The sequence below is a fragment of the Mesorhizobium sp. M0830 genome (assembly GCF_040319965.1).
Classification (GTDB): domain Bacteria; phylum Pseudomonadota; class Alphaproteobacteria; order Rhizobiales; family Rhizobiaceae; genus Mesorhizobium.
In genome coordinates, this window is record NZ_JAMYOR010000046.1 from 1 (window position 1) to 52362 (window position 52362).

Annotated in this window: 46 protein-coding genes, 4 pseudogenes and 1 riboswitch; of the genes and pseudogenes, 21 read left to right on the forward strand and 29 right to left on the reverse strand. The window is 58.8% G+C overall.

The window, feature by feature from the left end; all coding sequences use genetic code 11:
* Positions 1-344 precede the first annotated feature (344 nt).
* Positions 345-701 carry a hypothetical protein gene (locus tag NKI20_RS23565; protein ID WP_023736366.1) on the forward strand — a complete coding sequence of 119 codons (357 nt, stop codon included), beginning with the start codon at positions 345-347 and terminating at the stop codon, positions 699-701.
* A 125-nt stretch (positions 702-826) separates the two neighbouring features.
* Here NKI20_RS23565 and NKI20_RS23570 read toward each other — a convergent pair whose 3' ends face one another.
* Complete coding sequence (locus tag NKI20_RS23570; protein ID WP_352834837.1) at positions 827-1183, reverse strand: hypothetical protein; 357 nt, start codon at positions 1181-1183, stop codon at positions 827-829.
* Between the two features lie 295 nt (positions 1184-1478).
* Here NKI20_RS23570 and NKI20_RS23575 point away from each other — a divergent pair, with 295 nt between their 5' ends.
* From NKI20_RS23575 to NKI20_RS23590, 4 genes are all read left to right on the forward strand, one after another.
* Complete coding sequence (locus NKI20_RS23575; RefSeq protein WP_352834840.1) at positions 1479-1628, forward strand: iron-sulfur cluster assembly accessory protein; 150 nt, start codon at positions 1479-1481, stop codon at positions 1626-1628.
* A gap of 246 nt (positions 1629-1874) precedes the next feature.
* The gene (locus NKI20_RS23580; RefSeq protein ID WP_352834843.1) at positions 1875-3179 is read left to right on the forward strand and encodes a lysine N(6)-hydroxylase/L-ornithine N(5)-oxygenase family protein; all 1305 of its coding nucleotides are present in this window, start codon (positions 1875-1877) and stop codon (positions 3177-3179) included.
* Positions 3180-3685: 506 nt separating this feature from the next.
* Positions 3686-4465 carry a phytanoyl-CoA dioxygenase family protein gene (locus tag NKI20_RS23585; RefSeq protein WP_352834890.1) on the forward strand — a complete coding sequence of 260 codons (780 nt, stop codon included), beginning with the start codon at positions 3686-3688 and terminating at the stop codon, positions 4463-4465.
* 139 nt (positions 4466-4604) lie between these two features.
* On the forward strand, positions 4605-6803 hold the full coding sequence (locus tag NKI20_RS23590) for a class I tRNA ligase family protein (RefSeq protein WP_352834845.1): 2199 nt from the start codon (positions 4605-4607) through the stop codon (positions 6801-6803).
* Positions 6804-7613: 810 nt separating this feature from the next.
* On the opposite strand, the gene NKI20_RS23595 is transcribed toward NKI20_RS23590, so the two are convergent.
* From NKI20_RS23595 to NKI20_RS23605, 3 genes and pseudogenes are all read right to left on the reverse strand, one after another.
* Positions 7614-9071: an NAD-dependent succinate-semialdehyde dehydrogenase gene (locus tag NKI20_RS23595; protein ID WP_352834894.1), complete on the reverse strand. Its 1458-nt coding sequence runs from the start codon at positions 9069-9071 to the stop codon at positions 7614-7616.
* Positions 9072-9275: 204 nt separating this feature from the next.
* Positions 9276-9980 (reverse strand): annotated as a pseudogene (locus NKI20_RS23600) (M16 family metallopeptidase); the annotation flags it as partial.
* Between the two features lie 655 nt (positions 9981-10635).
* Entirely contained in the window at positions 10636-10863 is a 228-nt protein-coding gene (locus NKI20_RS23605; RefSeq protein WP_245260682.1) for a hypothetical protein, read from the reverse strand.
* A 372-nt stretch (positions 10864-11235) separates the two neighbouring features.
* Between NKI20_RS23605 and NKI20_RS23610 the strand changes: the two genes are divergently transcribed.
* Positions 11236-11448, forward strand: a complete 213-nt coding sequence (locus NKI20_RS23610) for a cold-shock protein (RefSeq protein ID WP_023679670.1) — start codon at positions 11236-11238, stop codon at positions 11446-11448.
* Between the two features lie 219 nt (positions 11449-11667).
* Here NKI20_RS23610 and NKI20_RS23615 read toward each other — a convergent pair whose 3' ends face one another.
* The gene (locus tag NKI20_RS23615) at positions 11668-12138 is read right to left on the reverse strand and encodes a Ros/MucR family transcriptional regulator (protein WP_023783325.1); all 471 of its coding nucleotides are present in this window, start codon (positions 12136-12138) and stop codon (positions 11668-11670) included.
* 397 nt (positions 12139-12535) lie between these two features.
* Here NKI20_RS23615 and NKI20_RS33795 point away from each other — a divergent pair.
* Positions 12536-13162 (forward strand): annotated as a pseudogene (locus NKI20_RS33795) (ISL3 family transposase); the annotation flags it as partial.
* Between the two features lie 124 nt (positions 13163-13286).
* Entirely contained in the window at positions 13287-14291 is a 1005-nt protein-coding gene (locus NKI20_RS23625; RefSeq protein WP_196815339.1) for a glycosyltransferase family 10 domain-containing protein, read from the forward strand.
* 137 nt (positions 14292-14428) lie between these two features.
* On the opposite strand, the gene NKI20_RS23630 is transcribed toward NKI20_RS23625, so the two are convergent.
* Positions 14429-14782, reverse strand: a complete 354-nt coding sequence (locus NKI20_RS23630; protein WP_352834849.1) for a hypothetical protein — start codon at positions 14780-14782, stop codon at positions 14429-14431.
* A 962-nt stretch (positions 14783-15744) separates the two neighbouring features.
* Between NKI20_RS23630 and NKI20_RS23635 the strand changes: the two genes are divergently transcribed.
* Positions 15745-16800 carry a cytochrome-c peroxidase gene (locus tag NKI20_RS23635; RefSeq protein WP_352834896.1) on the forward strand — a complete coding sequence of 352 codons (1056 nt, stop codon included), beginning with the start codon at positions 15745-15747 and terminating at the stop codon, positions 16798-16800.
* A gap of 444 nt (positions 16801-17244) precedes the next feature.
* On the opposite strand, the gene metE is transcribed toward NKI20_RS23635, so the two are convergent.
* The 7 genes from metE to NKI20_RS23670 form a co-directional block, all read right to left on the reverse strand.
* Positions 17245-19596: a 5-methyltetrahydropteroyltriglutamate--homocysteine S-methyltransferase gene (metE, locus tag NKI20_RS23640; protein ID WP_352834852.1), complete on the reverse strand. Its 2352-nt coding sequence runs from the start codon at positions 19594-19596 to the stop codon at positions 17245-17247.
* Positions 19597-19691: 95 nt separating this feature from the next.
* Positions 19692-19893, reverse strand: a riboswitch (cobalamin riboswitch).
* A 560-nt stretch (positions 19894-20453) separates the two neighbouring features.
* Positions 20454-22148 carry an alpha,alpha-trehalose-phosphate synthase (UDP-forming) gene (locus NKI20_RS23645; RefSeq protein WP_352538836.1) on the reverse strand — a complete coding sequence of 565 codons (1695 nt, stop codon included), beginning with the start codon at positions 22146-22148 and terminating at the stop codon, positions 20454-20456.
* Between the two features lie 877 nt (positions 22149-23025).
* Positions 23026-24018, reverse strand: a complete 993-nt coding sequence (locus NKI20_RS23650; protein WP_352558854.1) for an adenosine kinase — start codon at positions 24016-24018, stop codon at positions 23026-23028.
* A gap of 49 nt (positions 24019-24067) precedes the next feature.
* Positions 24068-25240, reverse strand: a complete 1173-nt coding sequence (gene metK / locus NKI20_RS23655; RefSeq protein ID WP_023812683.1) for a methionine adenosyltransferase — start codon at positions 25238-25240, stop codon at positions 24068-24070.
* A 53-nt stretch (positions 25241-25293) separates the two neighbouring features.
* Positions 25294-26631: a serine hydroxymethyltransferase gene (gene glyA, locus NKI20_RS23660; RefSeq protein WP_352538833.1), complete on the reverse strand. Its 1338-nt coding sequence runs from the start codon at positions 26629-26631 to the stop codon at positions 25294-25296.
* 28 nt (positions 26632-26659) lie between these two features.
* Positions 26660-27016 carry an ArsR/SmtB family transcription factor gene (locus tag NKI20_RS23665; protein WP_352834858.1) on the reverse strand — a complete coding sequence of 119 codons (357 nt, stop codon included), beginning with the start codon at positions 27014-27016 and terminating at the stop codon, positions 26660-26662.
* Positions 27017-27253: 237 nt separating this feature from the next.
* Entirely contained in the window at positions 27254-27586 is a 333-nt protein-coding gene (locus tag NKI20_RS23670; protein ID WP_352538832.1) for a recombinase family protein, read from the reverse strand.
* A 409-nt stretch (positions 27587-27995) separates the two neighbouring features.
* On the opposite strand from NKI20_RS23670, the gene NKI20_RS23675 reads away from it, so the two are divergent.
* Complete coding sequence (locus tag NKI20_RS23675) at positions 27996-28298, forward strand: hypothetical protein (protein ID WP_352538831.1); 303 nt, start codon at positions 27996-27998, stop codon at positions 28296-28298.
* Complete coding sequence (locus tag NKI20_RS23680) at positions 28295-28771, forward strand: type II toxin-antitoxin system VapC family toxin (RefSeq protein WP_352538830.1); 477 nt, start codon at positions 28295-28297, stop codon at positions 28769-28771. The genes NKI20_RS23675 and NKI20_RS23680 overlap by 4 nt, the downstream gene beginning before the upstream one ends.
* Before the next feature lie 739 nt (positions 28772-29510).
* Here NKI20_RS23680 and NKI20_RS23685 read toward each other — a convergent pair.
* A complete protein-coding gene (locus tag NKI20_RS23685; RefSeq protein ID WP_352558848.1) occupies positions 29511-30005 on the reverse strand; it encodes a MaoC family dehydratase in 495 nt (164 codons plus the stop codon).
* A 98-nt stretch (positions 30006-30103) separates the two neighbouring features.
* Between NKI20_RS23685 and NKI20_RS23690 the strand changes: the two genes are divergently transcribed.
* Positions 30104-30265 carry a hypothetical protein gene (locus NKI20_RS23690; RefSeq protein WP_352834863.1) on the forward strand — a complete coding sequence of 54 codons (162 nt, stop codon included), beginning with the start codon at positions 30104-30106 and terminating at the stop codon, positions 30263-30265.
* Between the two features lie 218 nt (positions 30266-30483).
* Here the strand turns inward: NKI20_RS23690 and NKI20_RS23695 are convergent, their stop codons facing one another.
* The 4 genes and pseudogenes from NKI20_RS23695 to NKI20_RS23710 form a co-directional block, all read right to left on the reverse strand.
* The gene (locus NKI20_RS23695) at positions 30484-30876 is read right to left on the reverse strand and encodes a bifunctional hydroxymethylpyrimidine kinase/phosphomethylpyrimidine kinase (RefSeq protein WP_352834866.1); all 393 of its coding nucleotides are present in this window, start codon (positions 30874-30876) and stop codon (positions 30484-30486) included.
* A 203-nt stretch (positions 30877-31079) separates the two neighbouring features.
* The gene (locus NKI20_RS23700; RefSeq protein WP_352607525.1) at positions 31080-31358 is read right to left on the reverse strand and encodes a beta/alpha barrel domain-containing protein; all 279 of its coding nucleotides are present in this window, start codon (positions 31356-31358) and stop codon (positions 31080-31082) included.
* 75 nt (positions 31359-31433) lie between these two features.
* Positions 31434-31697: pseudogene (locus NKI20_RS23705) on the reverse strand (thiazole synthase); the annotation flags it as partial.
* Between the two features lie 18 nt (positions 31698-31715).
* Positions 31716-32873 carry a porin gene (locus NKI20_RS23710; RefSeq protein ID WP_352538825.1) on the reverse strand — a complete coding sequence of 386 codons (1158 nt, stop codon included), beginning with the start codon at positions 32871-32873 and terminating at the stop codon, positions 31716-31718.
* Positions 32874-33875: 1002 nt separating this feature from the next.
* Here NKI20_RS23710 and hemN point away from each other — a divergent pair.
* On the forward strand, positions 33876-35237 hold the full coding sequence (hemN, locus tag NKI20_RS23715) for an oxygen-independent coproporphyrinogen III oxidase (RefSeq protein WP_352834870.1): 1362 nt from the start codon (positions 33876-33878) through the stop codon (positions 35235-35237).
* Positions 35238-35413: 176 nt separating this feature from the next.
* Here hemN and NKI20_RS23720 read toward each other — a convergent pair whose 3' ends face one another.
* The 4 genes from NKI20_RS23720 to NKI20_RS23735 form a co-directional block, all read right to left on the reverse strand.
* The gene (locus NKI20_RS23720; protein WP_023727257.1) at positions 35414-35605 is read right to left on the reverse strand and encodes a hypothetical protein; all 192 of its coding nucleotides are present in this window, start codon (positions 35603-35605) and stop codon (positions 35414-35416) included.
* Positions 35606-35833: 228 nt separating this feature from the next.
* Positions 35834-36886 carry an NAD(P)/FAD-dependent oxidoreductase gene (locus tag NKI20_RS23725; protein ID WP_352538823.1) on the reverse strand — a complete coding sequence of 351 codons (1053 nt, stop codon included), beginning with the start codon at positions 36884-36886 and terminating at the stop codon, positions 35834-35836.
* 256 nt (positions 36887-37142) lie between these two features.
* Positions 37143-38798: an MFS transporter gene (locus tag NKI20_RS23730; protein WP_352834873.1), complete on the reverse strand. Its 1656-nt coding sequence runs from the start codon at positions 38796-38798 to the stop codon at positions 37143-37145.
* 210 nt (positions 38799-39008) lie between these two features.
* Entirely contained in the window at positions 39009-39461 is a 453-nt protein-coding gene (locus tag NKI20_RS23735) for a hypothetical protein (RefSeq protein WP_352538821.1), read from the reverse strand.
* A gap of 698 nt (positions 39462-40159) precedes the next feature.
* On the opposite strand from NKI20_RS23735, the gene istA reads away from it, so the two are divergent.
* From istA to NKI20_RS23755, 4 genes and pseudogenes are all read left to right on the forward strand, one after another.
* Entirely contained in the window at positions 40160-41671 is a 1512-nt protein-coding gene (gene istA, locus NKI20_RS23740) for an IS21 family transposase (RefSeq protein WP_502898152.1), read from the forward strand.
* A gap of 12 nt (positions 41672-41683) precedes the next feature.
* Positions 41684-42432 (forward strand): annotated as a pseudogene (gene istB / locus NKI20_RS23745) (IS21-like element helper ATPase IstB).
* Between the two features lie 1547 nt (positions 42433-43979).
* Positions 43980-44180, forward strand: a complete 201-nt coding sequence (locus tag NKI20_RS23750; RefSeq protein WP_352538820.1) for a ParB N-terminal domain-containing protein — start codon at positions 43980-43982, stop codon at positions 44178-44180.
* Between the two features lie 240 nt (positions 44181-44420).
* Complete coding sequence (locus NKI20_RS23755) at positions 44421-44936, forward strand: ImmA/IrrE family metallo-endopeptidase (RefSeq protein ID WP_352834879.1); 516 nt, start codon at positions 44421-44423, stop codon at positions 44934-44936.
* Positions 44937-45173: 237 nt separating this feature from the next.
* Here NKI20_RS23755 and NKI20_RS23760 read toward each other — a convergent pair whose 3' ends face one another.
* Genes NKI20_RS23760 through NKI20_RS23775 form a run of 4 tightly spaced genes read right to left on the reverse strand, consistent with a single transcriptional unit; the run spans position 45174 to position 47523 of the window.
* On the reverse strand, positions 45174-46130 hold the full coding sequence (locus NKI20_RS23760) for an ImmA/IrrE family metallo-endopeptidase (protein ID WP_352538818.1): 957 nt from the start codon (positions 46128-46130) through the stop codon (positions 45174-45176).
* Positions 46127-46657: a helix-turn-helix domain-containing protein gene (locus tag NKI20_RS23765; RefSeq protein ID WP_023830723.1), complete on the reverse strand. Its 531-nt coding sequence runs from the start codon at positions 46655-46657 to the stop codon at positions 46127-46129. The genes NKI20_RS23760 and NKI20_RS23765 overlap by 4 nt, the downstream gene beginning before the upstream one ends.
* A gap of 15 nt (positions 46658-46672) precedes the next feature.
* Complete coding sequence (locus NKI20_RS23770) at positions 46673-47320, reverse strand: hypothetical protein (protein ID WP_023697175.1); 648 nt, start codon at positions 47318-47320, stop codon at positions 46673-46675.
* A complete protein-coding gene (locus NKI20_RS23775) occupies positions 47317-47523 on the reverse strand; it encodes a ribbon-helix-helix protein, CopG family (RefSeq protein ID WP_010913797.1) in 207 nt (68 codons plus the stop codon). Before NKI20_RS23775 ends, NKI20_RS23770 begins: the two co-directional genes overlap by 4 nt.
* Positions 47524-47673: 150 nt before the next feature.
* Between NKI20_RS23775 and NKI20_RS23780 the strand changes: the two genes are divergently transcribed.
* Genes NKI20_RS23780 through NKI20_RS23790 form a run of 3 tightly spaced genes read left to right on the forward strand, consistent with a single transcriptional unit; the run spans position 47674 to position 49893 of the window.
* On the forward strand, positions 47674-48330 hold the full coding sequence (locus tag NKI20_RS23780; protein WP_352538817.1) for a multiubiquitin domain-containing protein: 657 nt from the start codon (positions 47674-47676) through the stop codon (positions 48328-48330).
* The gene (locus NKI20_RS23785) at positions 48305-49492 is read left to right on the forward strand and encodes a ThiF family adenylyltransferase (protein WP_023697173.1); all 1188 of its coding nucleotides are present in this window, start codon (positions 48305-48307) and stop codon (positions 49490-49492) included. The genes NKI20_RS23780 and NKI20_RS23785 overlap by 26 nt, the downstream gene beginning before the upstream one ends.
* Entirely contained in the window at positions 49489-49893 is a 405-nt protein-coding gene (locus NKI20_RS23790; RefSeq protein ID WP_023697172.1) for a ubiquitination-like system serine protease family protein, read from the forward strand. Before NKI20_RS23785 ends, NKI20_RS23790 begins: the two co-directional genes overlap by 4 nt.
* Before the next feature lie 650 nt (positions 49894-50543).
* Here NKI20_RS23790 and NKI20_RS23795 read toward each other — a convergent pair.
* A complete protein-coding gene (locus NKI20_RS23795; RefSeq protein WP_352834884.1) occupies positions 50544-50963 on the reverse strand; it encodes a hypothetical protein in 420 nt (139 codons plus the stop codon).
* Between the two features lie 203 nt (positions 50964-51166).
* On the opposite strand from NKI20_RS23795, the gene NKI20_RS23800 reads away from it, so the two are divergent.
* Positions 51167-51340, forward strand: a complete 174-nt coding sequence (locus NKI20_RS23800; protein WP_352538816.1) for a hypothetical protein — start codon at positions 51167-51169, stop codon at positions 51338-51340.
* A 21-nt stretch (positions 51341-51361) separates the two neighbouring features.
* Here NKI20_RS23800 and NKI20_RS23805 read toward each other — a convergent pair whose 3' ends face one another.
* Positions 51362-52123 carry a hydroxymethylpyrimidine/phosphomethylpyrimidine kinase gene (locus NKI20_RS23805; RefSeq protein WP_352538849.1) on the reverse strand — a complete coding sequence of 254 codons (762 nt, stop codon included), beginning with the start codon at positions 52121-52123 and terminating at the stop codon, positions 51362-51364.
* A partial coding sequence (locus tag NKI20_RS23810) for a thiamine phosphate synthase (RefSeq protein WP_352834887.1) occupies positions 52114-52362 on the reverse strand: 249 nt, incomplete at its 5' end. The genes NKI20_RS23810 and NKI20_RS23805, both read right to left, overlap by 10 nt.

Consider the following 52362-nt stretch of genomic DNA (forward strand, 5'->3'; position numbering starts at 1 on the left):
TGAAACGCTTTCTCTTCATCAGTCCGTCCTTCAATCAAGGGCCGGACTCTAATCTCAGATGGAGGAAAAACTCAGTGGCAGGTCATAGACACTCCAGCTGAAATGACGCCCTTGACCCTGCCGCTCTGAGCGCAGCACCCGTGGCAGGCGGCGCTTCCATCGTTCACTTCGCGGCAAAGGCCGATGGCGCCTGAGGAAGTGATGAGGCCAGCGCAAACCAAAAACGTTTGCCTCGCGGCTTCGGTCCTCGGCCCTTGACTAGTTGGCGGCGATGTACAGGGATTTCCCGAGAGCCTACGTCGACCGTGCAAAGGCCTGCAACTGCTGAGTGAGAGGAGGGACGCTTGGACGAACACGATCCGAAGGAAGAGCTGATCGAGACGATTTTTCGCAACGGCACAATCACCGTCGTCGGCATTCTGCTTGCCTTTTCGCTCGGCTTCGTCACGCATTGGGCGGCGAACCCCATGCCATGGCGGCTCTACGACCTGTTCGCCGTTGTGCCGATCCTGGTCGGCATCACGTTGCAGTTGCGGGCGCTGTCCCTGCTACTCGACATGAGTTCGTTGCGCCGACCCATCTACGAACGCGCCAACCGCATCTTCATGGCCGGCCTTATCCTGACCGCGTGCGGCGTCGGGCTGGCCATCCTGCTCGATGTCTTCGCAATGTCGATGAAGGGCACGCTGCCCGGCGCTTGACGGCCTGTCCCTGCGCTTTGGAGCTGCCGCAATCGCCGACGCGACGCGTCAGATCCGAGGGTTCCTAGTGCTTTCCCTCAACCAGCGTCAGCCTTCTTCCCGAAGAATGCTTTCTCTAGATTGCATTAGCGGATGTTTAGAGCGTGGGCTTGCCGGAAATTACGTCTCGGTGGCATAACCCGCATAGCTTTTAGGGTGTTGCCAGGAAGACCGATTTGCGGGCGTGGATGGATAAATGCATTGGCGTCAGGAAGAGGCTCGGCAGGTTGCGTGCGCGCATTGCCGAACTGGAGCGCGATCTCGTGGCGATCACACCTCAGGGGCGCCATCGGCGTTTCGAAGCCGGACATGAACTTTGCAATGCGAAGTGCCGCCTGAAGCGTCTCGAGGAATGCATCGCTGAAATACCGGAGAAATGTGGCCGTTAGCGCAAGCTTCGCCGCTCTCAATCTTTGCCACGCGGTCGGCTGGTCGGCGGGCAACAGTTGCCGATCGTGCGGGTACTCTGTCCGGCAGAGACGCAAGGTTCTGCACTGTCCGTTCAGGAAGACTTCGTGCTGGTCTCCACAAGAGAAGTATTCTGGTGCAGAAGGTGCCCGATTAGCTATCGGAAAAAGGCGACATCGACGTGCAAATCGGGCGCCGCAGTGAGGTGTCCCCCCCAATGTCGGATTTTCGACAGGATCGTAAATCCGCCAACCCATTGTTTAATAAAATTTCCTTCTCTGGCACGGCCCATGCATGGGACTCTGCGAACGCATCAGCGAGACGTCGTCCATGATCATGCGCACCGAAAATGCCGTCGCCGCAGTGAAAACCGCGCACTCGCCTGCCATCAAGCCGCCGAAAGGCCGGCGCGTCATGGTCGAGGCGGGCGATTGCGCCGGCTTCAAACACCTTAGTGGGCCTGGAAAGCTCCTCGCGTGACGGCGAGGGGGCATCCAGACGGGCGGAAAGGAGAAACGTCGTTGCCCCACGTCGCCGGGCATCACCCGTCGATTGTCACCGCGCTGGAATGCTCGGGTCTACATGCGAAGACCCGAACGCGCAGGACAAATTCTCGCAAGCCCGGTCGGGACTGGGGCTCGAAGTCCGTGAGGGGAGGATAATGGCTATGGCCGATATTCGCCGCGAACAAGCCGCCTAGTGGGAAGACGCTATAGGAGGAAGCAGGTGGAGTTATCTTGCGTTGGGATCGGTGCTGGCCCGTCCAATTTGAGCCTTGCGTGTCAGATACACGAGCAAGTTGGGAAAGGGGCAGTGTTCCTGGATCGGCAGGTCGACTTCCGCTGGCATCCAGGCATCGCATTCGATTCCTCGGAGCTCCAGGTCAGCCACTTCAAGGACCTGGTCACTCTGGTGAATCCGCGATCAGCCTACACTTTCGTAAACTTCCTGCACGAGAACGGGCGTCTGTATCACTTCCTGAACGCACAGTTCGAAGCCGTGCTCAGAGTGGAGTTCGAACAATACCTGAACTGGGTCTTCCACAGGAACCCACTTGTGCGTGGCGGCGAGACAGTGCGCGAAATCCGCTTTGACGGCGAGTTTCAGGTGCGGACGGATAAGGCGGTTCTCGGCGCCAGAAACGTTGTGGTCGGCATTGGCAAGCAGGCGCAAATTCCGCCTCAATTTCAGGGCTGGGTTGGACGCAACCTGTTCCACTCATCGGTTTTACTGCACATCCACCCTGAGGTGCGGAGAAAGCATGTCTGCGTGGTCGGCGGAGGCCAGTCGGGAGCCGAGGTGATGTTGCACCTTGTCGGCCTGCCGAACGAACGGCGGCCTGCCTCGATCACTTGGGTCTCGCAGCGCGAAAACTATCTGCCTCTGGACAACAGCCCGTTCACAAACGAGTTGTTCATGCCCTGCTTTTCGGATCGCTTCGCGGCGATGAGCGAGTCGCAGCGTAAGCTGCTCCTGCGGCGTTTCGTGCTTGCTTCGGACGGCATTTCGGAAAGCACGTTGCGCGCGATCTATCAGGCGCTGTACCGCCATGCATTTTTCGAGCCATACCGATGCGACATCACACTGCGGCCGGGCTGCACCGTCTCGCACTGCATCAACGCCGGACCGGGTCACAGGCTGACCCTGCAGCATGGCATGGACGAGGTCGAAGAAGTCACGGCTGACATCGTCATCCTGGCCACCGGTTACGAGAACGCGGTCCCAAGCTTGTTGGAACCGATCATGGGCCGCTTGGAGCAGATCGACAATGAATTAGCTATTCGCGAGGATTTTTCGGTGAGCTGGGACGGACCGTGTGACAGACGCATCTTCGTACAAAATGCGAGCCTCGGGCAGCGCGGCCTGGCCGATCCGAACCTAAGCTTGCTGGCCTGGCGCGCGCGTCGCATCCTCGATAGCCTACTTGGGCGCGCGCCATGCGCGAACCCCGAGCATCCTGGCTTCATCACTCATACCTCGATCGAGAGCTGGCCCGACCACGCAGCCGAAGAAATGGGCAGTGGAATATGACTCGTATGCTTTTGATCATCGGCGGTGGCATCCTAGGAATGATGCCCGCCTGCGCTGCGGCGAACCTCGGAGGCTTCTCCGATATGATCGTGACCGACCAAGCCCTTCGACCAAGCGGCGCATCGCATCACTCTGGGGGCGTGCATTTCCCCTACGGTTGCCAAGGCCGTACCAAGTCGCTCACTCGAAAGACCGCCGTGGTCTTGGCGGCCATGGCTGGGTCGGCAGGTAGCGGATGGTGCCGGCCTTTGGCGATGCGTGTCGTGGTTGAACCGGGTGAAGCGATTGATCCGGCCCAGTTTACGGAACCCCTAGACCCGGCTGAGCCTGACATAGGCAGTCTCGCCCGAGCTTCTGCGGACAATATCCGCCGGAGCGGAACGCACTTAGCATCGCCTCCCTCGTCACGTGAGTCCGTCTCCGTGGACCCGCAACTTGATCAGCGCCCGACCGCCCTAATCGGCATGTCCAACCAAAACCAGTCTTTCCAACAGGAGGCTTTTCGCATGTTGACTGATGCACAAAGAGAAAAGTGGCAGAAGGACGGATACGTCAGGCTCGAAAGGTTCTTCGATCCAGCGGCTCAGGAAGATATCTCTACCTTTGTCGAAGATATGTCACGCTGGGTCGTCAGCGATGATAAATGGCTCATGTGGTTCGAGAAAACGACGGACAATCGAAAGATCACTTCCAAGATGGAGAATTTTCTCGACTTCCATGATCCATTGCGTCGTTTGCTCTTAGAAGATCAGCGCATAAAGTCAACGGTCGAGGAGTTGCTTGGCGAAGATTCGCGCAGGCTCAAGGAGTTGCTGATTTTCCACTACCCCGACAGCGGCGGCTATCTCCCGCATCAGGACATTTATCACGTTCCACACAAACTCCCCGACCGCATGGTCCATGCGGTGGTTGCCATAGGCATCGACGACTCCGACGAGGAAAATGGCGGGCTTTTCTTCAGCCCCGGCAACCACAAGAAGGGGGTGTTTCCCATGGATGCCGGTGGGGTGATCGACCCTCAAGTTGCCGAAAAGTTCTCCTGGGAACCCGTAGTATGGAAGTCTGGCGACATCTTCATCTTCGACGATTACGCACCGCACTACTCACGACCGAACAAAAGCAATCGTTCTCGGCGGACACTCTACTTGGTGTTCCAGCGGGCTTCAACCGGCGGGCCGACCCGCGCTGAATATAACGTGCTTAAGCGCGCCCTTAACCCGCCCGAGGGGAAAGTGGCCGATCTCGACAATCTCAAGCCGCCGAATGGCATCTTCTATCGCGATTGAGCTCACGCAGGCCAGGCGGAGGCATGCACACGACTGATCGACCGCTCAAAAATGCGCGGACGGTATGGCCGTCTGATTTGCGGGCTCGCGGAGCATCGACCGCAGCCCGTTACGACGCTTTGGCACGTGGATTGCGGAGGTGGTCGCAGGCGGTCTTCTGTGCGCCTACAGCCCGACCAGTGCCCCCCTTGGTCGCCCGCTTGCCGGCCCAGAGCTAAACTATCTCTGCCCGGGCCGCCAATGGTCAGACTGCCGTTTCTCTCCACGAATTGCACGGGAGGCTGTTGCGTTGGCAGCCGAAATCCCACTGCTTCAACAGGTTAGGTTGGTTGTCATGCGCAAGTACACGTTTTCTCGAACGGAGCTGTCGCGGGCGTTCGGTATCGACACGGCCACGCTTGGAACGGGCAGCGCTCGCACGGGGTTTTCATTCGGAAAGGTTGGACCCGGCGTCACATCCGAGCCCCATCGGCACGACGAAATCGAGGCCTTCGTGGTCCTGTCTGGTGCGGGCAAGGTCACCACCGACCGGGGGGAAATCTCGGTCGAGGCGGGCGATGTCGTTCTGTTTCACCCTTTTGAAGCGCATGTGCTGCGCAACGATGGGGACGAAGACCTAAATTTCGTCGATGTCTACTGGCGAAACGACGACGCCGCTCATCATGTCGCTGCAAAGCTCACGGCTCCCCGCGCGCCGACTTTCGTCTTCTCCACGCCGCCGACGCCAAATGGCGATCTGCATCTGGGGCATCTTTCCGGCCCCTATTTCGGCGCTGATGTCTATACTCGTTTCCTGCGCATGAAAGGAGTCGAGGCCTATCACCTGACCGGAAGCGATGATTTCCAAAGCTACGTCGCCGCGCGCGCTGATGCCGATCAATCGACGCCGGCAAACGTGGCGCGCTACTATGCCGACGAGATTCGCGCCACGCTTGCACTTCTCGATTGTGAGGTCCACAGCTTCCAAGCCACGATGGGCGATGACAGTTATGGCGAGTTTCAAACCGCCTGTTTCCGCAGTCTTCTGAGCAGCACGGCGATAGATCTACGCCAGAGCCCTGCGCTTTTCGATGCCGTGACAGGCCGTTATCTTTACGAATCGGATGTTAGCGGCCTCTGCCCCGATTGCGGCGGCTCCGCGGGTGGCAACATCTGCGAGGAATGCGGCGCCCCAAACCTTTGCTACGACCTGCGTGCAGCCCAATCACGGCAGTCTGCCGAGGCGCCGCTGGTCGGCTCCGTCCGCCGCGCTGAACTTGCGCTGGACCAATGCTTCGACAATGTCGACCGGCATCTAAGGGCGTCTGGGGTCCCGCTACGGATCTTGGATCTCTTCGCACGCGTACGCCGACGCGGGAAATTTTCAGTGCCCATTACCCACCCCTCGGACTGGGGCCTGCCGGCGGAAGGGTTCCCGGGGCAAGTGATCTGGGTCTGGCCGGAGATGGCCTTCGGTTTTCTTTACAACATCCAGGCGCTCGGCCGCTCGATGGGTCGCAACTGGAAGGCGGAGATGCCCGGCAACGACTGGCAGATTGTCCATTTCTTCGGCTTCGACAATTCGTTCTACCACGCGCTACTATACCCCGCTCTTTACGCCGAGGTCTTCTCCCACTGGAAGCCACGCATCCGCTATCACGTCAACGAGTTCTACCTGCTCGACGGCAAGAAGTTCTCAACCAGCTGCCGCCATGCGGTCTGGGGCAAGGAGGTTCTGAGCCCAAAGACAGTCGACGTCGTGCGCCTTCATTTGGGCCTGACACGCCCGGAAGGTGAGCGGACGGATTTCACGCTGGACGCGCTGCGCCGCACCGAGAACGAGGTGTTCCAAAGCATCTGGCTGAACTGGCTTGAGGCGTTGAACCAGGAAATCAAGCAGGATTTTGCCGGCCGTGTACCCGATGCAGGCGACTGGAGCCCGGTCGACCGCGCCTTCTTTGCTCGCATAGAGATCTATCGCGCTGCGATGGAGCGCGCCTATTCGGACGAAGGCTTCTCGGTTCGGCGCGCGGCCACTCAGGTCTGCGAATTCGTGCGCGATTGCGTGATCTACCGCGGGGCGCGAGACTTTGCGGCGGCGCGACGTTTCTATCCTGCCCGCAATCGGACTTCGCTAGCCCTTCAGACGACGGCCGCTGCGATCCTGGCACCGACACTCGCTCCGCTGATGCCCCGCTTCGCCAGAACGCTGGCGCGAGGCATCGGTGGCGCCTCAACCGAAACATGGCCCCGGTCCGTCCAGCGCCTTGCGCCCGGGACGCGCTTTGATCTCGGACCCGTGTTGGTGTTCTACGCCAAATCCGGAAATCCTCACCTCGATGACGAGGAAACACTATGAGCCCAAAGGTGCACCAGTGAGCTGTCCCCATCTCGACCAGATCTGCGCGGCAATCAAAGCCGACGATGCCAAATATCTTGACTCGCTGTCACTGGCGAGGGAAGCCGCTCTGAACGGCAGAGACTAGATTAGCTGACCTGAACCAACGCGTCGTCAAACAACCCTGGCCCGCCCCTTCAAGGACTGCTCGGCCGATCGCTTCCCAGCCCTTGCTGTTCGTGCCGAAAATGCGTGTGGGCTCGACTGGGCTGACCAACCTCTTCGGCATCGGGATTTCCGTCCTCCAGCCGGTCAAGGCTGTCATTCGGTTCGACCCGCTTGGTCAACCTGGCGCGCCCTGGACCGAGCGCCGATCACCAATGTGGATGCGAATGTGATGGTACCTTCGATTCTGTCCGAGCGTGTACCGGCGCGGCAGTCAGCCGAAGAACAGCTGAGCTACTGATATCGGAATGGAGCAGGTCCAAATTCTGCCCCTGAAGCCGGATATTGCTCAATCAGCGTTGACGATGGCTTGGTGCACAAGCTTCCAACCAGACCGCGCAACGACAGCCCGTCGCCTGAGGATAGTCGGCGAGGGCCGCCAAATCGCAAGCGTATCCTCCGTCGCATGCGCGCCGTCTTCGCCGAAAACGCAGACGCTTGTCTCGTCGAGAGATACATCCAGCTATTTTAGGCGGCTCCTCAGGATTGCGTGTTTGCTCGGGTGCGGACCGCCCCTCAGTTCCCAATCGAGGAGCGATTCTACAATTCACATGTTTGGAGATCGCTCGCTAGTTAACCCGTCTGTGAACCCTGCAAGCCGATGCTTCAGATGCCGCCCATGCAGAGGTATTTCATTTCGAGGTAGTCCTCGAGGCCATGGCGGGATCCCTCCCGCCCGATGCCGGACTGTTTTATCCCACCGAACGGCGCCGCTTCCGAAGACATCCGGCCGGTATTTACCCCGACCATTCCATATTCCAAGCCCTCGGCGACACGCCAGACACGCTTCAGGTTAGAGGCATAAAAATACGCCGCGAGGCCGTAGATCGTTTCATTGGCATCACGCACGACCTGATCCGCATCGTTGAAGCGAATAATCGGTGCGAGCGGCCCGAATGTCTCTTCTTGCGCCACGGTCATCTCGCTGGTGACACCGGTCAGGACCGTTGGTTGGAAAAACGTGCCATTCGTGCCGACGCGTTTGCCCCCGCATCGAATTGCGCCGCCTTTAGCTACGGCATCGGCAATATGGGATTCAATCTTGGCCAAAGCCTGCTTGTCGATGAGAGGCCCGATGTCCACTCCGGGAGCGAAACCGTCACCAACTTGAAGTTGGCGAGCCCGTTCCACGAATTTCTCGACGAACTCGTCGTGAACGCCCGACTGGACGTAAAGGCGGTTCGCTGAAACGCAGGTCTGGCCGGCATTGCGGTACTTCGCCTGGATCGCACCGTCAACTGCGGCATCGACATCCGCATCATCGAACACGATGAAAGGTGCATTGCCGCCGAGCTCTAGGCTGACTTTTTTGATCTGGTCCGAGCACTGGCGCATGAGTAGGCGCCCGATCTCCGTAGACCCGGTGAAGCTGATCTTGCGGACCTTGGGATTTGTGCAAAGTTCGCGGCCGACCGCGTCACCTTCGGACGCATAGATCAGGTTGACGACGCCTTCGGGGAAGCCTGCCTGATGGGCGAGGGCGAACATTGCTCCAGCCACGAGCGGCGTCTGTTCAGCGGGCTTGAGGACGATCGTGCAGCCCGCTGCCAAGGCTGGCGAGATTTTGCGCGCCACCATCGAGGCTGGGAAATTCCATGGCGTTATCGTGCCGACGACCCCGATGGGCTGCTTGATCACCAACATTCGGCGGTCCGTCGATGGTGCGGAGATCGTCTCGCCATAGACGCGATTTGCCTCCTCGGCGTACCATTGCAGATACGCCGCAGCATGCGATAGCTCCGATTTGGCCTCTGCAAGCGGCTTGCCCATCTCCGCGGTGAGAATTGCAGCGAGATCGTCGGCGTGGTCGATGATCAACTGATACCATCGCCATAGAACGTCGCTGCGCTCACGGGCGGTAAACCCTGCCCATCCAGGCTGCGCGACATAGGCCTTGTCGATCGCAGCGCATGTCTCTTCGACACCCATGTCGGGTAGTTCTGCCAGCACTTCGCCGGTCGACGGGTTGAGAACCTCGAATGTCCGCTCGCTAATCCGCGTGCCAAGTGTCGGCAGGCGATCAATGGATCGAAACAGGTCAGGGGATCTCAGGTGACGGGTCATCGGCAGGCACAGGGGCAATACCGGATTCCTCCTCAAACGCAGCAGGGGTATATGGCAAGTGCGGTGTCTATTCCGGATGCCAAGTTCCTTATAGGGCCTCGGCCAGACAGCTAGCAGACCACGGTACCCAAGTGGAAAGGAGAATACCCTGAAATCGCTAGAAGATGCCTCGCGGTTCTACTAGTCGGGCTCGGCCGGTCAGGTGCGCGGGGGCAGGACCGGCCCGCGCGCAACCTTGCCATAGGTCTTCGCGGCCAGCGCCTTCACCGTCTCAGGCTCTGCGTCGCCGGCCACCACCAGCACGGCGTTGTTCGGGTCGGCAGCATTTGTTGTAGATCGTGAATGCGTCGGTGCCGTTCAGCTTGTCCATCTCCTGCATCCAGCCGTTGACCGGAATGCGGTAGGGCTGATCGGCCGCAACGTCGCGTTGACCTCCTCGTCCAGCAGACCTGCGGGTTCGTCTCTCTGCGCCAACGGCGCTCCTCCAGAATCACGTTTCGCTCGGTCTTGATATCGTCGTTGAGGATGAGGTTGAACATGCGATCGGCCTCGAAGCCAAACATGTCGCCCAAAGCTAGTCATAGCGTTGGGGGCGTTATTGTAGCCGCCGCTGACTGAGACGGCTCGGTCGAACTCGCTGCCGGCGCGGTTGGTGGTCGCCTTGAAGATCAGACGCTCAAGGAAATGGGCAAGTCCGGATTTGCCGGGTGGCTCGTCGGCGCTGCTGACCTTGTACCATGTGAGTGACGACTGGCGCGCGGTGATCGCGGATGTCGATCCTTCCATGCCATAGTCGAGCAGGAAATCCGCGATCTTGCCGCCGTCGGTGGCGGCCAGAGCCGGAGCGGTCGTCACCAGGGCCAGGGCGGTGGCAGTGAACGCCGTGCGCAGCCAGGGGGAGCGATCGATGGCTCCGGTTGGAAAGGCAAGGTTCGAGGCAAAGTGATTTGTTCCTCATTTTGATGAACGCGTTGCGTCTTCGCCTCCCCGTGGGGAGGATCGGCGGGCAGCGCCGAGCCAGACCAACATGCGGCCAGGCCTCACTCGAGCCTCATCTTCGGATGGACCCAGGAGACCTGCGGCGGTGTTCTTGGTGAGGTGGTCATTGGACGGATTTTCCTTGGTCCGCGACGTCTGCGGACGACCAGGCATGCACCGTACCAGATCAGAAAACCATTGGAGGCATGAAGACAAGTCGGGTCTGACATGTTGCGCATCCGACATTATGGGCCATCGAACAGGGCTGAAGGCGACGCGAGCATGGCTGAGAGTATCGTCTTCCTTCGGAAGACGATGTGGCGCGCTGCCGGGGAGGGGTACACGATGCGCTTCGAAGGCCGCTGCACTGACGGACAGAATTGAGATGTTGTCGCTCCAGCGCTCGCCGTGGGGGCATGCAGGCAACATTTGTCGCTGCAGGACAGCAGCACCGAAGCTGTGCGCGCTTGCCGTTGTCCCTGGGCACCAAACAGGAGAATTAGCAGTCGCGATTGATTTCATGTGCGTAAAATACCGCCTGGTGCGCTCGGCTGCAAATGCATGCCTGGCGGAGTGGTCGCTTAGGTCAAGAGCATCGCGTGAGTAACAGCCTGACCTTGCTCAATCTGATGCGCGCTAACCGCCTCGCCGGATTGTGGAACTGCTCGCGGGTGGCTTCTACCACAAACAGCAAGGTCATGAAATCAAGCAGGAAGTCGTCAATCGCTTGGGCGATTGTTTCTGACTTGCCCTTGAACTGGTCCAGCAAAACGCGCGCGCTATCGATCGCTTCCACGCTGGTCGCATCGATCAACCCCTCGACCCTCTTGAAACAATCCAAATCGAAACTCCTTCATGCGCTTGCCAAGCCGTTATGCTCGAAGGCAGTTCCGTGAACTACCCGGCCTTTGACCTGCGGCACGAGCAGCGGTCGGCCTTCCGTCCCGTGCCTCCAAACACGAGCCATCGACGTGGCGCTGAGGAGCGTTGGAAGAAATTGGGCGCTTCCGGCCACGCTCGAGCGGTAGTGTAGGACAGTGCTTGCTGGCGGCTACGCCCACAATGGAGTGCGCCAGCTGATCGGGGCTTAACAATTTTTCGCTTTTTGCTGCGCCCAACTCTCGGCTATGACTCGGACAGGCCTAATGGCCTGCCCACGTTGCATTGTAAAAGAAGGAACAAGTATATGCCGACTGGAACGGTAAAGTGGTTCAACAGCACCAAGGGGTTTGGATTTATCCAGCCCGACAATGGCGGTCCGGATGTTTTCGTCCACATTTCCGCTGTCGAACGCGCGGGCCTCTCGACCCTCGCTGACGGCCAGAAGATCAACTATGAGATCGAGCAGGATCGCCGCACGGGCAAGTCCTCCGCTGGCAGCCTCAGCAAAGCTGGTTGAAATTTTCTCCTGCGTCCTGGCAAGAGTAAGCACATAAGTCCTCACGGCCGCTCGATGGGACCGAGCAAAAACTGAGGGCAGCAGATTGCTGCAGGCGTCGCGAATTCCTCATGAAACAAGGTTGTTTGAAAGGAAGGCGGGGTTGGCCCCGCCTTTTTATATGACGCGCAGATTAAGCCGATGGCTGCAACGCTCCAGAACGAATCTCGATTGCCGAAATCAAGCCGCGACCTTCTTGCGGGTTCGCTTCGTCGGCGCAGGCTCCGGCGCTTCCGGCGCCTTCGGTTTGCGGCCGAGCCCCATCGTCTTGGCCAATGTCGAGCGCGCCGCGGCGTAGTTCGGCGCGACCATGGGATAATCCGCCGGCAGGCCCCATTTGGCCCGATATCCATCCGGCGTCAGCCCATAGTGGGTCGACAGATGGCGCTTTAGCGATTTGAATTTCTTCCCGTCCTCAAGGGAGATGATGTAGTCCGGTGTCACCGATTTCCTGATCGGGACTGCAGGCGTAAGGGCAACCGGCTCTTGCGCAGAGACACCTCCGGCCGTCGCTCTCAGAGCCGCATGCACTTGGCCGATGAGGGCAGGGAGATCCCCCACCGGGATCGGATTGTTGGAGACATAGGCCGACACGACATCGGCGGCAAGCTCAATGAGGGTGTCGACGTTTTTTCCGGCTTCTTCTGTCATGAAACTCTCCAGGCGGTGAAACATAGTCAGCGAAGCGTCGCTTCATAGGGCCGGTTGCCGCTGAAAGCAACAATGCTCGACAGCGTTATTGCCAATGCTCGTCCAGAAGCGACATCGATGCGCCATATTTCCCGTCGTGACGCTGAGCCACTCGTTGTTGGCGACCCTGCCGAGGTGCGTGGCGCGTCCCGGCTGTAACTTTGCGTCGGAATTGCTAGTAGTCTTGAGCCTAAGCGCGGTTTTTTGGTTCGGTATTACTTCTTTTGACTGAGTATCGAGGGATCGTGATCGCTTGCTGGTGGCATCAGGGGCGATGGACGTTCATTGGCCATGGCCAAATGTAAGTTCATCGCCCGGTGAGCCGCTCTTCCAAAGGGCTGGGAACCGCCGCTGGTAACCAAGGACATCAATGTATTTCGAGGCGTTTCTTAGCCGGTCCTCGAGAGACGGCAATCGCTGCGGACGACACCTGTTCCACGATATCGAACAGCGCGGCGACACAGGCAGCTTCTCGAATCTGGAGCGGCTTCTCGCAAGTTGGCGCCGCGCTGAGAGGCCGGGCAAGGACAGTGCGTCGCCTGCTTCAATCATACGCGTCAACCAGCCAGCGACGCTGTCCCATACGAATCCCGCGACCGGCCGTGTGATCTCGTCGGTAGTCGCCCCGGCCCTCTGCACGAAGCCTCGGGATGTGCTGATGATCAACCAGGCCACAAAGGTCGACGTCCTGAAGCAGGGATCACATGAGTTTGCCACTATGCGCAGGCTTGCCATGCGCTGCCGCGGCATTTTGCGGGGCCTGTGAATTGGGCAAGCTCGACACTTCGATCGACGTGGCGTCAACTCCGGGTCCGTCGCCATCACGCGTTTCGGTCGGGTCCTACGCCAGCTGACGCCGTTCGCGATGCCATTGAACTACCGTGGAGCAACGGCCAGGCGGAAGGGCTGATCAACCGCCTGAAGACGATTGAACGTACCATTGGGCAGAGCGGGCTGCGAACTCATTAGGGCACACATGCTGCCACTCAGCCGGCCTGATCACCACACAAAGCGAGGAAGAACCTGGTCAAGTGCAAAGCGACAATTGCCTCGACAGCGGGTCCCGGAAGGTATATGCTGCCCAATGTTACCGCAATCCGGAATGGCGATTGAGTACCTTCACGAGTGAAGGGAGTGAAACTTCTTTGTCGGCCAAATTGTTGACGGAACGCCCGGCGCCCATTGTTGCTACATGTCTAGATTCCTGGGGCGTTTTGGATGATGCAATCCACCATCTCACTCCAAAGGGCAGTGGAATCTGGAACAATGTCGCTTTTGTTCGCACGACATCCTTCGTGCCCGATTGGCATATCGTCTTTAACTCTGCTTCTCTTTTCGGGCTCCCTGTTGATATCGAGGCGAGCCCAAACAGGACAATTTTTGCAATCGGCGAACCGCCGACGAAAGCTCATCGCGCGTTTCATGAAGGGCAGGGGAAAAATACTATCGTCCTGACGTGTGACGCAGAGCTGGCTGCTCGGCAGAATGCAGCGCGCCGATTCGTTTTGTCTCCACCTATCACTCGGTCTTGGTCTGTAAACAAGACATATGACCAACTTCTGGTCAGCGAAGTCGTGGATAAGCCGCTTCGGCTCTCATGGATTACCAGTGACATCGCCCTGCTTAAAGGACATCGATATCGGCTGGCGTTTCTGGAACGGCTGAGAAAGGAGCTCGATTTTGACCTGTTCGGCCGAGGTTTTCGGCTGATTGGAGATAAATGGAACGCACTCGCACCTTACCGTTACAGTATAGCGTTCGAGAATACTCGTGCTGATTACTATTTTACAGAGAAGCTTATGGACTGCTTCGTTGCTGAAACAATGCCGATCTATTACGGCAGCCCGGCAATCACGAGGTTCTTCCCTTCGGACTCTATGGTTCTGATTGACCCAGAGGACAAGAACGTAATCCCAAAAATTCAAGAAATCATCGACTCGGACCTCTGGAAGGAACGTCGCGGCGCAATAAGAGAGGCGAAGCGGTTGGTCCTCGAGAAATACAATACGTTTGCTTATCTCGCGGGCTTCATCGAAAGCGTTCAGGATAAACCCTTACCGCCGGAAATTATACACATCGATTCGCCTGAGGTCGATTTTGGAATAGACGAATGAAGTACTCCAACGCTCGCTTCGCGTGCCCGGCGGTCGGTGGTCTGGCGAGATCGGTACGGAACGCTCGGCGGAGAATGCCTGCTGCGCAGACGGGCCGGCACGGGCGCACGAGGTCATGCGCCCCCGGCTGCCGCTGATCAGACGAACTGGGGAAGGCCAGGAACGGAATTGAGGACCTCGTTCACGAGTTCGTCGCCGGCATGTTCCTTGGCGCAGGCGATCGTCTCGTTGGCGAGGCCGGCGATCTTTGCCATGCTGAGACCCTCACTCATTAATTGCTGGCCGAGCCCCATAAGGCCGCCACCCTCTGGGTCGTCGCCATGATACTTCGCTACTAATTCCGAAGCTCCCGGAATGGCCTCGATCATGCGCGCAACGGGACCGTCGGCCGCGTGGCTTTGCAGGAAACCCAGCATTAACCCAACGCCCTTCTCTGCGAGAGCCGGGCCGATGCCGGCACCAGTGGCGATGCGCGGTAAGAATTCTTCCATGCAGGGTCTCTCTCTCTCTCTCTTTAATGAGGTTTACACGGGGCCGGTCCGGCGCCCAGCGCCCTTGGCCGAACCACAATTGAACTCCACAAAAATAGGCCGGCGGAAGTGCTATTGCGCGTAAAACCGCCTCTGTCAACGCAAGCTGCGTCGGATGTGCGTGTTTCGCAAACCGAAGATCATTCCAATTCACTTCATTACGCATTGGCAACCGCACAGTTTGCGGTGGCTCGCTTATGGGCCACTGCCCCGCGTCCGTCAAATCACGACGACAACGTGGTCATCGCCTAGGATCTGTGGATCGAGGTGTGAGGCACTTACAGCCGGTGGACCTGCTCAAGCGCCGCGCCGGCACAAGGGCTAGATTGGCGATACTGCGCGTATTGGCCATGTCTTTCCTCGCGTGATGGGATGTTCGTAGAAGCGGAACTATATGCCGGTGTGACGATCGACAAAGCGGACCGGCTATTCCGATAGGACATCCATACTGTCGCATAGACCGTCGCTGCTTAGGTATTGAAACCGCCATCGCTGGTGACATCACAATGTGCAGTCGGCGGGTGTCGATAAGGTCGATTCACGCAATCAGCAGGTCCGGAGGAACGAATGAACCCTGAGGTTTCAGAAGCTCACTTTTCGCAAGGCGTGCAGCGCACATCGTGCAAGAGATTGCCAGTCTTGCGGGTGCTCTCGACTTTCTCAACGATGGCGGGAAGATCGCAGTGACCGAATCTACGAAGCCGCCGCCAGGGCGTGCTTTGATGCATACAAACGGTTGTCGAGCAGGGATACTCCTCCTCCCTGAAGTCCAATCGAGAAGAGCGATCACTTCCAAGAGGGTCCCAGCTCAGCCGCGAAAACAGGTGCCAGACCCCGATCCTCTCCCTCAACTGATCTAGCTCAGGGCGTTCATGAGCCGCAGATCGCATAGTGGCTGCGTGCACGACGCAGGAAGACCATTTATGAAAATCCTATTCAGAACGATGGCTGTCACCTTGCTGGCACCCACCGCCTTTGCTGCGGATTCGATCCCCACCGACCTCAGAGATACGGCATTGGCCACCTTCAGGGCTTTGCCATCCACCACGCCGACAGTCGCCAACAACCCGAACACCCCGGAAAAGATCGCTCTCGGCAAGGCACTGTTCTTCGATCCACGCGTCTCGGCGTCAGGCGTCTTGTCGTGCAACTCGTGCCACAACCTGGCCACGGGCGGCGACGACAATCACGAAACCTCGATCGGCCATGGTTGGCAGAAGGGACAGCGCAACGCGCCGACTGTACTGAACGCTGTCTTCAACATCGCTCAGTTCTGGGATGGTCGTGCCGCAGACCTGAAGGCTCAGGCGAAGGGACCGGTCCAAGCTGGCATCGAAATGGCCAATACACCGGACCAAGTCATCGCCACGCTCAAGTCCATGCCGCAATATGTCGAGTGGTTCGATGCAGCTTTTCCGGCTGAAGCCGATCGGGTCACCTTCGACAACTTCGCCAAGGCGATCGAAGCCTTCGAGGCGACACTGGTCACACCGGCCCCGTTCGACAGCTTCCTGAATGGTGATGAGCTTGCCATGACTTCCGAACAGAAACAGGGCCTGGCGCTTTTCATGGACAAAGGCTGCTCGTCCTGCCATGCCGGCATCAACGTTGGTGGGCAAGCCTATTTCCCCTTTGGCCTCGTGGAACAGCCCAGCGCCGAGGTCCTGCCGGACAAAGACGAGGGCCGATTTGCGGTCACCAATGCAGCCGATGACTACTATGTTTTCCGCGTGGCGCCGCTGCGCAACGTTGCACTCACCGCGCCATACTTTCATTCGGGCAAGGTTTGGGATCTGAAACAGGCCGTCGCTATTATGGGGACCACCCAGCTTGGCGTAGTACTGGCGGACGAAGAAGTTGATCTGCTTGTTGCCTTCCTCAACTCGCTGACCGGAGAGGCACCCGAGGTCACCTATCCCATCTTACCCTCCGAAACGGCGACAACGCCCCGGCCTGTAACGCAGATCTCAGGAAAATAAGGGCCAACTGGCTGCGGACGTCGCAATCGAAAATGATTGCGGCTTTTACTTGGGCCACACGAATTGCCAGGTCCATCTCCGAATTGGCGGGACACGCTAGCAATACCCGAAACCTGCAACCTCGCCCGTAGTCTGCGCAAATCAACTGGGGAAGCGGACAGACGCGCAGCATCATATATTGTCGCCGCCTGAGCGGACATGCCAAGCAGTCTACTTTGAGAAACGACGTGTGTACGATTTGTTCGAGGCGCGGGGCCTGTATGTTCCCAAGGACCAATACTATAGCGTGGTGTCACATTTATATTTCTGCGGGATGAGGACACGTGCCGAAGGAAAATTGCACATTTTCGCCGTGTGGCTTATTTTCAAGAGTGTGATCGGTTTGGCATATTCCCGGCCGACATCCGCCACCGGCAACTCCCCACACGGTGAGGAAGAGAAGCCTTACGCCTGCACTTTCTGCCGGAGCGCGCGTGCTGCAGCGACCATGTTCATGAGGGCAGGGCGGACCTCCTCCCATTTGCGTGTTTTGAGGCCACAGTCCGGGTTTATCCACAGTTGGCCGTCGGACAGTCGCTCGCGGGCAAGCATGACTAAGTCCGAAATCTCGCCGACTTCCGGGACGCGTGGTGAGTGAATATCATAGACGCCGGGACCGATTTCGTTCGGATATTTGGAGCTCGTGAAGGCGTCCAACAGTTCCATCTTCGAGCGCGACGTCTCAATCGAAATGACATCCGCATCCATTCCAGCAATCGCGTGAATGATCTCGTTGAACTCCGAATAGCACATGTGGGTATGAATTTGAGTCGCGTCCTTTACACCCGTTGAAGCGATCCGGAAACATTCGACAGCCCAGTCGAGATAGACTTTCCAGTCAGATTGGCGCAGTGGCAATCCTTCGCGAAACGCGGCCTCATCGATCTGGACCATCCTTGCGCCGGATCTTTCGAGATCCGTCACTTCGTCGCGGATGGCGAGCGCGATCTGGCGGCAGGCTTCGGAGCGGGGTACGTCGTCGCGAACAAAAGACCAGTTGAGAATGGTGACTGGGCCTGTGAGCATTCCCTTCACGGGCTTTTCCGTAAGCGACTGGGCGAATTGCCACCAGCGCACTGTCATCGGATTGCGCCTCGATACGTCGCCGAAAATGATGGGGGGACGCACGTAGCGCGACCCATAGCTTTGTACCCAGGCATGCTGGGTGAGCGCGAAGCCGGACAACTGCTCGCCGAAATGCTGTACCATGTCGTTTCGCTCGAACTCACCGTGCACCAGCACGTCCAGCCCGATCTCTTCCTGCCAGCGAATTGCAGCCTCGATCTCCTTCTTCAGGAACGTCTCGTAGTCGACATAGCTCAGCTGGCCCTTCGCATGAGCGGCCCGCGCGCGGCGTACCTGCGGCGTCTGCGGGAAGGACCCGATTGTCGTCGTCGGGAACGGCGGCAGCCCGAGCGTGCCGGCCTGGACTCTGGAGCGCTCGCCAAAAGCGCTCTCTCGTCGCTTTATGCTATGGTCAATGCTGGCGATCCGCCCCTCAACAAGCGGGTCATGGATCTTCGTGGACGTCACGCGAGTGGCGGCAGCCTCGGCAGACGCTTTCAACGCGGCTGCCACCGCATCCCTGCCTTGGGACAGGGCCCGGGCCAGCAAGACCAGCTCGTCGGTCTTCTGGGCCGCGAAGGCGAGCCACGACCTGATGTCCGCCTCGAGTTCCGGCTCCATGCGCAGGTCGATCGGCACATGCAGCATCGAGCAAGAAGGCGCGATCTCGACGCGGTCCAAGGGCCAGCCGGCGACGATCGGTTTGATGCGGTCGAGAATGGCGGGCAGGTTCGCACGCCAGACGTTGCGGCCATCGATCAAGCCAAGCGAGAGCACCAGATCCTTCGGAGCGAGCCGACCCACCGTTTCCAGCTGCTCGGGAGCGCGCACGAGATCAATATGCAGCCCGGCCAGGGGCAGAGAAACCGCGGTTTCGAGATTGTCTCCCAGCGACCCGAAATACGTAGCCAGCATGATCTTCAGCTCGGGCGCGGCTTTCGACAGCTGGCCATAGGCGAATTCGAACGCAGCTCGTTCGTTCGGGTACAGATCGAGAACAAGCGCTGGCTCATCGATCTGCACCCAGTCGGCTCCCGACAGCCTCAGCCTCTGCAGGAGTTGCTCGTAAACGGGCAGCAGCCGCGGTAGGAGCGCGATAGGATCGAACCCTTCGGCAGGCGATTTCGCCAGCTTGAGGAAGGTGATGGGTCCAAGGATGACTGGGCGTGTGTGAATGCCGAGAGCTTTAGCCTCGAGGAAGTAATCGACCGGCTTCGTTGACGAGAGGGCGAACGTCTGATCATCATCGAGTTCCGGCACAATGTAGTGGTAGTTTGTGTCAAACCACTTGGTCATTTCCATCGCGGTTACACCGGGCCCATGAGCCGCCTCCTGGTGACCAGCGTGTGCACAATCCTCCGTCTGACCCTGGTTGCCGCGCGCCATTGCGAAGTAGATGTCAAGTGGGACCTCGCCGCTATTCCAGCCGTAACGGGAGGGAATGGCGCCGACCATGGCTGCGGTGTCGAGCACATGGTCGTAAAGCGAGAAGTCGTTTGACGGTATTTTCGACACGCCGCGATCACGCTGCTCTTCCCAGCTAGCGGCACGGAGCGCCTTCGACGTCATGAGAAGTTCGCCAGCGGACGATGTTCCGGACCAGTAGCTTTCAAGCGCGAATTTCAGTTCTCGCCGACGACCGAAGCGCGGCACGCCGAGCGTTGCTACAGGAATTTCCTGAGAGTCAGTCATGTCATACCCCGATGGTTGGGGCGTCGATGACAAGGAAGGCGCTAGCAGGCCGGCACGAACGCCGGCTTGCAGCGGCCACCGAGACACCCCGCCCGTGGACGTAATTCGCCGTGGCAGGTCTCCTGGCTCGCGGGGTCATAGCCTCTACCCGTCTTCCTGAGGGTATTCGCCTCAGTGACATGAGTGGGGTTGGCTCGCCGCTAACAGTTGCGGGGGCAGCGCCGGCATTGCACCGGCTTCCCTCTTAGCTCCGCTGCGGCAGCGCCGCACGCGAGAACCACGACACGCAGACAATCACAGCAGTCCGCTCTTTTGTCAATGACGCATAACGAAATGTTTATGTCGTTATGTGATTTCGCTTTTACGCTTGTCTAACATTGTGAAATATTCAGTCGCCCATTGGCGGCGCTGCTCCGCTGCCACCATTGTCCAACTAATGGATCCCTGTCGGGCTGCGACATCCCTCGAAGGTCGCCGATGAAGGATTTCGGACAAGACTTCAAGCGCGTGACAACGTCATTAGAATGCAGAAGATCGCATTGGTGGCGATGTTTAACGATGCGGCCGCAAGCCGTGCGTGCGTGGTAGAAGCGGTTTTCTCGGAGTGAGCGCCAAATCGCGGGAATTGGCACGCCAGTCGTCATCACGGGTGACTAGGCAATCGTGATGACTCCGCTCGGCGGCAAGAGACCACACTGACCGAGCCTGGCTCAAGGGTCTGATGCAAAGCCCGACTGTGGTCCCGATAAGCCGCTTAAGCCGCATTCAGGCGGTCAGTATAAGTATCTCTCTCTCCAAGCGCTCGGCATTGAGGGATGCGCAAATGCAGGCAAAGCTCGCGTGCTTCATATTCTGGATCATACGATCGGCAGGACCCAGTTTTTATCCAGTGCACGCGTCAGCGCGGTGTGCAATTCTGGCTCGGTCCGATACGAAGGCATTTGGGCTTCGCTGATCCAGCCCAAGCCAACATAGTGGAAGTGATCCGCAGGGACCGTAACCCGGCTGCTGTCCAGTTGCCGAACGAAGTCCGCTGACCAATGGTGGATCGTATACGCTTCAAGTTTGTCCATCATCCTCCGCCAGCGTTGGATGCGTTCTTCGCGCGGCATGCTGGCCGCTCTTGAGATCGCGGTAGCTATCTCGTCGGAGAGCCTCGGATTTACCAGCAGGGCGTCCTCGCCGAAGTCTTCGGCCGCGCCGGCAAACTTCGATAACACCAGAACGCCAGGGTCGCTCGGATCTTGTGCAGCAATGTATTCTTTCGCCACAAGATTCATGCCATCGCGCAACGGCGTCACAACGCAAACACGCGCGGCTCTGTAAAGACCCGCTATCTCAGCTTGGGTGAACGACCTGTTCTCATAGATAATCGGCATCCACTCGTCCGTGCCATGCCGGTTGTTGACTTGATTGACGAGTCTTTCGACGTCGCGCCGATATTCGCTGTACGCTTGGATGTCGCCACGTGAGGGAGTTGCGATTTGCAAGAGCGAGACACGTTGCGGCTCGACTGCCAGCAGATCGAAAGCTTTAATCCGATTGTCGATGCCCTTGGTGTAGTCGAGCCGATCGACGCCGATAACTAGCTTTGCTCCGCCAAGTTTCAACTGCGAAATGTAGGCTTTCTGCGCCTCAAGCGAATCTGCGGCACACTGTTCGAATTGCTTCGGATCGATACCTATAGGAAAATTTTGGCATTGCGTCTGGCCATGGTCCGAGAAAACGACCCCGTTCTTGCTCTCCAGCCCCAAATGAGATTGGACACAGGCGAGGAAATTGCTCACATCACGGTCGGTCTGGAAACCGAGCAGATCATACTCGAGCATACATTTCATTAGCTCGCCAGAATTGGGCACGCGCTCCATCATGTCAGACTCGGGCCATGGCGTATGCAGGAAATGGCCGATCGGCCGGTCAATGCCGAGTCTGTGCAAATCAGCGCCGAGCGGCAGGAAATGGTAGTCATGAACCCAGTAGACTGCGTTATCTCCCAATTCGGACACCGCGCGCGCCATGAAGGCATTGACGTCGCGATAACTTTTATAATCCTCTTCCGAGCCTGAGATCCGGTCCGGCAGCGAGTGGAGCGCCGGCCACAATATTGAATTTGCAAAACCTTGATAGTACCGAGAATAGTCCGCTGCCGGCCCATCGAGCCACCCGATTTGACCTTTTCCACGCTGCACGAGGGGCACCTGTTGCTTATCCCCGTCGCCCAGATGCTCGGAAAAACCTACCCAGACCGCGCCGGAACGCTCCACGACGCACTCCAGGGCCGCCGAAAGCCCGCCTGTCTTGGGCTGATCAGAATTGACAGTCGCACCGCGGTTGGAAATTGCGATAAGACTCCTATGTGGCTGCTGGGCCGCCGTGTTGAAGCGCTGGTCTGCGGCTGAGACAACAGGACGGGACGGGCCAACTTCGGCTTGTTGTTCTCGCTCCTGTGGCAAGTCTCTCAGGGGTTGTTCAAAAGCGATTAGTTCGTGAACAGCCCCAGTTTGCCATGTGAGGTTCCGGCGCGGCGAGTTGGCGTTGTTCAATGCGTCCATTTCATGCCTCCGTTGAATATTCCCCATTATGGAGCAACTGGCATTCCCAGATTGGCACACCCCCTGCTGACGAGAATCTGACGAGCGTCAGAGCAAATGGCGACCGATCGTCGCGTTTCGGCTTCGGCGCCCTCAAGAACCGGCTTATCGCGAAAATAGCTGGCGACGCGATCGAGCGGACCGTGCTTGCGGTAATTGTTGGATTGTTCGGATAAGAGATACACCCAGTAGATGCCAGCACCTGTTGAAATGAACTGAAACTATGTCGCTGCAGCCAAGGCTGCCGGGCCCCGTGATGCGATCCTGCGTCTGCCGAAGAGTTTTGACACGGAGATCGGAGAGGGCGGGATAGTCCCTTTCCGCCCGTCAGGGCCGGTTTTTGAATCCCTTCCTCGTTGCCCTCGACGATCCCAAAATCGTGGAAGCCAGACCGCGATGTGAATACCAGCCAGGCGAGCACTTCCTGACATCCGCGAATGCCGGGCTCCACATCCGGCGCCTCGTCGAGATTGACGAAGATGAAGCCCTGCTGCCAATTCCGCTGGTCCCATACCAATGGCGAACCAGTCTGCCCGCATTCGGCATCGTGGGACGTGATCGCAAGTCAAGTGCTCCGACGGACGCCGCGAGTTCTCCGTTACCTCAGGAACCTTACTGGCCTTCCCCAAGCTGAGCTTCTGGAAAATGCCGGTGGCGATCTCGATGACGGTGAATGCCGTCAAGGCATGCCCGCCTTGCACCCCCTTCCAGCGAGCTTCACGGCAGCAGCATCGGTCAGTTCTCCGAAGCGAATGGCTGTCGTTATCAGCGAGCTTTGACACAGTTCCGCCACTGCGATGATCGCGTCGGTTGGGCAGCTGGTTAGTTGCCCGCGCATCTACAGCAACCCAGCCCGTTCCGCCTCGCGGCGCAAATTCTGCCTTGGCCTTGGGCCGATCTGCTGGATCACCAGGCCGGCCGCCAGCGAGCCAAGGTCGCCGCAGGTCTTGAGGTTGCGGCCCTGCGTGTAGCCATGCAGGAAACCGGCGGCGTAGAGATCGCCGGCGCCCGTCGTGTCGACCAGCTCCTTGATGGCGGTCGCCTCGATGACCACGGTCTCGTCGCCGCGCACGATCACCGAGCCTTTTTCCGAGCGTGTGACGGCGGCGATCTTGCAGTCCTTGCGGATCTGCGCCACCGCTTCGTCGAAGGACGAGGTCTGGTAGAGCGACTTGATCTCGTCGCTGTTGGCAAAGACGATGTCGACCGTGCCCGAGCGCATCAGATCGAGGAACTCGTCGCGGTAGCGGTCAACGCAAAACGAATCCGACAGTGTCATCGAGACTTCGCGCCCGGCCTCGTGCGCGAGCTTCGCCGTCTGCCGGATCGCCTCCTTGGCGCGCGGCGGGTCCCACAGATAGCCCTCGAAATAGGTGACCTTGGCGCCAGACGCCTTGTCGGCCTCGACATCCTCCGGCCCAAGCTCGACGCAGGCGCCGAGATAGGTGTTCATCGAGCGCTCGCCGTCCGGGGTGACGAAGATCATCGAGCGCGCCGTCGGCGGCTCGCCCTCGAGCGGCCTGGTGTCGAAGGCAACGCCCTGCGCATGGATGTCGTGCGCATAGATTTCGCCCAGCGCATCGTTGGACACCTTGCCGGAGAAGGCGGCGCGGCCGCCGAAGCTGGCGACGCCGGCCGCCGTGTTGCCGGCGCTGCCACCGGAGGCCTCGATCGCCGGCCCCATGTGGCTGTAGAGCAGCTCGGCGCGCTTGGTATCGATGAGGTTCATGGCACCCTTGATGATGCCGTTGGTCACCAGAAAAGCGTCGTCGCACTGGGCGATGATGTCGACAATGGCATTGCCGATGCAAAGCACGTCATAATCCGGCATCAATGTCTCCGCTTGGGCTTTCCGCTTGCCAATTCGCTCGCCGGCGGCTTCACGGGGCGGCTAGTCCTGCCTCGCGACGCAATTCGTCCGCCCTGTCTGTCTTCTCCCAGGTGAAATCAGGCTCTTCACGGCCGAAATGGCCATAGGTGGCTGTATTGCGGTATATAGGGCGCAAGAGATCAAGCATCTTGATAATGCCTTTCGGTCTGAGATCGAACAACTCAAGAATGAGGCGCTCGATCCTGCTTTCCTCAACCCTGGCTGTCCCGAACGTGTTGACCATGACGGAAACCGGACTGGCCACGCCGATTGCGTAAGCAAGCTGCACCTCGCACACGTCCGCAAGTCCGCTGGCGACGATGTTCTTTGCGACATAGCGGGCCGCATAGGCAGCTGAGCGGTCAACCTTGGACGGGTCCTTGCCCGAGAAGGCGCCGCCGCCATGACGACCCATCCCGCCATAGGAATCGACGATGATCTTGCGTCCCGTGAGACCGCAGTCGCCGCGCGGCCCGCCGACTACGAACCGCCCCGTCGGGTTGACCAGAATTCTGATGCCTTCCGTCTCCAGGTGGGTCGGCAGGACAGGCTTTATGATTTCCTCAATGACGCCCTCGCGGACAGTCTCTTGCGAGACCTGCTCGTCATGTTGCGTCGACACGACGATGGTATCCAGGGCGACCGGGCGCAACCCCTCATAGCGCACTGAGACTTGGGATTTCATGTCAGGACGCAACCAGCCAAGCTGTGCCTTCCGGACATACGCCTGCCGTTTCGTCAAGCGATGAGCGAGCTGGATCGGCAAAGGCATCAGGGTATCGGTTTCGCGGCATGCGTAGCCGAACATGAGGCCCTGATCTCCCGCTCCCTGCTGGAGGTCTTGCCCTCTTCCCTCGTCAACGCCTTGGCTGATGTCGGGCGACTGCTCGGTGAGGGCATGGACGACGGAGCAACGCCGGCCGTCGAAGCCGACGGCCTCGTCGTCGTACCCAATGTCGAGAATCGTATCGCGCGCAACTTGGCTGTAATCCACCTGGGCATCGCTGGTAATCTCGCCAGCCAGAACGACTATCCCTGATTTTACCAACGCTTCACAGGCGACGCGCGCCTTGGGATCTGTGCGGAGGATGGCGTCGAGGATGGCATCCGAGATGTTGTCGGCCAACTTATCCGGGTGCCCCGCGCCAACCGATTCGGAAGAGAACACGAACTGCCTAGCCATGAATACCTCGCTTCGGGTGTTGGATGTGGTATGGGCATTTTGCTTGGCCCACCTTACTTGTCGGAGATGCCCGGGACCTCGAACGCAGCGCACAAGTCGGCAACGTCTCTTCGCACGCAGGCATGGAGATCTTCGTCGTCTGGCCGCTGGAGGACGGAGTCAATGAAGCCAGCAATTTGCTGCATTTCCACATCGCGCATGCCCATTGACGTCACTGCTGGTGCCCCCAGGCGAATTCCGCTTGTGACCGCCGGATCCCGCGGGTCGCCAGGCACCATATTAAAGTTTGTGATGATTCCTGCCTTTGCTAGTCGCTCGGCATAGGCCTTGCCCGATAGTGGCCGATTGCGAAGATCAAGGATCAGCATGTGATTGTCCGTCCCCCCGGTCACCAGGTCATGACCTCGCTCAAGCAGTGCATGTGCCAGAGCCTTGGCGTTCTTGACCGTCTGTTGGCCGTAGCTTCGGAAGGACGGGTTCGCGGCTTCGTGCAAGGCAACCGCTAGCGCAGCGATGGCATTCATGTGAGGCCCGCCTTGCAGGTGAGGGAAGACCGCCCGGTCTATTCGTCTGGCGAGATTGTATTTGCTCTTTGTATGATACAGGGCCTGATAGCGATCTTCGTTCCTTGACAAAATGAAGCCACCGCGGGGACCGCGGATCGACTTGTGGGACGTGCTGCTGACCACGTCGCAATGGCCCACGGGATTCGGGTGCGCTCCCGCGGCAATCAGGCCGCTGATGTGCGCAATGTCGGCTACGAGATAGGAGTTCGCTTCCAGGGCAATTTCTGCCATTGCCGCGTAGTCAAAGACACGCGGGTAAGCAGTTCCGCCGACCCAAATGAGCCGCGGCCGTTCCCGCTTGGCTGTCTCGCGCAAGCGGTCATAGTCAATCTGCTGTGTCGTTTCATCCAACCCATAGGGCACGCGTTGATAGTCAGTACCGGAAAAGTTGATGGCCCAACCATGAGTCAGATGGCCCCCTTCCGGAAGGGGCAAGCCCATGACTTTGTCACCGGGACTCAAAAGCGCACGATAGACAGCCTGGTTGGCCGGCGAGCCGGAATAAGGCTGGACGTTGGCATGCTCGCTGCCAAATAGTGATTTCAGGCGCTCAATGGCTAGATTCTCAAGCTCATCAACGATCTCGTTTCCAGCGTAGTAGCGCGCACCGGGGTACCCCTCGGCGTACTTGTTCGTGAAAATCGAGCCGTTCGCTTCCAGCACGGCCGAGGACGCAAAGTTCTCTGAGGCGATGAGCTTGAGGGTCGTCCGCTCCTGCCGCTCCTGTCTCAGAAGCAGCTCGTGAACGCGGCAATCAACCGCGGCCAAGGAAGACCGCCCGTGGGTGTCGGGCTGTGCGATCGCACCGTCTGCGGAGTTGTCCATGGTAGCTTCGCGCTCCAATTGGATTGACCTATTTCACGATCAAGCACGCGGTCCCCTTCGGCCGCGTGTCTCGTACCGCTTCGAGCCGTTGCAGGTCCTGTTTATGATAGCCGTCGCGATGGGGCAGGAGATCGACCAATAATTGAACCAGCCCGCCGTCGTTGGATTCTGCGTTGAGATGGTACGAGCGCCACGGAGGCTGTTCGTTGCAGCAGAGAAAGTCGGCTCTGGCGAGCAGCCGGACGTGTCGCGCAACCCGCTCTCGACACACGCCCAGAATCTCCGCTAGCTCGCAGACAGTTAGGTCCGCATGCGCACAAAGGCCCAGGATTCGAAGGCGGTCAGGATGCGCTGCCATGCGTAGGCGACTAACCAGTGTCATCATGGCTCAGGACCAAGTCCTGCCGAATTTCTCATTTCGCGTTCTCCACAGAAGTTGCAGATTTCGAAGGATGTCCAACGAGCGGGCAAATCTCGGTGGCCGTGACGACCGTCGATATCCTGTGTCGAACAAACAAATGTGCGCTCTTCTTGCCTTTAGCCGAAATTGGAGGCAGGTCGGCGAGTCGAAGACAAGCGGGGCCACGGTTTGGAACCACTGACCTCAGACGTTGCAATAAGCCTACCATTCACAGCGAGCCGGAGTTGCTAAGAGTCTATGAATTTCCTTGAAGGATCTGTTGCAACGTTTGCCCAGCCGGGCCTGCTCCCGGTTTGCAGCGGTCATGGTCAGGCGATCCATCGCCTCTGCGAGCACGATCAGGAATTTGCCCTGCATCGCATCGCTGATCAGCTCCTGAAGGCCGGGACGCAACAGCGACGCGCCGCAGATCGCGCGGTGGGTATTGCTGTGGACGACTGTCCAGCCTTGCTTTTTCAGCACGCAAGCAGCAGAGCCGCAACTGATCCTCGATCGAGGCGTCTCGGTGATTGTCAGTTGAGTAGCGAGCGCCAAGCGCGACCTTCATGAGGCGGCCCCTTACTCCGGACGCGGTCTCGCGTTTGGCTATCCGTTTCGGCTTGAACGAAATCCCGTGCGGCCTGTGGCGCCAGCAGCCGGACCAGATTGACGAAGCGTCGATCGGGCTTCGGCGACGCAGGCACAGCCCTTCGCGGCCGCGCCTGCGACCACACGAAGCTATTCGGCTGTTGCACGTTTCGGTCGCGCTATGATCGCGTTCCTGTCCTGACGCGAAATACTCCGTTTCGCGACAATGATGCCAATCACAGTGCTTCGACAAGATGGAAATTGTTTTTGATCAATAACGCGCCTCGCGCAGGAGCCAGTGCTGGCCGATGACGGGGCACCTTGTGCTCCGAAGAAGCCAAGGCTATATATCCGGATAGAGAACCGGAGGCACGCGATGGGCAACACTGCACAGAAGAGAGCCATCGAGAATTATCGCTCTCGCCTGGCTGAGCGCGGCATCGCGCGGTTCGAGATCCAGGCGTTCGACGCAGACCGCGATCTACTGCGAACTCTTGCCCGAAAATTAACGGAGAGCGGGCCGGATGCCCGACAGCTTCGTCGGACCATACAGCAAGCCGTGGCGGGTGAGCCACCGAAAGCGGGCAGCATTCTCGCCTCGTTGCGTCGCTCGCCTCTGGTTGGCTCCAATCTCGACCTCAGCCGGCCGCGCGAAGAGGGGCGCAAGATCGACCTGTGACGCGCTACCTTCTTGATACCAATATCATCAGCAACGTCATAAAGCCGGAGCCTTCGGGCTCGTTGCTGGCCTGGATGGGCGCGCAGAAGGACGAAGACCTCTTCATTGCTTCGCTTACTGTCGCCGAAATTCGCAGAGGCATCCTAGAGAAGCCGAAGGGGAAAAAGCGCAGCAGCCTCGAAACTTGGTTCGAGGGCTCCGAAGGCCCGCAAGCGCTGTTCGCTGGCCGCGTGCTATCGTTCGACGAGAAAGCTGGCCTCGTGTGGGCGCGGCTGATGGCCAACGGCAAAGCCAGAGGCCGTTCGCGGAGCGCCCTAGACACAATCATTGCCGCTGTAGCCGAAGCCAACGAGTGTGTCGTAGTGACCGACAATGAAAAGGACTTCGAGGACGTTCAGATCATCAACCCGCTCCGTAGCTCTGGAAGCCAAGCGGGTGATGATAGCTCCAACAGTCCGGCCGATTCAATTTGAGGATTTCAACGGCACAAAGTCCGAACGTCTCGAGTTCCGCTTTAATGCCATCCCGGTTCATCTAGTCAGCTCGATCTACCAACAGCTCGCACGCACGAGCGGCGCGGACAAGGCGCGATCGCAGGGACTGCGCGATACGCGCGTCGAGCTCGTCCATCTTACACTCGCTCTCGTCTTCGAACGCCTCTCGCCAAACGCCACTGTAGTCGATCCCGCGTGCGGCTCGGGGGCCTTCTCATCGAGGCTTTCTCGGGACTGGTCTGGCGCGTTACCAATGGCAAGTTCGCCCGCCGGGAACTCGTCGGTCTGTACTCCCAGCTCTGGGCGTCCACATCAACTGCGGAGCTCTTGGCATCGCCGTGTTCTGCCTTTAGCTGGCAGCTCTCGAGCTCGACGAGCAGCCGATCAGCGACATCCGCGACCTCAAGTTCGACCCGGTTGACTCGATAACACCCTATTGGCAGATTCAGTCGGGGAGGATCTGCCCACTCCGATCACAAGCCGATCTTTCGACGCCGTGGTCGGGAATTCTCCATGGACCTTCATGAAGAAGGAATGCAGCGCCGAAAGCCGAAGCGCTTCCGATACATCGACGCCCCTTCCGAGACGGAGCCCCGATTAGGCATTCCTGCCACTCTATCTAGCCGACCCCCGTGGCCGCGTTGCCGATCGGTGCGCACTGGTCGCCTACATCGCCCCGGCACGTGAAGATCGTCTCCGCTGACGCTCGTTGAGCAATTCAGGCCGCCTCCGGCTGGGGTTTGATCAGCGTCAGCGTCAACCAGCGCGCGGTCAGCGCCGGCTTTTTCGAGCCCTCGATCTCAATCGTCACGCCCAGCGCCGTCTGCACCCAGCCCGACGGCCTGACCTTGACGTCGGCCAGTACGAAACGGGTGCGGATGCGCGATCCGGTTTTCACCGGCGCCAGGAAGCGCAGCGATTCGAAGCCATAGTTGACACCCATCTTGCAGTTTTCGAGCGGCCGCATGGTCTCGAAAGTCATCGCCGACAAAAGCGAAAGCGACAGGAAGCCATGTGCGATGGTGCCGCCGAACGGCGTCTCGCGCTTGGCGCGCTCCGGATCGCAGTGGATGAACTGGTGGTCATCGGTGGACTCGGCGAACTGGTCGATCATCCGCTGCGAGACCACCCGCCACGGCGACACGCCGACTTCCTTGCCGACGCTGGCCAGAAGTTCGTCGAGACTGATCGGTTCCACGCTAATGTCCTCCATTTCAACCGTCCGAAGCGCGAGCGGCTTCATTCCGTGAACAGTGTCACCCCATGCTGCACCGACTGCCGGCCATCCATCGGCAGGATGGCTTCGGTGAGATGACTGCCGTCACGGCTGCACGAATAGAACGTTCCGCCGGCAATCTCATTCGGCGCACCGATGCGGCCGATCCGAACATGGCCGCAGACGGGCTGGCTTCTACCTCGGTCACGGTGCGCGTCCTGCAGGCCAGTGAAAACAGCTCGTCTTGCTACCGGTGATCATTCCGCCGGCGCCGCTATGCGGTATTGTCGCAGATTGATAAAATCAATTGTCTGGATAGGAACCATCCGTGTCTCGAATTTGGAGGAGTCCAGCAGACGGCGTGGCTTGTGGTCCTTGTTGAAGCGCGCCGACCTCATTGGCCGCTAGCTCTGAGCCGGCAAGAAGCGCCAGTTCAATGACATTGGGTGTCGACACGGCAAAGCGGCATCAGATGCTAATTTATTATGCGGAATAGCGCTTGCTTCAAGAAGCGCTCGGCCTGACGTGGAAGCAGCACTGGATCTGGATTGTCGGTATGCGCGGATATTCGCGCAGCACAGCGGCAACCGCAGCGACGATCGATCTCAGCCGTTGCGAGCATGCCGATGTTGGTGGCGGCCACTCTGTTAGGCTGAAGCGTAGCGCGCATCTGATCCGCCACCAGACCGGGTTGCGTAACTTGGATTTCCAAGGCGTCTTCATGGGTTTGCACCGTCAGCGCGCTGACAGCAAGGCAGGTGCGCACGCCAAGGCAAGCGATCGTCTCGATCTCGCGGGCAATTCCAGCCCCACCGCGGGAATCTGACCCGGCAACGACGAGCAGATGCGGTTCTCGCCCCAGCGCCATTGCTCTGTCTTTCGATCCATTCTCGCGTGCGCGCTTCTGGGGCGTCGTTCAGCGCAAAGTCGGTGACCACGGCTGCGCTTTCCGCGCCAGCCTCGAAAAACGCCTTCGAGCCGGTCAGGTTGAGGCCGCCGATGGAGACCAATGGGATCGGCGCGACCTGGTGCTTCCACTCGCTGATCCGCTCGAGCCCTTGCGACGCCCATTCATCTTCTTGAGGCTAGTTGGATAGACTGGGCCGAGCGCCACATACTCCGGCTCGGCCACTGGCGCAGTTCGGTGTGATCGTGGATCGAAAGGCCGAGCTTCAATCCGGCGTATTTCATCGTCAGCATCGGCGGCAGCCAAATCCTTTTGACCAAGATGGACGAGTCGCAGCCTTCCTCGATTGCCGTGCGCCAATAGTCGTTGACGCTCACTTGGCAACCATGGACCGCGCAGGCGTCGTTCGCGCAGCGGATTTCCGTCAGTCCTTTCTCGTCCATATCCTTTATCCGGAGCTGCACCAGACTCACGCCGAGCGGCACCAGCCGGTCAATCCCGCCGGCACGTCCACGACTTCATGAGAAGACGGCCCTGCCGATCGTCGGTGGGTAGCGCGGTTCGAGCATTCCCGAGCTGAAAGCTTCACGACCGGCATCGACCGCTTTGCCGAACGCACGCGCCATGCCGACCGGATCGGCCGCCCTCGGGACCGCCGTGTTCAGGAGCACGGCGTCAAACCTGAGCTCCATGACGGTCGCCGCGTACGACGGCCGTCCGAGCCGTGGATCCACAATCAACGGAATGTAGGGGAAATGTCCGCGCATCAACTGGACCTCGGAGCTCAACGCTTCATCGCATTAGAATGAGCGTTCGAAACGCAGGATACCGCCGACACTGCTCTTCTTGTTGGCATTGGTCCAGTTCACTTCGGAAGCTTTCACCTTTCCGACGGCGGAGCCTCCGTAGCGGTCATAGTCGAGTTCAGCCGTAACTGTGAAATCTGGAAGAAGCGCGTAGGCGACGTTCCCAGCGACACCATAGTTCTTGAGCTGATCACCCGAGAGCTGAAGGTTCAACGAAGTTGTCTCGTTGAGCTCGTAAGCGGCGCCAGCCCAGAAAGCCCAGTTCCCGCCCCAAATCTTATAGAAGCCGCGACCATGAGCGTCGATCGCGTTCATGGGGTCGTCGTTGAGCTTGCCATTGGAACCGTAGCCGAACATTCCGAACAGCAACAGTTCGTTGGTGACATTGATGTCGACACGGACCTTGGCGGCCACCGATTCGTAGTTGCTATCATAACCAGCAACGCCGGTGATCGCTCCCCAGCCATGTGTGTATTTCAAGCCGCCGACTATGTGCGGAGCGTAGTTGTCGATTGTGCCGACCACGCCTGAGCCTTCTTCGAGCGAAACCACGGCCGAAAAGCCGTTCCCGGCGTCGAAGTAGTACTGGACCACATTGGTATCCAAAGCGCCGTACGGAACCGGCGTCTGGTTGAGTACGTCACCCGCGCCGCCAATAAACATGTCGAAGGCCGACCAGTCCTTACCAACTCGGAGGCCACCAAGCTGAATCCAGGCGAAAGTCAAGATGCTGTCTCCGTTGAAGGCATAGGACCGAGAACTGTCCGAAACCGAAGTGTGGCGGTTACCGAAATTCACGCGGGTTTCGGTGTAGGTCTTCAACGTGCCGAGTTCGGTCTCCTGGCCGGTCCAAGCTTTCAGTGTGAAGCGCGTGTTGTTTTGCCATGTACCCTGATCCTCACCAGTCCTCACATCTGAGGTTCTTGCGTGGTAAAACAATCCGACATCGCCCAAGCCCACGTAGTAGCTAAGATAGCCGCCGATGCGCAGGCAGGTCTCGGTGCCTGAAATATAGACGTAGCTGGAGCCGTAGACGTCGCAGATCTTGAGGTACTCAGTGGGATCAGGCTCGGGGACGATGATCACGGCGCGAGCGTCGGAAGCGGCGATCAGTGCCGCAGTTGAGCCGAGGAGGAGGCTCCCAATGGTCATTGTTGATCTCCGTCTAAACAGTAAAAGGAATCGAGACCGATAAATGATTTTTGCTAAGCAAACGATTGATAGCGCATCAAGCTGAATTCTAGGAGTGTTGCTGCACCTGTCGTGCTAATACTCAGGACAATTTAGAATGTGACTGAGACTTGTTGTCACATATATTAAGCAGTTATCACTCCCGGACGGTCATACAACATTTTTATACAATCACCCCTTTTCACCTCCGCGGTGGGCCTTACAAAGGGTACTACTGCAAATAACGTACCATCCTGACGACCCAGCTGCGGCTTGAAGCTCAAATGTGCGGGCGGACCTTGGTTCCCGCTTCCGTTCTTTTTGCCTTGCGGATCCACCCAAGCAGGAACGGCAAATCTTTCGGCTACGGCTCGTCTGTTCGCTTCGCGACAGTTTGGCTTAATGGCGACGGCATTGTTTGCTGTGAGCCCCGCCGTTGAGGCATCATGCGGCGGCCACCGCCCGGTACGACGCCGTCACTTTGGCGAGCTGATGGTCGATAACCACGCGCCGCAGCCTTGCACCACTGAATCAGTAGGCGCTAGCCTTGGCAGTGCGGCGGACCTGACGGTCGCGTCGAGCAGGTTCTCGTCCTGAAAGCGGCGCGCCACAGCTAATGCTTCTTGCCAGCAATTCACACAACGAGCTCATCGAGATGGCAGAGATCACTATGGGGCGGCGCTAGCTGGCGAGCAAAGTCTGGTCCCAACACCGTATTGTCTCGTCGGATGCGGCATCTGCGCTCAGAAGAATCTCCCACGCGCAGATGAAGGGAAGGTACGGTGGAACAAAACGGTGCGCGTGAGGGTTGCGGCGGGAACACCACGCTGACCGAGTGCGCTCAGACCATCGCTGTCCAGCCAAGACTGAACGGCGCCCATTGCTAAAAAATTTCGAGCCCAAAGCGGAACGGACTGACATAGCGCAAAGACGCAGGCGAGCGCAGCGGTAAGGTTGGATGTTATCAGCATGGGACGGTGACCGTTGCAGACCACGAAATTTCGAGAGGCCCGGCTGCCTTGGTACACTATCTATCCGGCTGTGTCGGAGTTCTCTGGGGCGGTCGGCGCCGAGGCTTATGAGGAATGGCTCAGGAACCTGCCGGCTGATGATCCGGTGTCACTCTATCTGCACGTTCCGTTCTGCCGATCAGCCTGCTGGTATTGCGGCTTCCCAACCACCATCACCCGCCGTGATGCGCCCATCCTCAACTATCTGGCGGCGCTGCGTGACGAGATCCGTCTGGTTTCGGTGCGAGTGCCGAAGACGTTGCCCGTGAGCGACATACATTTCGGCGGCGGAACGCCGTCTCTCATCGGACCAGCCGAGTTCCTCGCTCTGATGGAGTTCCTGCGATGCCGCTTCGCCATCTCGAAAACAGCTACGGTCGCCATCGAGATCGATCCACGCACGCTCACGCCCGAGATGGCGGAAGGCTTGGGAGCGGCCGGCGTGAACCGCGCGAGCCTGGGCGTACAGAGCTTCGATCCCATTGTTCAAAAAGCGATCAACCGGATCCAGAGCGAGGCCCAGACGTCGGCTGCCGTGGAAATGCTGCGCCGGCATGGAGTAAGCCGCATCAACTTCGACCTCATCTACGGCCTGCCGCGTCAAACGGTGGAGTCGTGCGTCGAAACAGTGAGGGCGGCGGTCGCCATGCGCCCCGACCGGCTTGCCTTGTTCGGCTACTCGCACATCCCATCCCAAATAAAGAATCAGCGCCTCATCGAGGCGGAATTTCTTCCCGACAGCGCTGCCCGCGCTGAACAGTATGCGGCTGTCACCGTGACGCTGATTGCCGCCGGCTACCGACAGATCGGGCTCGACCATTTCGCCTTGCCGGACGACGAGCTCGCGCTGGCACAGGAAACAGGTCGCCTGCGACGTAACTCGTTGGGCTACTCGGCCGATACCTGCAGAACCCTGATCGGTTTCGGCGCGTCGGCTATCGGCCGCATCGGCCAAGGATACGTTCAAAACGAAGTTACACGGGATTCCTACATCCGGCACATCGCAGCTGGCCGACTGGCGACATCGAAGGGCCATCGCCTCACAGACGACGACCGCGTGCGAGCCGCAATTATCGAGCGATTAATGTGCGATTTCGAGGCTGACGTGCCGGCAATCTGTGTCGCCCACGGATCTGATCCGATCCGTCTTCGCGATTCGGCTGAGCGCTTGGCCATGCTGGCCAAGGACGGGATAGTGGACTTCGAAAACGGCTTTGTCCGCGTACGGCGGGAGCATCGCTTTGGGATTCGCGCTGTCGCTGCCGCATTCGATGTGTTTAGGGATGGCGTTACGTATATCCCGCAGCAGCTTAATGCGATGCAAAGCACAACATAGTCCGGCATCAATGTCTCCGCTTGGAACCGCCGGCCTACTTGCCACGCCGGCCGGGCGCTGGTCTGGCAAGTGGGCTTTCCGTTTGCCAATGCGTTCGTTCCCGGCCCTCACGGGGCGGCGAGTCCCTGCCGTGAGCGCCTCACCCGCGAGGCTACATGGCGGCCGTGGAGACTACCTCAGCAGCGGCGCCCGATCGGAAACCTTAGCACCTCAGCGCTTTGGCGTGGCTGCTTGAACTCTTCGACGGCAACCGCCTCAATTAGCAGGTCCAAGGCTTCGCGGCCCCTTTGACTCATCGGGTCATCCCCACAAAGGTAGTCATACGCTCGATCTAAATGCACTCGGGCGGCGGAAAAATCGCTTGTCATATCATAGAACCCTCTCTACCCGCCCGCATTGCCGTCTACGAGGTGAAGGTAGTGCAATCGTCAATATATACAGATAAATTTGAATTAAATCGGAGATGATCATGGAGGCCGAGTTCCCTGACCTGATGCCGCCATCGAGCCCGCCGACGACCACTCGCTGGCGCTCGGTCGCTTCATAAATGCCGAGCACCCCGTCCCGCGACCACCTCTGACCTCCCTCCTTCGATGCTAGACGCGTGGAAGACATGGCTGCGCCGCCGCTGCGAGAAAGGCGTGTCCCGTTGCGCGGCGGCTGCATAGTGGGCAGCCAGCGCCGGGAGCTAATCGGCAAAGCCGCGTGTGGCGATTTTGCATAGCGGGCGCAGGCGAATCGCCACGCCCGTCCAGCATGTCCGATGCCGCGTAGGCCGCCAGGATCCCTGAGCGGAGTGCATGCACGATCCCGCGTGATGACAGTGGATCGGCACAGAACAGGCAGTCGCCCGCCGCGACCCAGCGGTCACCGGCGGCGGGATCGATCGTTGCGGTTCCCGCCGCCTTGATCATGCTGGCGGTCTCGATTGCGTTGGGCGGCACGAGCGGCGCGACGGACTGCGTTGCGGCTAAAGCGCGGTACCAATGTCCGGCTTTGCGCAGTTCGCTGCCCAGATCCGGATCGGTGAGGCACGCGCAAGTCGGCGCTGTACCACCAGCCTTCGGGACGCGCCTCGACGACCATGCTGCAATCGCCCGGTGCGCGGTCGAAAAAGCGTGTGTAGGCGGCAAGATGTCCGTGCATGGTGAGCTTGGCGCCGAAACATCGGGCCAGCCTCCAACTGGACCGGTCGCCCAAACCACGGCGCGGGCAACGATAGCTTCATCGGCCAGCTTGAGCAGCCAGCCTTGATCGTCGCGCACTGCCGAACCCACGGCCGAGCCAAACCGCGTGTCCACACCTGCCGCCTTGGCCGCCTGCACCATCAGCCGGTCGAATCGCGTCCGGTCGAGCTGCCAGCCGGCACCTTGAGCGGAAAACATGCCGTGCCGCTCGCTGGGAACTTCATTGGCCCACACCGAAACAAGCGCACGATTTTCAACGAAGCCGGCCTCGGCGAACGGCGTCCAGACACCAAGCTGACGCAGCAGCCCATTCGCTACTGCCGGCAGCACCTCTCCCGGCTTTGGCCGATCATGCCTTCCTGCTTCCAGCAACAGCACGCTCCGCGCGGGTGCATCGTTGCCAACGCCAGTCCGGATGTGGTCGCCGCCGAACGTGATCGTCTCAGCGAGCTGGCGGGACAAAATGCCAACCTCAAGATAGCGTTGGCCCGGATCAGCGAGGCGGACTGAGGAAGACTTTAAATTCAAAAGGTGACACGCGGCAATAGTCGCGTGCCGCTGTAGCCCCAGGCTCCGCTTCACCGTCGGGACCGATCGGTCGCACTCTCAGCCTGGGGTTCTTCTCTGCCACCCATCATCGAATTTTGGTGGATTGTCCGTCTCCCGCACCGGTTTGAGCGCGATAGACAAGAATCGCGTTTTCTGTGCCGGCCGGGCTTCAATGACGGGGATGGCGAAAAGCTGAGTGCTCGGGCTTGCGGGCCGAGCTTGTCGGCCGCTCGATGGAAAGGGTCATTTGAGGTGGGGTCTCGGCCGCGTGCAGCTGAAAGACACGCTCGTCCAGTTCCTTGTCCCCTTCCGTCAGACGATGATTGAGGCGAAGGTAGTCCGTCCAGGTCGGCGTGCGGAACGTTTCTGTCCAATGCATAGGCTTCTGCAGGTTCCGCTGGAGCGTCCAGTTCCGAGCACCGACGCGGCTGTGTACATGGCGCCGCTGCCGCATGAGGTCGAGGAAGGCCTCGAGATTTCTCTCGGCTATCAGATATTCGATCTTGACCACGATCGGGCCGCTCCTCGGCTTCAAGTTGAGAGAGACAGCTGGGGCATCGAATTCCTCCAAGGGATCGGGCTCGGAGTCGCGGTGCTCTCGAAGAGGAAAGAGAACGCCGGCTGCAGCGACGATCAACAGGGCTCCAGCGGAGCCCTCCAGCGCCCAGGTCAACGAATGGTTTTCGGCCACCGTGCCCCACACCCAGCTGCCGAGCGCGATGCCGCCGTCTATCAAAGCATAGTAGATCGAGATGGTGCGCCCCACGACCCAGCGCGGGCTCGCCAGCTGCACGCTCACACCAACCCCGGACCAGGCGGTCACCCAGCCCGCGCCGCCCAAGGCGAGTGCAATTGCCGCAACGGCAATCGAAGATGTCAGTGCCAGGGAGAGAGAACACGCCGCACAGGCGACGCAGGAGAGCCTCATCAGCCTTTCTTGCGACAAGCTCCGTCTGAACAGGCTGTTGGAGAGGCCGGCGAAAACGGCACCGGTCCCGAAGCCAGCCATGAGCGCGCCATAGGCAAGCGGGCCTCCTCCCAGCTGGTCGCGGACAACCACCGGCAGCAGCGCGAGTATGGCGATGCTCGCCAGGCCAAAGAGGGTTCCGCGCGCGATCGCGGCCTTGATTTCCGATGACATCGCCGTGAAGCGCAGCCCGTCATAGATCGCCGTCCTCATCGACTCGCGTGGAAGAGGGGAAGAACGAACCTTCCACTTGCAGCGCCAAATAGTGGCCAAGGGTACGAAATAGGTGAGCGTGGTCACCGCGAATGCCGCCATAAGGCCAAACGAGGCAACTACAATGCCGCCGAGCGCCGGGCCCACAGTCCGGACGGTATTGAATCCAACAGAAAGCAGGGTGACGGCAGCGGGAACATCTCGTCGATCCACAATATCGCCAACCGACGCTTGCCAGGCCGGATCATTGAGAGCACCGCCGCTTGCGATCAAGAAGCTGAAGCCGAGGATCATCCACGGACTGACAAAGCCCAGCGCCAGCGATGCGGTCAGCATCGCGGAGGCAGTCACCATAAGGCACCGACCGGCGAACATGACCCGGCGCCGGCTGAAATTGTCAGCGAGAGCCCCGGCGAAGACAGACAAGACGAAGGCGGGCAGGTTCGATGAAGCCTGAACCAACGCAACCATCAGATCGGAAGTCGAGATCGTTGCCATCAGCCAGCTGATGGCGACAGTCTGCATCAACCAGCCGAGGCTTGAAACCTGCGTGGCGAGCCAGATCGAGCGAAAGGTGGGCTGCAGAAGTGGCCCAAAGGTCGTTGGTGCAGCCAAATCTTCGTTTGATCCAGCCACCCTACTCATTTTGCGAACCTTTTCTTTCCGTTATTGTCGCTTCCCATGTAATCTAGGCTGAACCGTGGCGGCTTAAGAATAGATGGCCCATTTGCCTACGACGAATGTGGCCACAGTTCCTCCTGACCAGTTGTCAGGCGGCCGGGACGCAGACATGGGCCGGCTCACTCGCCTTCAACGACATCTTGGTGAGCCGGGATTCACATGTCATTTGAGGCATCATGCTCGATCGACGCGCTGCCGAGCGATTTTTCGCGAAACGTTACCCTGTTCTTTTGTTGGAAACTCACTCATCAGCGGCGTTCGATGCTGAGTGTGGCTTCCGAAAAGTGAGGACGCTTGCAGATCTTTGACAGGATCAGTTCCCTGATAGATGCAGACGATTGCCAGGCCGCGATCGAAGACGCGCGCGCCCTGCTCCTTCAGTTCGGACAAAAGTCTGATGCGCTCACACATGCGATCGACGAGTTTCTGCTCGACCTGATGACATTGGCTTTCATCGTCGAATGTTACGGACGCGGCTTTGAACTTTTGGCGCGAACGCTTGCCCGTAGAAGGCTGGCGAAGGTCAGACTGTTGTCGGGAGGGGTCGGCCGGGCAGAACGGGTTCCAAAGCCTGATGGCTGAACCGGCGATCGAGCCGCGTTCCATTAACGACGTGGCGACCGCCAAAAAAAGGGCATCGGAAAACCGAGGCCCTTTAGGTGTAAAGTCAAAACCTTCAGAGGGGAACAGCTGATACCATGGAATGGGAGGAAACCATCGCGTGCATCAGCTGTAAGCTTAATGGCTAAAAGTTGTGCAATGCGCAAACACATTTTGTGCAATGCAGCTATGCAGTAACGCAAAGCCTCAAGTTGCAAGATCGATTTTGGAAATGTTTGCTGCTCGTACGGTGATGGGCGAGATCCTTAAGCGTATGTACGGCGGCATGATGGACGCTTGCAAGCAGCCAGACAAGATTATCGCGAAGCTAAAATAAGAGGTTCGATCCAATCGGCGATGCTCAATACCCGCGCCATTCTGGTTCAGCCGGGCGTTACATCGCCTCGCCAAGTTGAGGATGTATTGGTCGCGAGCAGCCGTGCGCCAATTTGGAACCCACGACCATATGCAACGATTGGGGACTGTCCGAAGAAGGCCGAGAACGGTTGAAAGTGCGCTAGATGGAGATATGCGGATTCCGACGTGAAGCCGGCCGCCATTCCGATCAAACACCGGCCACCATTCCGGTATGAAGCCGGCCACCGTTCCAACCAAAGACCGGCCGGTTTTCGGCACTGAAGATTACCTCCTGGGTCAGCAACTTTGGCATCAATTGCCTCGCGATGAACGAGGACATTTTGATGCCGGCAAAGAGAAGGCTGACCATGAGACAGTTGAGACAAATGCTTCGGCTTGCCGGAAGCGGGACCAGCTCCCGCGAGATTGCGGTCGTGCTGGGAATAGCACGCAGTACGGTGCAGGATAATCTGCGGCGCGCAGCGGCAATCGGGTTGAGCTGGCCCCTGCCAGGCGAGCTGACCGATGACGCGCTTGAGAACAAACTCTTCGCTCGCAATGGTGTCAAACAGGGCACGCGGCGGCGCACAGAGCCGAACTGGGCCCATCTTGCCGTCGAGCTTAAGAAGCCGGGCGTCACGCTCCTCATCTTGTGGGAGGAGTATCGAGGAAGTCATCCCGACGGATATGGCTACAGCCGGTTCTGCGAGCTCTTTCGCAGCTTCGAACAGCGGCTTTCGCCGACGATGCGCCAGGAACACGCCGCCGGCGACAAGGTCTTCGTCGACTATTCCGGCAAGAGGATCCCGATCGCTGATCGAGACACCGGCGAGATCCGTGAGGCGGAGATCTTTGTGGCGGTCTTGGGAGCGTCCAGCTTCACCTATGCCGAAGCAACCTGGACCCAGACACTGCCTGATTGGATTGGTTCACACGTCAGGATGTTTCGTTTCTTTGATGGCGTTCCCCGCCTGGTCGTCCCCGACAATCTGAAGTCGGGCGTCAGCCGCGCCAGCTTCTACGATCCCGAGATCAACCGCAGCTACGGCATGATGGCATCCCACTATGGCGTCGGCGTTCTTCCGGCACGGCCGCGACGGCCGAAGGACAAATCGAAAGTCGAGAACGGCGTGCGTTTCGCCCAGTCCTGCATTCTGGGGCGGCTGCGCAACCAGACCTTCTTCTCGCTGGCCGAGGCCAATGCCGCCATTCGCCAGGCACTCGATCGCATCAATGATCACGTCATGCGTCGGCTGGGCGTCAGTCGCCGGCAACTGTTTGAGAGCGTCGAGCGTGCTGCGCTCGCAAGCCTTCCGAGCGAAGACTACGAATTCGCCGAGTGGCGTTTGGCCCGCGTCTCGACGGACTACCATGTCGAGTTCAAGACCTTCTTTTATTCCGTACCGCACAGCCTCATTCGCCAGCAAGTCGATCTGAGAGCAACGGCACGCACCATCGAGATCTTTCACCGCGGCAAGCGCATTGCCGTCCATCAGCGCCGCTATGGCGGCCCTCGTCATGGGACGGATCCGGATCATATGCCCAGCTCCCACCGGCGATATGCCGAGTGGACGCCGGATCGGTTCCGTCGCTGGGCCGCATCCGTCGGCCCCGAGACGGAAGGCTTGGTTGTCGCAATCCTCGCCAGCCGCCCACATCCTGAACAAGGCTTTCGAACATGCCTGGGTGTTCTGCGCCTGTTTCGCGATATCACACGCGATCGCGCCGAAGCCGTGTCAGCCCGCGCTGTCGAGATCGGTGGGCTGAACTGCAAGAGCATCGCCTCGCTTATCGCCAATCACAAGGCCGCACGCCATTCCACCGAACCGACCGCCATCGTCGATCACGCCAATCTGCGTGGCCCTGATTACTTTCATTGAGGAGACACACCAATGCTGATCAATCCCACCATCGACATGCTGCGAGAGCTCGGCCTTCATGGCATGGCCACCGCCTTCCAGGAGCTCGACGCACAATCCGAAGCACGCGGCCTCGAGCACGGCGAATGGCTTGCTATGCTGCTCGAGCGCGAGGCGACCATGCGCCGCCAGAAGCGTTTCGAAGCCCGCGCCAGGGCTGCAAAGCTTCGCCATGACGCACAGATCGAGAATGCCGACTTTCGTGCCGCACGCGGTCTTGACCGTTCATGGCGCTCGCCGGCTGCGACTGGATTCGCAAGCATCACAGTCTTCTCATCACCGGGCCGGCGGGCGTCGGCAAGAGCTGGCTGGCCTGTGCGCTCGGCCACAAAGCTTGCCGAGAGGATTTCTCCGTCGCCTATCACCGCGTTCCCCGGCTGTTTGCAACACTTGCCCTCGCCAGAGGCGACGGACGTTATGGCCGCATCCTCAAGCAACTCGCCAAAACCGACCTTCTCATTCTCGATGACTGGGGACCGGAAAAACTCAATGATGACCAGCGGCGTGATGTGCTTGAGATCATTGAAGACCGCTACGAACGCCGATCGACAATCGTCACCAGTCAGCTGCCCCTGGATCACTGGTACGAGATCATTGCAAACCCAACTCTGGCCGATGCCATCCTCGACCGCCTCGTTCACAACGCCTATCGCATCGATCTCACCGGTGAAAGCATGCGAAAACAGCGCTCGCCAAGAGCGACCGAAACAGCGCAAGCTTGATCTGAAACGAAACCCAATCCAAACATCAACCAGACCCAGGATCAGTCCGAAAAATGGCCGGCTTCAAATCGGAACACCGGCCGGAATGAAATCGGAATGACTGGCCGGCTTCAAATCGGAATCGATGGCCGGCTTCGTCGGAATACGCAGAGATATTCTGAATTGGAACGGGGGCCTGGTTCATCGCCAAAGCGAGACATGGATGAAAAGCAGATCGCGCCCAACGCCTGATCCAACCATTGCAACGGAAGTCCCCTGGTCGGAAAGCCTAAACCGCATATGATGACAAGCATTTCGAGCTCTATTTGAAGCTCATGGACGCTTGCGCCGACAGTGCCAGCGAAGAGGAGATGGCGCTGGATGTACTGGGTATCGATCCGGTCAAAGAGCCAATCCGCGCCCGTAAGGCCCTTCGCAGTCACCTCAAACGGGTGCTCTGGTTTATGCATGAGGGCCATAAGGAACTGCTTCCAAGCCGGCCGCCTCAATAACTGCGGCGCCGAACAAGGTTGCCCGAGAGATCAGGTGGCGCCCTCGGGGGATGCGAGGACACTTGAAAGCCGCAATCGGGTTATCATCTCCATACTGCGTGATCTCTCGGTGTACTACGGTCCCGACTTTACGGATGTCACCCCCGTCGGCCTGGGGCACCCCTTCAAGGTGACATTCACGTCGGCCCCGGATTTGTCTGGCACCTACGAGAACGTTGCAGGGAGCGGCTCGGTAACCGGCTTTGAACGACCCGGTCAACTCGTAATGACCTACTCCGGAGCAGATGGGATGTCCCATGGAGTTGCCATTCTCCAAGACATTCAGACCCACCTTTCTTCCAACAACGTCGAGCATGATTACGTGGGAGCCGTTTTGGTCCACGCTTGCTATAAGGCGGACACCCAGCAGTGCGATGCCGCCAAATCACGCAATATAAATTCTGCAGGGCGATTTTGTCGAAAAACAGGGAACCCGACAAGGATCCTTCCCTCAAGGGTTACTCGACGAACCATGTTCGGCTTTTCAGAACGATCTGAAGCTGAAACTTAGCCCGACGGCACAGCTTTAGGCACGAAGGCGCTCACCAGGGTCGCAGCTCAAAGAGAACGGCGCCCTTCGCCGGGGGGCCGTCCGTTCCGCATCCCGCCTGACGGCGGCGCGTTGCTGATGCTCCTACGGCCGCCCTGTTGAGCCGGTCTCAGGGCCACGGTCTTTCTCCTGCACCGATCTGACTTGGTCCCGCTGGCGGGCATTTAGGTGCTTCCGTTTTGTACGCTCTTCTTTCTTGGGCCGCTTCGCGGCACGGCTGCGCCGACATGGATGTGCCTAGCGGCACCTCTCCTATGTAGCGGGAAGAGAGGCGCGCGGCCCTCTCTCCCCAGCAAGCCGCCGCGGGCGGGTTCCCCCATCTTCCTCCGCTTCGCTAGGTGCAGACCGGGGAGACCCCTCCGCCCCCGGGACTTGCCCCCCCTCGCTCCCCGCTACTCGCCGCGAGGCAGGGGTTCAGGGGACCTGAACCCATCAGGTCAATCCCTGAAATCAACACGAGCAAGTCCATGAATACCGCAGTTATCACTATCCCGCCCGCAGGTAGGGCCGAACTGGCCGCCAGCATCGAGGCCCATGGCCTCATCCATAACCTTTTGACCCGCAAGGCCCCGAAGGGAGCCAAGTTCGAAGTCGTCGCCGGAGGGCGGCGACTGGGGGCGTTGCGGTTGCTGCTGGACGAGGGCCGCACCTACAGGGCGTGGCTGTGACCAAGGATTATCCGGTCAACCGCTGGCTTGAAGACATTACGGCAGTTGCCGGCCATTATGCGTTTCTCCCTGAAGTCGACCTGCCAGATTTACTCAACGGCTTAGGCTACCGAAGCCTGGGGATGAGGATCTGGAGGGCATTGCCCAAACAGCGCGAGAGCACTGGGGAATCGGATTGCGACCGACCCCAACGTAGTTGCTCTGCTGGAGCAGATCGGCGTCGTCGTGGCGAGCGAACCAATGGAAACCACACAGTTGGATGGGCTAAGCAGGTGGGGATCTGATCGTCGCCCACACGTACTTCTAGCGCAGTCATTCGCGCGAAGACAATTTGATGCCGCGCACGAGTTGGCCCACCTCTTGCTGCACCGTGCAGTGTCCGAGGATGAGCTTGTCGAGAACTTCAAGCTGATCCAAGACCAAGCTCATCGGTTCGCTTCAGCGTTGCTTCTGCCGGCGAGTCAGTTCTCGGCTGAGGTCACTAGTGCCTCGCTTTGGGAGCTGAGAAGGTTCGCTGGCGCGTGTCCATCAAGGCTCAGATCATGCGTCTCCAACGCCTCTGCATTGTCGATGCCGAGGGAGCGACCCGCCTTTATCGTAGCTACAGCGCCAAGGGCTACTCAGGATCCGAGCCCTACGATGACGTTTGGCCGCTCCAGCAACCTACGTTACTGGCTGATGTATTTCGGACCGTGGTGGATGACGGGGGCTGTCCAAGGAAGAGCTTCGGCACGATCTGCCGTTGTTCGCTCATGATGTTGAGAGCTTGGCTGCACTTCCTCCGGGCTGGCTCTCGCAAGAGCCTGCTCGCGTCGTGAAGCTGAAGCTCGTGGCGCCGACCCGCGGTGAGGGGCCGTCCGGCCAGCTCGGCGAGGTCATACCAATGTCGCGCCGACAATAAGCGACGTCCGCCAAGAAATATGCCGCAAGCGAAACAGCGGTGGTGTGCTTACATATGGGCAAGCTGCCGTTGAGATAACCGTCTGCCTGTGCCTAGGCTGCCCTATAGCCGACAGGGAAAATGCGCTGGTGTTTCTTCTTGTAGATGCAGTAAGTGAGCAGATCGTAGGTGTTTGAGAAGCTGTGCAACCAGAATACATGGGGTTCGCCGTTCGCATCATAAAAGATGCTTTCGCCTTCGCCTACTGGACCCCGTTTGCGGTTCGTTGCGTGATCGCAGATCGCGGAATAGGCAACTGTGGTGGTGATTCCGGGAAAGTGCTCAGCTAAAGCTATCGATCTTGGAAAATATGCCACATTGTCATTCCCCGCCTTCTCGCAAATATCTCTGTGATACGGATGCCGACTGACAACGCCGAAGGCAGGAAACTCCGGGTCGCGTTCACAAACCATTTGCCAAAGTGTTGTTGTAAGTGTGTTCCCATAGCGCTTGCGAAGCTGCTCGATACTCTTCCATTCCAATGAGCAGTCCAGCGCTTCCGGTCGAAACCTTCCTCCGAGAAACAAGAGATGGCGTCCGCCATAGTTAGCTTCTGCTTCCATTGCCTGATGGAATGTTGGGTTCAGCGTGGACTCGTTGTCGCCCAGAAGCAGGGAGCGATGCCACGGTAGAAGGTCATGTGTAATTTCATGTGCGATGAGGAAGCGTCGCTTTAGCTCGGCTACCTCGTCATCGATGAAGATTCTTTTGTCGCCTTCCTTCAACATTAGGATACCACGAAGGCCATATTGCTGGACTACATCGACCATGCGCTTAGCCGTGCTGGTGATCTCGTTCCCAGCCATTCGCGCCCTGTGGGCGATCTCATCTAATAGGCTCAAGTTCGCCTTGCTATAATAGGTAAGGTCAAGCTTTTGCAGCGCGCGCACCTGCTCGAGCCTTAATGGGGGCTCTGGATTGCCGAGATCACGTAGCAAACGTGATATGTGCTCATGGATATCTCGGCGCTCAAAGTTCCCGATTATCGGCTCAATCGCAGACATGGTCATCCATTCTTCTTATCGATTGACGCCAGTACCTTAACGAAATCGTTGAGGTCGCGCCTTTCAGCCTGGCTTAGTTTCGATAGGTCGTCTGAACTCGCAGCAAAACGATGCACCGCTTCGGTGAGATTGTCATTCTGCGCGGACGCCGCCGCAGTCAGCAGTCCTACAGCACGTGCTGAAACCCCAATAAACTCGGCTAGCTGATGAACGGTACGCGGGCCTGGAACATAGTTGGGATCCTTCTCCACCTGCTCCAATTCCGCCGCATCAACACGAATTTTGGCAGCCAACTGCGCAATGCTTAAACCGTCCTTGCGTCGAAGCTGATGCACCAACTTAAACAACACAGCAGATTTCTGTTCGGGGGCAGCCGAATTAGGCTGCCCCGCAGTTGCTTGATGACGAGACTTCTCCTGCATAAGACGCTCAAGCGGAGCTGCGTCGCGGAGCGGGAGCCCCACGTCGCAATCGACATCCGGATCATGTTCGATATGGCTGCGCAGCCAATCGGCAGTGAAATGTAATTTCATGGTCGACTCCTCTTGTTAGTGTTGCACGGATAGGAAAGTCGCAGCATCCCTGCTGGAAAGCTCGAAGTATCTAAGTCCTTTATGTACTCCTTCGCTATCCGTTCCGAAATCCGTCATTCCGATCGCATCCCGGTAGAAAACTTCTGCGCCACGAAGTGAATGCAGACCAATTCGGCCACCAAATTCCTCTTCTAGGCTCAAGCTGACGGCCGTACCGATGAGCACACGGCCCGCGCCCTTGTAAGTCGGGTCAGCAACCAACTTTGGTCGGTTCCATGGAGCCGTCGCCAAAAACTCCACGTAGATCAGCGGCGCTCGCTGATGCTCGGGGTGGCGACTGAAGCAATCCTGACCGCCTTTGCGCGTCATCATGATGGCTTGGGTACTGCCACCACATTCAAGCACGAAGAAATCGAACAGGAAGGGGTCGTTCAGCGCAACCAGCGCCTTCTTGCCCCATTCCCAATGGGCGTCTTCAGCATTGACCTCTGCTAACGTCTGAAGGGAAGCCTTAGCCTCCCTCCGACGCAACTCAAAAAGAGGTCGCCAGCGTCCTTCGATATGCGCGAGATTCGTGCTGTCCAAGCCATGATACAGGTGTGCATCTTCGTACAGGCCTGTGGCACGATTTTTGAGAAAGACTCGATCGATCAGCCCTTTCATAGAACCATAAGCTCTACTTTTTCTGATTTATCCGCGCTTTCGACGAACACCTTTTCGCCCCGCGCCAGTCGATCATCGACTGATTTGTAGAGCCGCAGCGCTTGGCGAACGAGTGCGGTTTTAGACAACCCTTTTTCTTCACACATGGTTTCAAGGACGCTCATTTCTGCGTCCGACAAATTAAGCGTCATCGTACGCTTCACAGGCGCTTCTCCCTAACCAGCACTCTCCATGTAGCTATAAAGTCCATACCTGTCAATCAAAAAACAATCATTAATTAGCCAATCAATAGCTAGACATTGGCTAAAAACTCCATATATGATTTGTGCAGAATGAGAAACAAGGAGGGTTCAATGCCTGACGTAACGCACTTTACATATAAGCTGGATGGTCGCGTGATCGCCACCAATGACGCCATAATCTCAGGTCGCGAGGTCCGCACCATCGGCGGGCTCAATCCAGCTAGCGGTTATATTCTCATCCAGATTGCGGACGGGTCGACGCGTTCGATCGGGCTTGAGGAGCCGACCGACCTGCGACAGATGCCGCAGCCTGAGTTCCTTTCATTCGAAGGTGATCGGACCTTCTCCCTCACCGTCAACGAGCGCGGCTGGGAATGGGGGGCGGCCAAACTCTCCGCAGCTGACATCTACCGTTACGCCAGCATCGATGAGGAACTCGAGCTAATCCTGGACAGCGCCGGCGACGCGGTCATTCCCGCTGATGGCGAGGTGACTCTGGGCGGACAGGGAGTCGAGCGCATCCGCAGCCGCGAAGCGAAGACGGTGGTCATCAAAGTCAACGGGCGACCGCGTACGGTGCCCAAGAAAAAGCTCAGCTATCGTGAGGTTGCACTTCTCGCCTACCCTGACGCCGACTTCGAGAAATTCAAGTACACGATAACTTACCTGAAAGGTGTACACGGCGCGGAAGGTGATCTGGTGGAGGGCGAAAAGATCGAAGTCAAGAATGGGATGGTCTTCAATGTCCGCCGATCTGATAAGTCGTGATCCACATCTGAAGCAACTGCTGGACGAGGGGTTTGAGCTTGAGATGCGCGACCTCGTCCTCCTCGTTCACAGCGTGCCCTATGTGAAGCGGGACATGTCGCTTGGTCGAGGCACACTTGTCTGCACTCTGTCGCTGGATACGGAAGGCCTGACCTCGACTCCACTGACGGACCACACCATGTGGTTCGCCGGCGAGACGCCTTGCCATCGCGATGGCACGCCAATGACAAATATCATCCATAATAGTCAGGAAGCGACTGTGGGGTCGGACATCAAGGTCCACCATTATTTCTCGTCGAAGCCAGAAGGCACCGGCCAGTATGCCAACATTTACGACAAGGTTGTCACCTATGAGTCTCACCTCGGTGCTGCTGCGCGGTCTCACGACAAGACCGCCAACGCGCGTACAGGCGTCACGTTGGCCAGTGCGGAGGACGATAGTCCCTTCGCGATTCCCGATTCTGCGTCAGTCCGCTACGGAATCCTCGCCGCCAACCGCAAACTCAGGGGCAGCATCGCGATCATCGGCCTCGGCGGAACCGGTGCCTATCTGCTCGACCTCGCCGCCAAGACCCGTGTTGCCGAGATCCACATCTACGATGACGACCAGCTTCTCAACCACAATCTTTTCCGTTCGCCTGGTGCTCCTGAACTGGTGCTAGCGAAGAATTTCCCCCGCAAGGTAGATTATTACGCTGCGCTCTACGCGCGCATGCACAAGGGCGTGAAGCCGCACACCACTCGAGTGACGGCTGACAACATTGACGAATTTTCAGCCTATGACTTCGTATTTGTCTGCGTTGATAAGGGATCGTCGCGGCGCGTGATTGCCGAAGGGCTGGTTCGCCTGGGCATTGCATTCGTCGACACTGGCATAGGTATAGGGCTGGACGACAACACGCTCGACGGTTGCGCAAGGGCAACGTTTATTGCCCCTGGCATGCCGTGGGCGGAAGTGGCTACCCATCTGTCGTTCGGTGACGACGACGAAGAGGCCGATGTGTACGGAACCGAAATCCAGATCGCCGAACTCAATTCTTTGAACGCGATTATGGCGGTCATGCGCTGGAAACGCTGGCTGACCTTCTATCGTGATGAGCGCAACGAAAGGAACGCGACATACATGATCGAGGGCAACAATATCACAAACCGGGTGACATGATGGCTCGGGTGGATTGTCTTACAACGGTCTTCGTCGAAGACATTCCGGAACAACTGGAAGACGGTGTCCTTTACGTGTCGCGCGAATGCCACGTCGCGCTGCATAATTGCGCGTGTGGGTGCGGCGAGGAGGTTTCAACACCGCTCGTTCCGACTGAATATGACCTCATTATGGAAGACGAGGGAGCCTCGATATGGCCGTCGATCGGCAATCACGACTTCCCTTGTGGCTCGCACTACATCATTAAAAGCGGCCGCATCCAATGGGCCGGCAAGATGTCTCGCGCGCAGATCGAAGCGGGCCGCGTCCATGACCGTCTGCTCAAGCGCGGCGCCCAGCCGAAGGGGCTCAGGGCCATCGTCGCATGGTTCAAGCGCCTGTGGATCAAGTTCATTGGCTAATCAACGTTTGCCATGGGGTCGGCCGCAATTTGCGGTCGGGCTGGCGCCGACACGGCTGTCCTCCGATTGGCTCCAAGTAGGTCTAGGAAGCCGGTAGTCGTTGATGTTGCAAATCTGAATGAAGGGCAGGTTTCAGGGAAACGGTTACCTGGCGGCGTTGTCCAAATGAGGCGCGAAGCCCGATCTTTCATCCAGGAGCACCCGGACAACGCCGAAACTCGCTCGTCAGGGCCGGAGATCGCTTCGTTTTCTGTGAAGTCGGTCGATTAGGGATTCATTTTGGTCGGTACCCATCCAATTCTGAATGAACCGAATTTGGCGGTCTGACCGGCCGAACAGATAGGTGTCTGCTGACCCAACGACGTGTTCGTTTATTGGCCTAATGCCAAACCCAGACGCTGCCGCGCGCGGGATCATGTCTGTACCGCAATGCGGGCAAGAGCCCCCGAAACCCGCTTGCGGGCGGAATCTTCGCCCATCGACCAATGCGTTACGCATGGCACCTTTCCCGGCAATGCAGATATGTGGCAGAATTTATGGCCGGGAGCGGGAGCGAAGATATATGCGAGGGTAAAACCTTGGCATGCTTATCGTTGGGCGCGATCACTGAGAATGGCCTTTCAAACCAATCAGGAACCTGTTGCTGCCACCTACGGCATTGCCGGGACGTCGCGCCAGAACGCGACAATCGCGTCTGAGAACGTCTGGAACTGGTCATCGCTCACCTTGAGGTGCGTGTGGTTCAGCAGTTTCTCTGACCACGGCGGCCGAGTGCCTTTGAGCGGATCGTCTAGATACTCGGAGCAGGTTTTCTTCAGGTCATCCAGCGATTTTCCGGCGCCGTGCTTGTAGACGTTGACCACCAACCGGCACGCATCGAGCGTCTTGAAGTAGTCCGTGCTTCGGACTTTCCAGCCGAAACTTTCCAGGAGGTCTGCAATCTTGGCGAAATCCGCTGACCAGACCTTCGCAGCTGCCGTATCCCCTCGATGCCAGTTTCGTAATTCGCGGACCAGCCAGTCCCGCAGCTGTTGGTCCCACTCGTGGAACATCCCTGCGGTGACACTCAACCGGGTTTGGTCGCGTATGCCGCTCAGGAGCTGGTAGAACTCAATGCCGGCGTCGCGAGCAGCCTCGTAGAAATCCCCGGAATCGTCTCAAACCGGCCTTTGCTTTGCTCCAGCACTGCGGGGCCAGATCCGGCGTTCCCCGCCGCGCTGAAATGCCTCACTCCTGCGGCCTCACACTCGCCAGGAGGCACAAGTGCATCCCCATGCCTGACTGGCAGTGCGCTTCGCCGCAGGAAGAGTCCCGTTACTTTCCCGGCCTGGCAGGGCAGCTTGTCTCGGCGCCGCTGAATTCCGATCTGCAAAGCGGCCTCATTCCGTCACGCGCTGTGAAAAAAGGGCAGGAGGGCTACGGCTTCCATTTCAGCGTCAGCCGCTGAACGCTTGAGCCGTCTCTACGGCTATTCGGCTGGGGTTTTCCGAAGCTTTTCTAACACAAAGAGCTTGCCCTGGCGCACGGCGTACTCGATTGATTGCGCCTTCGCCAGATGTGCCGCAATCGAGCTGGCCAGCATGCAGCCCGTCCCGCGCATCGATGCGGCAAGACGCGGCGTGTCAAAGCGGACTGGTTCGTGATCGGGGCGCAACAGAATATCGGTTGATTGCGGTCCCGATGCATGGCCGCCCTTGATCAGCAGAGCCCGCGCGCCGGCTGCCAGCAATTCTTGGCCTTGCCACACTACGCCGTCCTCATCCACTGCCCGCTCCGAGCCAACAAGGAGTGCCAGCTCGAAGAGATTGGGGGTGACCAGACGGCAAAATGGCATCAGATCGCATTTCAGGGCGGCGATGGCGCCGGCTTCCAGGAGCGCCCGGCCTGACGTCGAGGCCAGCACCGGGTCGAGCACTGCCGGCACCTGCGGATTTTCGCGCAGCACTCCGGCAACCGCAATGACGATCTCCACCGTGGCGAGCATCCCGATCTTGATGGCCGCCACTTTGTTGGCCTGCAACCCCGCACGCATCTGACCGGCCACCAGACCGGGTTGCATAGAGTGGATTTCCATGACCGCATGGTGCGTCTGCACCGTCAGCGCGGTGACAGCAAGGCAGGTGCGCACGCCAATGGAAGAGATCGTCTCGATATCGCGTGCGATTCCAGCCCCACCGCTGGAGTCAGATCCGCCGACCACGAGCACATGCGGTTCTCGCCTCAGCGCCATGGCTTTGTCTTTTCGATCCATTCTCGCGTGCGCGCTTCGGGATTGGCATTCAACGTGATGTCGGTGACCACCGCCGCGGTGTCCGAACCAGCCGCGAAAACACCGTCGAGCCGATCGGGGTTGAGGCCGCCAATGGCGACCAATGGGATCGGCGCCACCCGATGCTTCCACTCGCTGATCCGCTCGAGCCCTTGCGGCGCCCATTTCATCTGCTTCAGGACGGTGGGATAGATGGGGCC

What these genes read in the sequence shown, in the direction of transcription:
- NKI20_RS23800 (WP_352538816.1), top strand. Translation starts at nt 51,167, where the DNA reads ATGCCTGACTGGCAGTGCGCTTCGCCGCAGGAAGAGTCCCGTTACTTT.
- NKI20_RS23585 (WP_352834890.1), top strand. Translation starts at nt 3,686, where the DNA reads ATGTTGACTGATGCACAAAGAGAAAAGTGGCAGAAGGACGGATACGTC.
- NKI20_RS23730 (WP_352834873.1), bottom strand. Translation starts at nt 38,798, where the DNA reads ATGAGTAGGGTGGCTGGATCAAACGAAGATTTGGCTGCACCAACGACC.
- NKI20_RS23685 (WP_352558848.1), bottom strand. Translation starts at nt 30,005, where the DNA reads ATGGAGGACATTAGCGTGGAACCGATCAGTCTCGACGAACTTCTGGCC.
- NKI20_RS23750 (WP_352538820.1), top strand. Translation starts at nt 43,980, where the DNA reads ATGAATACCGCAGTTATCACTATCCCGCCCGCAGGTAGGGCCGAACTG.
- NKI20_RS23805 (WP_352538849.1), bottom strand. Translation starts at nt 52,123, where the DNA reads ATGGCGCTGAGGCGAGAACCGCATGTGCTCGTGGTCGGCGGATCTGAC.
- NKI20_RS23615 (WP_023783325.1), bottom strand. Translation starts at nt 12,138, where the DNA reads ATGACAGAAGAAGCCGGAAAAAACGTCGACACCCTCATTGAGCTTGCC.
- NKI20_RS23695 (WP_352834866.1), bottom strand. Translation starts at nt 30,876, where the DNA reads ATGGCGCTGGGGCGAGAACCGCATCTGCTCGTCGTTGCCGGGTCAGAT.
- NKI20_RS23665 (WP_352834858.1), bottom strand. Translation starts at nt 27,016, where the DNA reads ATGATGACACTGGTTAGTCGCCTACGCATGGCAGCGCATCCTGACCGC.
- NKI20_RS23755 (WP_352834879.1), top strand. Translation starts at nt 44,421, where the DNA reads ATGGAAACCACACAGTTGGATGGGCTAAGCAGGTGGGGATCTGATCGT.
- istA (WP_502898152.1), top strand. Translation starts at nt 40,160, where the DNA reads ATGAGACAGTTGAGACAAATGCTTCGGCTTGCCGGAAGCGGGACCAGC.
- NKI20_RS23790 (WP_023697172.1), top strand. Translation starts at nt 49,489, where the DNA reads ATGATGGCTCGGGTGGATTGTCTTACAACGGTCTTCGTCGAAGACATT.
- NKI20_RS23700 (WP_352607525.1), bottom strand. Translation starts at nt 31,358, where the DNA reads ATGGACGAGAAAGGACTGACGGAAATCCGCTGCGCGAACGACGCCTGC.
- NKI20_RS23690 (WP_352834863.1), top strand. Translation starts at nt 30,104, where the DNA reads ATGACTGCCGTCACGGCTGCACGAATAGAACGTTCCGCCGGCAATCTC.
- NKI20_RS23595 (WP_352834894.1), bottom strand. Translation starts at nt 9,071, where the DNA reads ATGACCCGTCACCTGAGATCCCCTGACCTGTTTCGATCCATTGATCGC.
- NKI20_RS23785 (WP_023697173.1), top strand. Translation starts at nt 48,305, where the DNA reads ATGTCCGCCGATCTGATAAGTCGTGATCCACATCTGAAGCAACTGCTG.
- NKI20_RS23635 (WP_352834896.1), top strand. Translation starts at nt 15,745, where the DNA reads ATGAAAATCCTATTCAGAACGATGGCTGTCACCTTGCTGGCACCCACC.
- NKI20_RS23610 (WP_023679670.1), top strand. Translation starts at nt 11,236, where the DNA reads ATGCCGACTGGAACGGTAAAGTGGTTCAACAGCACCAAGGGGTTTGGA.
- metE (WP_352834852.1), bottom strand. Translation starts at nt 19,596, where the DNA reads ATGACTGACTCTCAGGAAATTCCTGTAGCAACGCTCGGCGTGCCGCGC.
- NKI20_RS23675 (WP_352538831.1), top strand. Translation starts at nt 27,996, where the DNA reads ATGGGCAACACTGCACAGAAGAGAGCCATCGAGAATTATCGCTCTCGC.
- NKI20_RS23630 (WP_352834849.1), bottom strand. Translation starts at nt 14,782, where the DNA reads ATGGAAGAATTCTTACCGCGCATCGCCACTGGTGCCGGCATCGGCCCG.
- NKI20_RS23760 (WP_352538818.1), bottom strand. Translation starts at nt 46,130, where the DNA reads ATGACCATGTCTGCGATTGAGCCGATAATCGGGAACTTTGAGCGCCGA.
- metK (WP_023812683.1), bottom strand. Translation starts at nt 25,240, where the DNA reads ATGGCTAGGCAGTTCGTGTTCTCTTCCGAATCGGTTGGCGCGGGGCAC.
- NKI20_RS23650 (WP_352558854.1), bottom strand. Translation starts at nt 24,018, where the DNA reads ATGCCGGATTATGACGTGCTTTGCATCGGCAATGCCATTGTCGACATC.
- NKI20_RS23720 (WP_023727257.1), bottom strand. Translation starts at nt 35,605, where the DNA reads ATGACAAGCGATTTTTCCGCCGCCCGAGTGCATTTAGATCGAGCGTAT.
- NKI20_RS23765 (WP_023830723.1), bottom strand. Translation starts at nt 46,657, where the DNA reads ATGAAATTACATTTCACTGCCGATTGGCTGCGCAGCCATATCGAACAT.
- NKI20_RS23710 (WP_352538825.1), bottom strand. Translation starts at nt 32,873, where the DNA reads ATGACCATTGGGAGCCTCCTCCTCGGCTCAACTGCGGCACTGATCGCC.
- NKI20_RS23575 (WP_352834840.1), top strand. Translation starts at nt 1,479, where the DNA reads ATGATCATGCGCACCGAAAATGCCGTCGCCGCAGTGAAAACCGCGCAC.
- NKI20_RS23645 (WP_352538836.1), bottom strand. Translation starts at nt 22,148, where the DNA reads ATGGACGCATTGAACAACGCCAACTCGCCGCGCCGGAACCTCACATGG.
- NKI20_RS23770 (WP_023697175.1), bottom strand. Translation starts at nt 47,320, where the DNA reads ATGAAAGGGCTGATCGATCGAGTCTTTCTCAAAAATCGTGCCACAGGC.
- glyA (WP_352538833.1), bottom strand. Translation starts at nt 26,631, where the DNA reads ATGGACAACTCCGCAGACGGTGCGATCGCACAGCCCGACACCCACGGG.
- NKI20_RS23780 (WP_352538817.1), top strand. Translation starts at nt 47,674, where the DNA reads ATGCCTGACGTAACGCACTTTACATATAAGCTGGATGGTCGCGTGATC.